This window comes from Amycolatopsis sp. NBC_00348, assembly GCF_036114655.1.
GTDB lineage: Bacteria > Actinomycetota > Actinomycetes > Mycobacteriales > Pseudonocardiaceae > Amycolatopsis.
This window is the reverse complement of the sequence record NZ_CP107994.1, coordinates 562,676-619,010: the sequence shown is the minus strand read 5'-3', so window position 1 is coordinate 619,010 and position 56,335 is coordinate 562,676. Positions and strand designations below refer to the sequence as shown.

Below are 56,335 nucleotides of genomic sequence, written 5' to 3'. Positions count from 1 at the left end.
GCCCAGCTGCTGATCGCGCGATTCCGCCGGAGCCAGGGCGACGTCGAAGGCGCGTTCACCGCCACCACCGGCATCGACGCCGGCACGGACCTGGGCATCCAGGCCCAGGTCAGCCGGCTCCGAGGGAGGCTGGCCCGGCGGCTGGACCGCCCGGAAGACGCGATCGCGGCGTTCCACTCGGCGATCACGGACTTCACCGCGGCGGGCAAGCCGGTCGACGCGGCCGCCACCCACATCGACCTCGCACGGGCGTACCTGGACGTCGACCGCCCGGAGCACGCGGCGGCGGCCGTCACCGACGCGGAGCCGGTACTGGCGCGGGCCGGGGCCGAACGGGACCAAGCGAACGGCCGGATGCTGCTGGGACACGCGTATCGCGCTCTCGGCCGTCCGGAGCAGGCTTTGGCGTTATTCGGTGCGGCGGCCGGGTACTTCGCCGTCGCCGCGCCGGCCGTCGCGGGCGAGGCGAGAGAGGCACTGGCGGACGTCCTCGCCGAGCTGAACCGCGACGCGGAAGCGGCGGCCGAGTACACCCGAGCGGCGGGGCACTTCGAGCAAGCAGACCTGAAGTCATCCGAACTCCGCACGCTGCGTCGAGCGCTGCTGTCCTGGCTCCGGGACGGCGACGCCGACCGGACGCTGACGGCGCTGGCCGCAGCGGATGCGGCCGAGCCGAACCCCACGGACCCGGACGCGGCGTGGGAACGCGCGATGACAACGTTCGACGGCGCCCGAGCGTTGTCGGAGCTGGGCCACCCGGCGGCGGCGTACACCCGGGCAACCACGGCGGTGGCCGAGCTGCGCGCGATCGACGCGACCCCGATGATCGTCGTGGCGGAGTTCCTGTGTGGACAGTTGCTATGCGAACTCGGAAAGTTCGCCGAGGCCAGGGAAAAGCTGACCGCGACGCTGGCACTGCTGCCGGAGCACGCGAGCCGCAAACGGAGGGATGTCGAGGCGCTGCTGGCAGAACTGCCGGACTAGGACACAGCCTCCCGGGTTCGCACGCCGGCCAGTGTCACGAGGGTTGCCGTCAGCCACAAGGCCGCCGCGATCACGCCCGCCGTGTGCAGGCCCGTCACGAAAGTCGCCGTTCGGGTCGGTTCGCCGACCATCCGCCACGCCCAGCGCGCAGCCCGTCTGGCGGGCCGTGTTGTTGACCCCGCTCGCGATGCCCGCGCGCTCGGGTAGCACCTCCGCGACTGCGGCCGTCACCACTGCCGTCGTCAGGAGGCCCACGCCCACCCTCAGGAGGGTCGGAAGCAGAGTGGGCGCTGCTCGAAACCTGCCTCGGCGTGGTCAGCGGTGCGCGGCCACCAGCGTCGCGTCCGGGGCACAGCGAGCACACGGGGTGAAGCCCAGCTGCCGGGCTTCGCCGATGCCGATGGGAATGGTGTCGCGGGTGCCGACCCAGGTGCAGCCCCGGACGTGGTAACGGGGGTGCTCGTCGACGACGACGACCTCGTCCTCGAGGTCGGCCAGCAACGCGATGTCCGCGTCCGACGTCGATTCCTCACCGGGTTCGGCGTCGTCGGGTTGTTTTTCCGCCACGGAAGCCGCGGACACGGCCGTGGCGGCGGAAGCAGCGGGTGCCTCAGGGGACTCGGAAGTCTCGGCGGCGGGCTCTTCGGTGACGTCGGGTTCGGGCGTGTCGGCCGGATCCCCCAGCTCACCGGCGGTGGGAATGAGGACGGTTTGGTCCTCTTCGACCGGTTTCTCCGGTTCCTTGAACAGGCTCGGCTTCGCGTCGGACGCCGGCTCCGAAGGCTCGACGACGGAAGCAGGCGAGGCGGCGGGCGTCGCGGATCGCCGGCGACGGCGCAGCCAGTCGACGACGAGGATCACCCCGGCGAGCACCGAGAGGCCGATGGAAACCCACGCCCACAGCGAAGAAGCCGTGATGAGCGCGGAGACGAGCAACCCCAGAGCCGCCAGTACCAGTACCAGCACGATGTAGAGCACGGTGAATTACAGCATGAACGGGCCGGGTTCGGTCCACGACCCGCCCACGTGCGGTACCGGATCGACTCCTGACCGTGGCAGAACCCCGCCGGCGCCGCAGAACTGCCGGCGCCGGCGGGGTGTGCCCGGAGAAATCAGCCCGCTTCGGCCCGGGGGCCGAACGAGTAGCCCTGGCCGCCACTCGACGATCCGGACGACTGCCCGGAGTTCGAGGAGGCCGAGGCCGGTGCGGCGGAGCCGCGGTCGTCGAGCTCGCGCAGCTGGGACTCGAGGAACCCACGCAACCTCGTGCGGTACTCCCGCTCGATGGTGCGCAGCTCTTCGATCTTCTTGCCCAGCCCGCCCTTCTCGGAGTTCAGGCTGTTCATCGTCTCGGTGTACTTGCGCTGCGACTCGCGTTCCAGCGTGGTGGCCTTGTCGCGCGCCTGGCGCTCCAACGTCTCCGCACGGGTCCGCGCGTCGTTCAGCATCGTGTCGACGCGCGTGCGCGCCTCGTTGACCATCGAGTCGGACTTCGCCCGGGCGTCCGAGAGCAGCTGCTCGGACTTGGTGCGGGCCTCGGCCAGCATCCCGTCGGACTCGGTCTTCGCCTCGGCGGTCAGCCGGTCGGCCATCTCCTGGGCGAGCCCGAGGACCTTGGCCGCCTGCACGTTGGGCTCGCCGCTGTCGGCCACCATCGAGTGGGCCTGGGTCTGCTCCATCGCGGACGCCGGCGGCGGCACCGGCGCGAGACGCCGGGACGGCTCTTCCCGCATCGGGGGCTGTGCGGACTTCGCGCTGTCGAGCTCGCTACGAGTCGATTCGAGCTCGGCGTCGAGCTGCTCCATCTGCTGGCGCAGCTCGTTGTTGTCCTCGATCAAGCGGGCCAGCTCGGTCTCCACCAAGTCGAGGAACGCGTCCACCTCGTCCTCGTTGTAGCCCCTCTTGCCGATGGGCGGCTTGCTGAACGCGACGTTATGCACGTCAGCGGGGGTCAACGACATCAGATCACCTCACGCACTCCATGGCCTGCAGGGTCCACCCAAGTCTCCCCGATCAACTTGGAGTCGCCAGTTGCATCGCGAAGAACACAACCAACAGCAGAACCATAATCGATAAGTCCAGTCCGACGCCGCCGATCCGCACCATCGGGATGATTCGCCTGAACAGGCGAACCGGCGGGTCCGTCACTGTGTAGATGGTCTCGAGCGTCACCGCAACCCCTCCGGCCGGGTGCCACTCCCGTGCAAAGGTGCGGACGAGTTCGACCACGATACGTGCCGTCAGCAACAGCCAAAACGCGAACAGCACGTACCAGACGACCAGCCACACAGCTTCCACGTACCTACTCTAACCGGGCGTCCTCGTCGAAGACGCAGTTGAGGGGGTCGACGCGGCATCGGGTCGACAAAATCACGTTTGCTTGCGCTCAGCGGTCCGCGCGACTTCAGCCGCGCAGAAACAATCCGCCCTCGGCAATCCGCCGGCGGTCCTCCGCGGTCACGTCCACATCGGGCGGTGAGAGAAGGAACACCTTGTTGGTGACCTTGTCCATCGACCCGCGCAGCGCGAAAGCGAGCCCGGCGGCGAAGTCCACGAGCCGCTTGGCGTCCGCGTTGTCCATCTCGGTGAGGTTCATGATCACCGGGATGCCCTCGCGGTAGTGCTCGCCGATGGCGCGCGCTTCCGCGTAGCTCGTCGGGTGCAGCGTCGTGATCCGGCTCAAGGGGTCACGCACCGGCTGGCGCACGACCGGCTCGGTGACCGGTCGCAGGCGCGCCACGGGCTCCGGCTGCCGGTCCATGGCGAGCGCGCCGTGGACCGCGGGCTCCGACCCGGGCACGGAGCGTGAACGGGCTCGGCTGACGGGCTCGTCGTACGTGTCCTCGCTGTCGCGGTACCGTGAGCGCGACCGAGGAGCAGGCTCCTCGTAGGAGTCGTACTCGTCGTCCGCGTAGCCGCGTCGATAATCTTCTTCGACGTCGTAACCGTCGTCGTCAGCGGGCACCATCCCGAAGTAGGCCTTCAGCTTCTGCAGCGCGCTCATGCCTCTCCCTAGCCCTAGCCGCTCCCGCACCAACGCTTCTCCACGCCGTCAGTGCCCCGTATGGACGACCACTAAACGTGACCGGCACACGAGCTCCCTACGGCGAGGCTAAACCGCGCCCGCCGAGCAGTGCGGTTCCGACACGCACACAGGTTGAGCCGTGCGTGATCGCCTGCTCGAGATCATGGCTCATCCCGGCGGAGACTTCTGCGGCATTCGGGTGATCTTTTCGGAGGCTTTCCGCCGCGCGGGCGAGCTTCTCGAAGGCTTCCCCGGGATCGGCGCCGAGCGGCGCGACGGCCATCAGGCCACGAAACCGCAGTTCACCCGTGTGAGTTACGTGCTCGGCGAGCGCCGCGAGCTCGCCGAGCGGGCAGCCGCCGCGCTCGGTGTCGTCGTCGAGGCTCGCCTGGATCAGGACGTCGAGCGGTTCGTCACGTTTACCGGCGTAACGCGCGGTGTGCACGGCCTTGGCGAGCGCGTCGGCGAGCCGGGCCGAGTCGACCGACTGCACTTCGTGCGCCCACTCCACCACGGACCGGGCCTTGTTCCGCTGCAGCCGGCCGACCATGTGCCACCGCAGCGCGGACCCGGGGCGCAGTTCGGCGACCTCGGCCGCCTTCGGCCCGGCCTCCTGGTCGCGGTTCTCGCCGACGTGGGTGACACCGAGGTCGGCGAGCAGCGCGGCGTCCGACGCCGGGAAGGTCTTGGTCACGGCGATCAGCCGGACCTCGTCGCGGGCCCGCCCGGCGGCGCGGCACGCGGCCGCGATCCGCGCCTCGACCTCGGCCAGGTTCGCGGCCAGCTCGGCCTTGCGGTCGGTCATGCCTCGATCCAGGTGATGCCGGCGAGCCGCCCGGTCGTCCCGTCGCGCCGGTAGCTGAAGAGTGTCTTGTCCTCGTTCGTGCACCGCGGGTCGACGCCGATCTTGCCGACGCCCAGGCCGGCGAGCTGCTGCCAGAGCCCGGCGCGCAGGTCGAGACCGGGCGTGCCCTTGCGGGTCTTGCAGGCGGTGCCGGGAACGTGCTTCTCGACGTCGGCGGCCATCGCGGCCGGCACCTCGTAGCAGTCGCCGCAGATCGCCGGGCCCAGCAGCGCTTCGATCCGCTGCGGCTCGGCGCCCGCTTCGCGCATCGCCGCCACGGCGGCCGGGACGACGCCGACCCGGGTGCCGACGCGGCCCGCGTGCACCGCCGCGACCACCCCGGCCTCGGCGTCGGCCAGCAGGATCGGGACGCAGTCGGCGACGAGCACCACCAGCGCGACGCCCGGCGTCGCGGTCACCAGCGCGTCGGTCGCCTCGGCGGCGCCGGTCTCCGAGCCGTCCACAGTGGTCGCCGTCCGGCCGTGGACCTGCTCCATCCAGGCCAGCTTGTCCTCGGCCAGGCCCAGCTCGGCCGCGAGCCGCTTGCGGTTCGCGTAGACGTCACCGTCGTCGTCGCCGACGTGGTCCCCCAGGTTGAACGTGTCGTACGGCGGCCGTGACGCGCCACCCGCCCTGGTCGTGACCACTCGCCGAACCCGCATGGTGCCATCCTCCCAAACGCCGTGAAGGCCTCCTTCCCGGCCTTTAGCGCCGGTAAGGAGGCCTTCACGGACCACAGTTTCTAGCGCCGCATGAACGGCGGCACGTCGACCTCGTCGTCCGACGGGTCGTCGTGCACCGGCATGGCGCGCCCGGGCAGGCTGCCCTGGGTCGCGTTGGAGCCCATCGGCGAGTAGCCGCGCGAACCGCCGCCGGGCTGCGGGAGCCCGCCGGTGTTCTGGCCGCCGGCCGACGGCAGCGGCGTGTGCGACCGCGGCGGCGCGACCGGGTAGCCCGAACCCGAGGCGGACGGCACCGGGGTGGCCCCCGACGGCGGCCCCTGCTGGTTCGAGACCTGCCCGGCCGAGGCCGACGCCGTGCCCGCGCCCTGGCGCGAGCCGGAGCCGAAGGTCGACGGGTCGAGCTTCTTGTGGGTCGGCGCGCCGGCGTCGAAGCCGGCCGCGATCACCGTGACGCGCACCTCGTCGCCGAGCGAGTCGTCGATGATCGTGCCGAAGATGATGTTCGCGTCCGGGTGCGCGGACTCCTGCACCAGTGACGCCGCTTCGTTGATTTCGAACAGGCCCAGATCCGAACCACCCGCGATCGAAAGCAGTGCGCCGTGCGCACCATCCATGGAGGCTTCGAGGAGGGGCGAGTTGATCGCCTTCTCCGCGGCCTGGATGGCTCTGCCTTCACCGCGTGCGCTCCCTATACCCATCAGGGCGGAGCCCGCGCCGGACATGACGCTCTTGACGTCGGCGAAGTCGAGGTTGATCAGGCCCGGGGTGGTGATCAGGTCGGTGATGCCCTGGACACCGGAGAGCAGCACCTCGTCCGCGGAGCGGAACGCGTCCATCAGCGAGACGCCGATGTCGCCGAGCTGCAGCAGCCGGTCGTTCGGGATCACGATGAGGGTGTCGCACTCGTTGCGCAGCGACTGGATGCCGTCTTCGGCCTGCTTGCCGCGGCGCTTGCCCTCGAAGGTGAACGGGCGCGTCACGACGCCGATGGTCAGCGCGCCCAGCTTGCGGGCGATCTGCGCCACGACCGGGGCGCCACCGGTACCGGTGCCACCGCCTTCGCCGGCCGTCACGAACACCATGTCGGCGCCCTTGATGACCTCTTCGATCTCTTCACGGTGGTCTTCGGCGGCCTTCTGGCCGACCTCGGGGGCGGCGCCCGCGCCGAGGCCACGGGTCAGCTCGCGGCCGATGTCCAGCTTGACGTCGGCGTCGGACATGAGCAGTGCTTGGGCGTCGGTGTTCACCGCGATGAACTCGACACCCTTGAGGCCGACCTCGATCATGCGGTTCACGGCGTTCACGCCGCCACCGCCGATGCCGACCACCTTGATCACCGCAAGGTAGTTGTGCGGGGGCGTCATCGAAGTCCGCCTTCCTGATCGTTGTGCCCGTACAGCCCGCCGGCCGGTGATCAACTCTCAACCTAAACCCCAGATTGAGAGTTATGTCAACCGCCGACGTTAGGCAGGACGGTAGGCACCAGGCAGGCTCTAATCCAGTAGGCACGCCGTGTGTCGCAAAGGTGTTTTGCCACAACACGTTCGTGCGCGCAAGAGCGAGGAGCCGGAAGTGGCCCCTGCGCCCGGTCTGCTATGGCCCGCGAACAGGCCCGGAACAGCCCCGGATCAAACCGCAGATCAGCCCCGGATCAGGCGCGGATCAGGCCGGCATCGGCATGACCAGCGCGATGGTCGACGACGGTGCCCCGGTCGTCGATCCCCCGGTCTGCTCGACGCTCAGCCCGACCTGCTCGGCGCCGCCGATGCCGTCCGCGACCACCAGGGAGCCGTCCTCGGCGCCGGTGATCAGCCCGGCCGGGCGCGGCGGGGTCGTGCCCGCCATCAGCCAGGCCTGGTAGACGTGCCCTTCGGTGGGCGCGGGCAGGCCGGCGTCCATCACCATCACGCGGTTGAGCGAGCGCGACGCGATCACCGTCGCACCGCCGCCGAGGGGCGACGTGCCGTGCCCGGTCTTCGCGTCCGGCGCCGAGAGCAGCGCCGCCACCGGCGCGTACTGCGCCTTCGCCTGGTCGAGCTGGGTCTGCGCGGTCTGCAGCTCCTGCTGCTGGGTCAGCGCGATCCCGCCGAACACCCCGCCCGCGGCGAGCCCGACGACGGCCGCGGCGGCCGCCGTGAGCACGGCCCAGCGCGGGGCGCGCCCCGACCGGCGGTGCCGCTCGGGCGAGCCGGGCCGGGTGCGCGGCGGCAGCTGGCGGGTCGCGTGCATGGCCACCATGACGCGGTCCTTGAACTCCGGCGGCGGCTCCTCGGCCATCGCCGCGCCGAGGCGGGCCGCGGTCGCGCGCAGCTCGGCGACCTCCTGCGCGCACGACTCGCACTGCTCGAGGTGGCGCGAGAACTCCGCGCGCTCGATGTCCGACACGGCGTCGAGCGCGAACGCCCCCGCCAGCGTGTGCATCTCCGGTGTGCTCACGCGGTCACCCCCAAACAGTCCCGCAGGCGGATCAGGCCGTCCCGCAACCGCGTCTTGATCGTTCCTTGCGGCGTCGACAGCACTTCGGCCACCTCGCGATAGGTGTAGCCCTGGTAGTAGGCCAGCAGCACGGACTCGCGCTGCAGGTCGGTGAGGAAGGACAGGCACCGGCGGACCTGGGAGCGTTCCAGGCTCGCGGTGACGGATTCGGCCACCTCGTCGAACGGGCGGCCGCGGGCGGCTTCGAAGGTCGCCTTCTGCTCGCGCTCGGTGCTGGCGCGCGCCGAGCGGACGCGGTCGACGGCGCGGCGGTGCGCCAGCGTCATCGCCCAGTTCAGCGCGGAGCCCTTCTCGGGCGAGTAGCGCGTCGCAGTGCGCCAGAGCTCGACGAGCACCTCCTGCGCGACCTCTTCGGACTGCGCGGAGTCGCGCACGATCCGGCGGACGAGCCCGAAGATCGGCCCGGAGAACTGGTCGTAGAGCAGCTCGAACGCCCGCTCGTCGCCCTTGGCGACGCGCACCATCAGCTCCTCGGCGCTGGGGCCGGTCTGCCCCTCGGGTTCGTCCGAGGGCACGGGGGCCATGTGGCGCTGGCGAGCCGCCTCATCCATGCAGCTGTCCTCCGGCGTTCTGCGGGGTGCGCGGGATGACCGGCGCCTTCCGCAGCCACAGGGCGATCCCGTGGCGGCGGATCAGCGCGGACACCCGCTGCGGCAGCAGGGGCCGGGCCAGGACCAGCCGGGCCAGCCACCGCGGGCTCGCCGGGCGGCGAACTCCCCGAAGCGTAGCGACCAGCGGTGTGGTGCCCCCGCGGCGCAACGCCACCGTGAGGTCGAGCAACGCTTCCGGGTGGGGCAGGCGCATCCGGTACTCGCCGTCCATCTCCTGGAACGGCGAGACGTAGAACTCCTTTTCCGCGCGCGCGAGCCCGGCCTCGTCCGGGTGCAGCAGGTAGGCGTGCCGGCCGCCGTAGGTGTTGTGCACCTCGGCGACGACGCACTCGAGCGTGCCGTCGGGACCGTGGCACCAGTAGACGCTGATCGGGTTGAACACGTACCCGAGCACGCGCGCGGCGGCCAGCATCACGACCTTGCCGCCGCGCAGGTCCACCCCGCGCTCCGCGAGCCACCCGTCGAGCTTCTCCCGGATCCCCCGGTCGTCGCCGGCCACGAAGTGGTCGCGGCGGTCGAAACCGGCGAACGGGCGCGCCCACCACGGCAACCGCGGCGGCGCGTCGAGGTCGACCAGCCACAGGTACACGCGGTGCGCGAAGGCGTGCGGCGGGTCGATCCGGCGCACGTGCGCGACGGTGGCGTCGTAGAGCGCGGTCGTCACCAGGTGACTCCCAGGGTTTCGGCGGCGCGCGCCCCGGAGGCGCAGCCGTCTTCGTGGAAGCCCCAGCCGTGGTAGGCGCCGGCGTAGGCGATCACGCCGTCGTTCAGCTCGGGCAGCCGCCGTTGCGCCGCAACGGCTTCCGGTGTGTAGACCGGGTGCTCGTAGCGCATCTTGGCGACCAGCCCGGTCCGGCCCGTGCCCTCGCCCGGGTTGAGCGTGACGACGTACCCCGTCGGCTCGTCCAGCCGCATCAGGCGGTTCATGTCGTAGCTGACCTGGACCGCGCCGGTCGGGGCGCCGCACTCGGGGGCCCGGTAGTTCCAGCCCGCGCGGGCGTCGGCCAGCGACGGCAGCACGCTGGTGTCGGTGTGCAGCCAGGCCTCGTTCTCCGAGTAGCGGAACGCGCCGAGCACGTCACGTTCGGCGTCGGACGGGTTGGCCAGCAAGGAAAGCGCCTGATCCGCGTGCGTGGCGATGACGACCCGGTCGACGCGGTGCGGGGTGTCGGCGTCGTCGCGGATCTCGACGCCGCCGCCCGCGGTCCGCAGCACCGACCGCACCGGCGTCGACAGGTGCACGGCGGTGAGCTGCTTGGCCGCGCGTTCGACGTATTCGCGGGAGCCGCCGACGACGGTCCGCCACGCGGGCGAGTTCTTGACGCTCAGCATGCCGTGGTTGCGGAGGAACTCGAACAGGTAGCGCGCCGGGTACCGCAGGGTGTCGCTGCGGTCGGCGGACCAGACCGTCGAGACCACCGGCAGCATGAAGTGGTCGACGAAGTAGCGGGAGTAGCCGCCGATGGCGAGGAACGCGCCGAGCGTCACATCACCGGCGTCCTTCGCCTCCAGCAGCCGCTTCGCGTGGCGGTGGAACCGCTTCACCTCGGCGAGCATGCGCACGTAGCGCGGGCGGACGACGTTGCCGCGCTGGGCGAACAGCCCCGGCAGCCCCTTCGCGCCGGCGTACTGCAGGCCGCAGCCGTCGCAGCGGATGCTCATCGACATCTCGGTGTCGCGCGTCTGCACGCCGAGCTCGCCGAACAGCCGCAGCAGCGTCGGGTAGGTGCGCTCGTTGTGGACGATGAACCCGGAGTCCACGCCGATGGTGCCGCCGTGGGCGCTGGGCACGTCGTGGGTGTGCGCGTGCCCGCCCAGCCGGTCGTCGGCCTCGAACAGCAGGACCTCGTACTTGCGTTGCAGCAGGTAGGCGGCAGTCAGTCCGGCCACCCCGCTGCCGATGACGGCGATGCGTTCTCCCGTGATCTCCACACCGGTACTTCGCCGCCGCCGCCGATGTGGATTGGATGAGCGCGGCACCAATCCACCGCGCAGCAGGGAGCGAATCCCGGACATGCCGAACAGCACCGCGCACCGCCTCGCCTCGTTCGCCGAAAAGCTCCTCGGCGGGCAGCTCCCCATCGGCCTCCGGACGTGGGACGGAACCCGCGCCGGACCAGTGGACGCGCCCACCGTGGTGCTGCGCAACCGCCGCGCCCTCCGCCACCTCCTCTTCGCGCCGGGTGAGCTGGGTCTCGCCCGCGCCTACGTCACCGGTGACCTCGACGTCGAAGGCGATCTCGCCGACGGCTTCCGCCGCATCTGGTCCCTCACCCGCGCGGGTGAGCTCAAGCGGGTGAAGCTGGGCCCGCGCGAGTGGGCGGAGGCCGCCAAGCTCGCCGGTGCGCTCGGCGTCATCGGCCTGCCCCCGAAGCCGCCCGTCGAAGAGGCGCGGCTGTCCGGGAAGCTGCACAGCCTGCTGCGCGACAAGTCCGCCATCGCCCACCACTACGACCTGGGCAACGCCTTCTACCAGCTGCTGCTGGACGACTCGATGGCCTACTCCAGCGCGTACTTCACCTCCGACGAACCCGGGTACGGCCTGGCGGAGGCGCAGTCCGACAAGCTGGAGATGATCTGCCGCAAGCTGGGCCTGCGCCCGGGCATGCGGCTGCTCGACGTCGGCTGCGGCTGGGGCTCGCTGCTGGTCCACGCGGCCAAGCACCACGGCGTGCACGCCGTCGGCATCACGCTCTCGGCCGAGCAGCTGCAGCACATCCGCGGCCGGCTCGCCCAGCACGACCTCGAGGACCGCGTCGAGGTCCGGCGCCAGGACTACCGCGAACTGCCGGACGCGCCGTTCGACGCGGTGGCGTCGATCGAGATGGGCGAGCACGTCGGGGAGGTCAACTACCCGGCCTACGCCGCGACGCTGCACAAGATGGTCAAGCCCGGCGGGCGCGTGCTGATCCAGCAGATGTCCCGCGGCAACGTCGCCCCCGGCGGCGGCGCGTTCATCGAGCGCTACATCGCGCCCGACATGACCATGCGCCCGGTCGGCCGGACCGTCGAACACCTCGAAACCGCCGGGCTCGAGGTGCGTGACGTCCACGCGATGCGCGAGCACTACGTCTGGACGGTACGGGCCTGGGCCGACACCCTGGAGGAGAACTGGGCCGACGTCGTCGCGCTCATCGGGGAGTCCGGCGCGCGGGTGTGGCGTCTGTACCTGGTGGGCGGGGCGCTGGCGTTCGAGGAGAACCGGATGGGTGTGGACCAGATCCTGAGCGTGCGACCGGACGTCAACGGCGTCAGCGGCATGCCGGCGACCCGGGAGTGGAACTGATGCCCCTGGGCGGCACGTTGCTGGTCACCGCCGGCGTCACGGTCGTGGCGGTGGTGGTGACCTTCGGGATCGCGCGGGCGCGCAAGCGCTACGACACGATCGACACGTTCTGGGGGCTCGGCTTCGCGATCGTCGCGCTGGCCGCGTTCCCGTTCGGCGACGGGCCGCTGCCGCTGCGGCTGGTGGTGACGGCGCTGACCGTCGTGTGGGGCGTGCGCCTGTCGGCGCACCTGCACCTGCGCAACCACAAGCTGCCGGAGGACCCGCGGTACGTGCGGATGGCCAAGCACGCTTCGCCGGCGAAGATGTTCGTGCGTGTGTACCTGGTGCAGGCCGTGGTGCTGTACTTCGTGTCGCTGCCGGTGCAGTTCGCGCAGTACGGCACGGGCATCGGCGTGCTGGGCTGGCTCGGCGTCGCCGTGTGGCTGGTCGGGTTCGGCTTCGAGACGGTCGGCGACGACCAGCTGCGCCGCTTCAAGGCCGACCCCGGCAACAAGGGCAAGGTGCTCGACACCGGGCTCTGGCGCTACACGCGGCACCCGAACTACTTCGGCGACGCGTGCGTCTGGTGGGGCCTCTACCTGCTGGCGTGCTCGACGTGGCCGGGCGCGCTGACGATCCTCTCGCCGATCGCGATGACCTACACCCTGGCCCGCGGTACGGGGAAACCGTTGCTGGAGAAGGGAATGGCCCGCACGCGCCCGGCGTACGCGCACTACGTCGAGCGCACCAGCGGGTTCTTCCCCCTGCCCCCCAAGCGCGTCACTCCCCCGTGAGACCGTCGGTCAGCTCGCGCAGCACGTCGAGGTGGCCGACGTGCCGGGCCGTCTCCTCGATCATGTGCGCGACGACCCAGCGGACGTTGAACGTCTCGTCCTTGTGCGTCACCTCGTCCGCGAGGTCGTGCTTCGCGACGATCTCGCGGCTGCGGACGCACTGGGTTTCGTAGTCGGCGAGCAGCTGCTCCACCGTTGCCTCGGGCGCGACCCGGAACTCGGCGTCCGGGTCCTGCTCCAGCTTCTCCTCCCAGGTGTCCGGTTCGCCGTCGACGACCACGGCGAACCAGTACCACTCGTTGAGCGTGAGGTGCGCGAGCAGCCCGGCGACGGTCGTCAGCTCGCTCGGCAGGTGGACCCGCCGGGCCTGCTCGAGGCTCAGTCCGCCGCTCTTCCAGGCGACGGTGGCGCGGTGGTAGTCGAGCAGGCTGGTGAGGATCTCCCGCTCGCCGCCGGTGAGCGGGATCTTCGGGCGGTCCGGTCGTTCGGTCATGGCCGGGACTCTGCCAGAAGGGTCCGACACTTTCCCGGGTCGAATACCTTGCGCACGATGTAATCGTGGGCTAGGTTTGCGGGCGTGCCGGATGAGTTCTCGTTGGACGAGCAAGCCTGCTTCGCGCTGTACGCGGCGTCCCGGGCCGTGACGGACACGTACCGTCCCCTGCTCGGCGAGCTGGGCCTCACGTACCCGCAGTACCTGGTGCTGCTGGTGCTGTGGGAGTCCGGCGACCGGCCGGTCAAGGAGATCGGCGAACGGCTGCACCTGGACTACGGCACGCTTTCCCCGCTGCTCAAACGACTCGAGGCCAACGGACTGGTGACGCGGACGCGGCGGCCCGCCGACGAACGCACCGTGGTGGTCGGCCTGACCGAGGAGGGCCGGTCGATGCGCGAGCGCGCCACCGGCGTCCCCCCGGCCATCGGCTGCGCACTGGGCCTCGACGACACCGAGCGGCGACAGCTGATCGAAACCCTGCGGCGGCTGACGGAGTCGGCCGCCGCGTACCCACCTGGAGGCACCCATGCCCAGCCGTGACGCGACCACCCACTGGACCGGCGGACTGCAGAAGGGGAAGGGCGAGGTCACGCTGGACTCGTCCAACGCCGGCACGTTCTCCGTCTCGTTCCCGACCCGCGCGGGCAACCCGGACGGCCAGACGAGCCCCGAGGAGCTCATCGCCGCGGCGCACTCGTCGTGCCTCGCGATGAACCTGTCGGGCGTGCTGGAGGCCGAGAAGCTGACGGCGGACTCGATCGACGTCAGCGCGGAGGTCACCCTCGGCCCGGCCGCCGGCGGCGGCTTCGAAATCAGCGGCATCGCGATCACCCTGCGCGCGGCGCTGCCCGGCGTGAGCGCGGAGAAGTTCGCGGAGTACGCGGAGACGGCGGAGAAGACGTGCCCGGTGTCGAAGGCCCTCGCGGGCACGACGATCACCCTGGACGCGGCACTCGTCTGAGGCGTTTGTGAACGGCCGTCCCGCTCCGGCGGGGCGGCCGTTCGCCGTCAGTGGGCGGCTGTGCGCCTCTTCAGACGAGCTTCCCGCGCTCTGGACAACCATGACGACGCCAGGTTCGCCGAAGCCCGGGCCGACGGCATCGACACCAGGCAGCCGGCGACGGCCTGGTCGGGATCCGCCCCGGCACCCTCGCCGTTCGAGACCGGTCTCCCCGAGAGCTGAACCACAGCGGGCCTGTGTTGCGGGCGAAGGCAACTGTCGCGCGGCGGGGCGGCCGTTCGTCGTCAGTGGGCGGCTTTGGCTCGATAAGTCGACTTCTTCGCCTGGTTCCCGCAGACGTCCATCGAGCACCACCGGCGCGTTCCCGGCCTCGACGTGTCCAGGAACAGCGCCCCGCAGCGCGCGCCCGCGCAGTGGCGGATCCGGTCGAACGCCGGGGAGGTCACCAGGTCCAGGGCGTCGCGGGCCAGCACCGCGAGCATCGCCGACGCGGGATCCCCGGCGCGCCAACGGAGTTCGCCCGACGGGGTCAGCGCCGGCGCCGGGACCGGCGACACCGCGAAGCGGTTCAGGCGCTGACGGGTCGCCGGGCGGCACGATGCGGCGCCGTCCGAGACCAGCTCGTGGATCGCCTCGCGCAGCACCCGGGCGTCGCGGACCGACTCCTCCGGCACGACAACCTCTCCGAACTTGCCGAACTCCTCGATCCACGCACGCCAGGAAGCGCCGTCCGGCAGCTCCTCCGTAGCATCGGACGTGCCGCGATACCGCAGCGTGCGCACGAAATCGAGGCACAACCTGCCCGCGCCCGACCGGAACCGCTCTGTCATGCACGTCACCATACCTCGGGAACCGGTTTGACTGGTACCGTCCGGGAACCGATCAAACCGGTTCCCGAGGGGTGACGATGACCGAGACGAAGCCGCAGCAGGAAGCGCCGCCCGGCTGGCTGGTGCTGTTGCTGGCCGTCTCCTGTGGACTGACGGTCGCCAACCTGTACTACGCCCAGCCGCTGCTCGCCGAGCTGCGGCACACCTTCGGGGTCGGCGAGGCCGCCGCCGGCGGGATCGTCACCGCAACGCAGATCGGGTACGCCGCGGGCATGCTCCTGCTCGTCCCGCTCGGCGACCGGCTGGAGAACCGCACGCTCGTCTCGAGCCTGCTCGCCGTCACCTGCGCGGGCCTCGTCGGCACCGGCTTCGCACCCGGGTTCGCCGTGCTGCTGCTGGCTTCCCTGCTCGTCGGGGCGACGTCGGTGGTCGTGCAGATCCTCATCCCGTTCGCCGCCGACCTGGCCCCCGACGCCATCCGCGGGCGGATCGTCGGGCGCGTGGTGAGCGGGCTCGTGTTCGGCATCCTGCTCTCGCGCGTGATCGCCAGCCTGCTCGCGGAGGTCACCAGCTGGCGCGTGGTGTTCCTCATCTCCGCCGTGGCGATGGCCGTGCTCGCCGTCGTGCTGCGGTTCAGCCTGCCGAAGCGGGCGCCCAAGACCGACGTCGGCTACGGGCAGCTGATCCGCTCGACCCTGGCGATGGTGCGGAAACACCCCGCGCTGCGCCACCGCGCGCTCTTCCAGTCGGCGATGTACGGCGCGTTCAGCGCCTTCTGGACGACGATCGCGTTCGTGCTGACCGCCCCGCCGTTCAACTACTCCCAGCTGGGCGTCGGCCTCTTCGCCCTCGCCGGTGCCGGTGGCGCGCTGATCGCCCCGCTCGCCGGGCGCTGGGCCGACCACGGGCACGGCGCCCGGCTCACCACGACCGCGTTCATCGTGTGCGCGGCCGCGTTCGCGGTCGCCGGGCTCGGTGCGCACAGCGTCGTCCTGCTGGCCATCGCCGCGATCGCGATCGACGCGGCGGTGCAGGCCACCCTGGTCGTCGGCCAGCACACGATCTACCAGCTCGACCCGTCGGCGCGCGCCCGGATCAACAGCATCTACCTGGCGACGTTCTTCGTCGGCGGCGCCATCGGTTCGCAGGCCGGCTCGATCGCCTACCACCTCGGCGGCTGGACGGCGGTCGCCGTGTTCGCCGGGGTGCTGCCACTGCTCGCCCTCGCCGGGATGACCCGCACCCGGCGCTGACGCAAAGTCACCGCAGCCCGGCGAATTTCCCCCGTTCTTGTCAGCGCATGGCCGCTGTCCGGGTATCGCGAAACTGCTACCGTACGCCCTTGGGCTGCTACCCAGGGGAGCGATCCATGACCCTCGCGGACCTCGGGCTCGACGCCACCGCCGAGCGCGCGTACCGCCATTGCCTGCGGGACAAGACGATGACCGCCGCCGGTCTCGCCGAAGCCCTGCACCTCGACCGCGCGGAAACCGCCGGGATCGTCCGCGAGCTCGTCCGGCTCGGGCTGGTCCGGCAGGTCGACGCGCAGACGTTCGAGGGGCTCGACCCGGCGATCGCCCTGGAGAACCTGATCTCGCTCGAGATCGCCCGGCTGCGGGACCAGGTCGGCCGGCTCGACGCGTGCCGGAGCCGGATCGGCCCGCTGTGCGAGGACTTCACGGCCGCCGCGCCCCGCGGCACCCGGCCGGACGTCCAGCACGTCCAGGGTCTCGACCGCGTCCGGGAGAAGCTCGACGAGCTGGCCTTCTTCGCCCGCAGGGAAATCATGGGCCTGCAGCCGAGCGGGCCGTGGAGCCCCGAGACGATCTCGGCCGCGCGGCCGCTCGACCTGCGCTGCCTGCGCCGCGGCGTCCGGATGCGCACGGTGGTGCGGGCCGAGATCCTCGACGACGAGCGGACCCGGTCGTACCTGCTCGACCTGTGCGCGCACGGCGCCGAGGTCCGCACGGCCGAAGGCGGCCGGCTCGAACGGCTGATCCTGTTCGACCGCACGGTCTTCGTCGCCCCGATCGACGCCGAGGACAGCAAGCGCGGCGCCGTCGTCGTATCCCAGCCGGGGCAGGTGGCGAACATGGTGAGCCTGTTCGAACGCGTCTGGCGGCAGGCGACGCCGGTGGGCGCCGCCGACCCGACCGCGCGCGCCGGGCTGAGCACCACCGAGAAGCAGGTGCTGGCGATCCTCTGCCAAGCGGACAAGGACGAGCTCGGCGCGCGCGAGATGGGCGTGTCGGTGCGGACGTTCCGCAAGCACGTCGCCGACGTGATGGCCAAACTCGGTGCGGCCAACCGGTTCCAGACCGCGTTGCTGGCCAAGGAACGCGGCTGGATCTGAGCGGGTTTCCTCAGGCGAAGTGCTCCCGGCGCGCGGCGACCCACTCCGCGTAGGTCGTTCCCGGACGCCCCAGCAGTTCTTCGACGACGCCGGTCGGCACCTCCGGGGTGCGCGTGGTCGCTTCGAAGCCGGTCAGCAGCCAGTCGGCGACCTCTTCCGGGACGCCGAAGCCGAGCCACCGCGCGCGTTGCTCGCCGGGAGTCAGCTCGCGGAACCGAACCTCCCTGCCCAGCACGGCTTCGAGCGTCGCGACCTGCCGGCGCAGGCTGATCGCCTCGGGTCCACTGAGGACATAGGTGGCGCCGACGTGCCCGTCGGTGGTCAGCACACGCGCGGCGACCGCGGCGATGTCACCGAGGTCGATCGGCGTCTGCGTCGAATCGCCGTAGGCCATGGCGACCTCGCTCCCGCGCACCATGCCGGCCCAGTCGAGGGTGTTGTTCATGAAGGACCCGGGCCGCAGGAAGGTCCGCGCGAACCCGGCCTGCTCGACCGCCGCTTCGACGGCGGCGTAGGCGTTGCCGCTGGAGGCCGCGTGCCCATCACCGATGCTGCTGCCGGACAACGCGACGACCCGCTCGATGCCCGCGTCGGCCGCCAGCTCGCAGAACCGCCGCACGGTCCGCGCCATCGGAGCCAGGTACACGGCGTCGACGCCGTTCAGCGGCAGCTCGTCCGGCCTGGCCAGGGAGCCGACGACCACCTCGGCTTCCTTCGGGAGGGCAGCCCGCGCGGGATCGACGGTCAGCGCGCGCACGTCCGCACCGGCCGCCAGCAGCTCGTCCACGACCAGCCGTCCGACGCTGCCGGTCGCGCCGGTCACCAGGATCGTCATGATGCCCTCCTCGTTCTCGTATGCCGTACGAGATCGTACGGCATACGGAAACTCGGGGCACACGAGTTTCCGGAAGGGGCCGAGCGGAAATCAGGACGTGATCGTCGGCAGCTCGGGTGCCGCGACGTCGTAGACCTTGCCCTCTTGGGTGAGCAGCGCCGCCAGGACCTTGGCCTTGCGGTCCGTCTGCTCCGCGGTCCCCCAGCGGACGATCTTGCCGCTCGACAGCGTGAACTCCACGCTCGCCGGGGTCTTGGCCGTCGCCGTTGTCACCTGCTTCAGCAGCTGCTCCGGGATCACGCCCAGGACCGCCGTCACCGCCCGGGTCACCGGGTCGTCCGCCGAGACCTTGGGCAGCTTCAGCTCCGGCAAGCCCGCCGGGCGGGCCGGGACCGTCTTGAAGACGACTCCGCCGCCGTCGACCAGGTGGACGCCGTCGCCGCCCGGGCCGCTGTCGAAGAACGCGATCGCCGTGCGCTCGGTCACCGTGATGTCGACCGTGTTCGGCCACGAGCGCGACACCTCGACCGTGGCGATGCCCGGCATGCCCGCCACCCGGTCGCGGATCTCGTCGGTGCTCAGCCGCAGCAGGGGCTTGTCGAGCGGGACCGCCGCCATCGCGCGGATCTGGTCGGCCGTCACCGTGCGCGAACCCGTGACCGAGACGTCCTTCGCGCCGAGCATCGAGCTGAAGAACAGCAGGTAGACCAGCGCGACCAACGTCAGCACGCTCAGCAGCGCGACCCAGCGGCGCCGGATCTCGACGCGCCGGTTCGGGCGGGTGGCGCGGGCCCGGGCCTGCGGCCGCGTGGAGGCGGCGCGGGTCCGCCGGCGTTCCTCTTCGGACCGCCGGCCGCGCCGCTCCCGGGCCAGGGCAGCGCGATCCCGCTCGTCCTCTTCGGACGGACGGCGGCGCTGGCTGGTCGAACTCATGGCGTCAGCGCTTGTCCAGCTCGGCGAGGATCTCCGGGCCCAGCTGCGTGACGTCGCCGGCGCCCATGGTGACGACGAGGTCGTGGCCCTTCACCAGCCCGGCGACCAGTTCGGCCGCGACGTCGAACGCGGGCTCGTAGTGCACCGGCACCGTCACCGCGTCCGCGATCAGCGCGCCGTTGACGCCCGGCTCCGGCTCTTCGCGCGCGCCGTAGACGTCCAGCACGACCACTTCGTCCGCCAGGGACAAAGCCGAAGCGAACTCCGCCGAGAACAGCTTGGTCCGCGAGTACAGGTGCGGCTGGAACACGACGACGACCCGGCCGGTCCCGGCCGCGGTCCGCACCGCGCGCAGCTGCGCGGCCACCTCGGTCGGGTGGTGGGCGTAGTCGTCGTAGACGCGGACGTCGCCGGAGCGGCCCTTGAACTCGAACCGGCGGCGCACGCCGCCGAACGCGGCGAGCCCGTCGGCCAGTTCGGCCGCGGGGGCGCCCAGCTCGAGCCCGGCGAGCAGCGCGGCGACCGCGTTGAGCGCCATGTGCTCCCCCGGCACCGCGACCCGGACGGACAGCTCCGCACCGTCCAGATCCAGCCGGACGACGCCGCCGTCCGGGGCCGGCGTGTAGTCGAGGATGCGGGCGTCGCCCTCACCGGTGACCGTGCGGCCGTAGCGCCGGACGCGGACGCCCAGCTCCGCGGCCTGGTCGCCCAGCTCGTCGGCCGCGGGGTCGTCACCGCAGACGATCAGCAGCCCGCCCGGCACGATCCGGCCGACGAACTCGGTGAACACCTTGGTGTAGGCCTCGGCGGTGCCGTGGTGGTCCAGGTGGTCCGGCTCGACGTTGGTCACGACGGCGACCGACGGCGAGTAGGTCAGGAACGAGCCGTCGCTCTCGTCGGCCTCGGCGACGAAGACGCCGCCCTCGCCGTGGTGGGCGTTGGCGCCGGACTCGTTGAGGTCGCCGCCGATGGCGAACGACGGGTCGAGCCGGCAGTGCTGCAGCGCCACGGTGAGCATCGACGTCGTCGACGTCTTGCCGTGCGTGCCCGCGATGCAGGCGACGCGATGGCCTTCCATCAGCCCGGCCAGCGCCTGCGCCCGGTGCAGCACCGGGATGCCGGCGGCGCGGGCCGCGGCCAGCTCGGGGTTGGTCTCCTTGATCGCCGTCGAGACGACGACCGCGGACGGCCGTTCGGCCAGCTCGTCGAGGTTCGACGCGGCCTGGCCGATGAACAGCTCGGCGCCCTGGGCCCGCAGCGACAGCAGCGCGCGCGACTCCTTGGCGTCCGAACCGGACACGAAAGCCCCGCGGGCCAGCAGGATCCGCGCGATCCCGGACATGCCGGCACCGCCGATCCCGATCAGGTGCGCGCGACGCAGTTCTTCGGGGAGCTCAGGCACCTGCGGCCTCCAGGACGATCTTGGCGAGCAGCTCGTCGGCCTCGCGGTGGCCCATGCCGACCGCGGCGGCGCCCATCTTGGCGACCCGGTCGGCGTCGACGGTCAGCGGGACGACCAGTTCGGCGATCTTCGCCGCGGTGAGGTCGGCGTCCTCGACCATCAGCGCCGCGCCGGCCGTGACGGCGGGGCGGGCGTTGGTGGCCTGCTCGCCGTTGCCGTGCGGCAGCGGGACGAACACCGCGGGCAGACCGACCGCCGTCACCTCGGCGACGGTCATCGCGCCCGAGCGGCACACGGCGACGTCGGCCGCCGCGTAGGCCAGGTCCATCCGCTCCAGGTAGGGCACCGGCACGTACGCCGGCTTCCCCGGGAACTCCTGCACGACCAGGGTGTTCTTCGGGCCGTGCGCGTGCAGCACGCCGATGCCGGCGTCGGCCAGCTCCTTCGCCGCGCCGGACACCGCGCTGTTGATCGACTGCGCGCCCTGCGAGCCGCCGAACACCAGCAGCGTCGGCGCGTCCGGGTCCAGCCCGAAGTACTCGCGGGCCTCGGCGCGCAGCGCGGCGCGGTCGAGGGAGGTGATCGACCGCCGCAGCGGGATCCCGACGACCTCGGCCTTGGGCAGCGGCGTGCCGGGGACGGCGACCGCGACGCGCGCGGCGAACCGGGCGCCGACCTTGTTCGCCAGGCCCGGCGACTGGTTGGCCTCGTGCACGACGATCGGGGTGCGCCCGCGCGCGGCCAGGTAGGCCGGGAGGGCGACGTAGCCGCCGAAGCCGACGACGACGTCCGCGCCGACCCGCTCCAGGACCTCGCGGGTCCTGCGCACCGAGTCGCGGACCTTCAGGGGCAGCCGCAGCAGCTCCGGCGTGGGCTTGCGGGGCAGCGGGACCGGCGGGATCAGCTCGAGGGTGTACCCGCGGGCCGGGACGAGCTTGTTCTCGAGGCCGCGCTCGGTGCCGAGCGCGACGACCGTCGCGTCCGGGCGCAGCCGCATGACGGCGTCGGCCAGGGCGAGGGCGGGTTCGATGTGTCCTGCGGTGCCACCACCGGCGACCACGACCACGGGTGCTTTGCCCGCGACGGTTCGCTCGGTTCCCTTGACGGGCTTACTCACCAATGACCTCTCCGGTTCGCGGTACTCCGGGTACCACGGCTCGCTGTTGTCCGCGCGGCCCCGCGAGACGTGGCCGTGCTCGTCCGTGCCGCGCTGCGGCGCACCGGCTCGCGGACCGACTTGCGCCGTTCCTGCGCCGGGGCGGGCCGCGCCGCACGGGGCGCGGGCCTGGCCGCCTTCGCCCCGGCGCGCGCCGCCCCCTTGCGCGTGGCGGGCGGGCGGTACGGGTCGGGCGCGGGCAGCCGCAGCAGACGTCCGAATTTACCCGGCCCCTGTGTCCGCAGCGCGGCCACCGCCTCCGGTTCGTGCCGGGCGGCGTTCGCGAGCACGCCCATGATGAGCATGGTGATCACCAGCGAGGTGCCGCCGTAGGAGATCAGCGGCAGCGTGACGCCGGTGACGGGCAGCAGGCCGACGACGTAGCCGATGTTGATGCCGGCCTGCGCCACGAGGAACACGGTGAGCGTGCCGGAGACGATCCGGATCCACGGGTCGATGTTGCGGGTGGCGATCCGCAGGCCCACGACGGCGACCCCGCCGAACAGGGCGAGCACGACGACGCAGCCGACCAGCCCGAGCTCCTCGCCGATCAGGGCGAAGATGAAGTCGTTCTGCACGTTCGGCAGGTAGCCCCAGTTGGACGCGCCCTGGCCGAGCCCCTTGCCGAGGAACCCGCCGTCGGCGAGCGCGAGCTTGGCCTGGTTGGCCTGGAAGCCGGCGGCGCTGGTGTCGGGGTCCGGCGAGAGGAACGACATGACGCGCGCGAGGCGGTAGGGCGCGATCAGCGCGAGCACGAGGACGCCGGCCAGGCCGCCCGCGAGGATGACGCCGAACAGCCGTTTCGGCGCACCGGCGAACCAGAGCAGGGCCAGCAGCACCACGGCGAGGGTGACCGTGCCGCCCAAGTCGGGCTGCAGCATGACCAGGGCGAACATCAGCAGCGCGATCGGCACCACGGGCACCAGCAGGTGCCGCCACTGGTGGATCACGTTGTACTTGATCACCAGGATGTGCGCGCCCCAGAACGCGAGCGCGACCTTCGCGGCCTCGACCGGCTGGAAGGTGAAGTCGCCGATCCGGAACCAGCCCTGCGAGCCGTTCACGGTCGAGCCCAGCGGGGTCAGGACCAGGACCAGCAGGCCGAGGCAGACGACCGTGGCGGTGGCCGACATCCGCCGGATCCGCTCGAGCTTGACCCGCATGCCCACCCAGAACACGACGCCGCCGAGCGCGACGAAGACCAGGTGCTTGGTGAACAGCGCGTACACGCCGCTGCCGGTCTTCGGGTCGTACGAGCCGACCGACGACGCCGAGAGCACCATGACGATGCCGATCACGGTGAGCACGCCGGTGAGGGCGAGCACGAGGTGGAAGGACGCCAGCGGGCGCGAGAGCCACGCGGTCAGCGCGGTCCGGAAGACGACGAAGCCGCTCTCCTTGCGCTCCCGGCGCGGCCGCTTCGGCGGTGGCTGCCGTTTCTTGGCCTGCTCAACTGCCGTCACTCGGCGCCCCCGCTGCGTCGTCGTGGAGGACGCGCACCGCGGCGGCGAACGCGTCGCCGCGCTCACCGTAATTGCGGAACATGTCCAACGACGCCGCGGCGGGTGCGAGCAGCACCACGTCACCTGGCCGGGCCATCGCGCTGGCCGCACTCACCGCCGCAGTCATGGGTTCATGGTCACCCGGATGGAGGCTGTTCACCGGGACATCCGGCGCGTGTCGCGCAACCGCGGCGGCGATCACGGGTGAATCCACCCCGAGTAGCACGACTCCGCGCAGGCGGCCTGCGATGCTGCTCACCAGTTCGTCCACCGAGGCGCCCTTGAGCTGGCCGCCGGCGATCCACACGATGCTCTCGTGCGCGCGCAGCGACCCGGCGGCCGCGTGCGGGTTGGTCGCCTTCGAGTCGTTGACGTACCGGATGCCGGCGACCTCGGCGACCTCGACGGCCCGGTGCGGCGCCGGCTGGTAGTCGCGCAGGCCCTTCAGCACGGCGTCGGGCGTGACGCCGTGGGCGCGGGCCAGCGCGGCCGCGGCCAGCGCGTTCGAGACGTTGTGCGGGCCGGCCGGGCGGACGTCGGCGATCGTGGCCAGCTCCTCGGCGCTGACCGCCGGGTCGGCGGTGAAGGCGCGGTCGACCAGCAGGTCCTCGACCAGGCCGAGCTCGCCGGCGAACGGCGTGTCCAGCCGGAACGCGACGCGGCGGGCGCCCTCGGGCGCGTGCTCGTCGGCGATCCGCTTCGACCACTCGTCGTCGGCGTTGTGCACCACGACCTTGGCGTTGGCGTACGCGCGGCCCTTGGCGGCGCCGTAGTCGTCCATCGAGCCGTGCCAGTCGATGTGGTCCTCGGCGAGGTTCAGCACGACGGCGGCGTCCGGGGCGAGGGTCGAGGACCAGTGCAGCTGGAAGCTCGACAGCTCCACGGCCAGCACGGTGTACCCGGCCTGGACGGCGTCGAGCGCCGCGTAGCCGATGTTCCCGCAGGCCACGGCGTGGGCGCCGGCGGCCCGCAGGATCGACTCGAGCATGCCCGCGGTGGTCGTCTTGCCGTTGGTGCCGGTGACGACCAGCCACGACGGCGGGTGCTCGCGCAGCTGCCCGACCCGCCAGGCCAGCTCGACGTCGCCGATCACCTCGACGCCCGCCTCGGCCGCGGCCACCAGCAGCGGCGACGTCGGGCGCCAGCCGGGGCTGGTGACGACGAGGACGACGTCGGACGGCGGCTCGGTCAGCCCGGGCACCAGCTCGGCGCCCAGGCCCTCGAGCTCGGCCAGGCGCTCGGCGTTGCCGTCCGTGACGGTGACGCGCGCGCCCAGCTCGACCAGCACGGGAACGATCGACTTGCCGGTCACACCGGCACCGGCGACCAGGACGTGACGACCGTCGATCTCCACGTCAGCCTCCGAGCTGCTCGCTGTAGAACAGGCCGAGGCCGAACATGCAGCAGATCGCCGACAACAGCCAGAACCGGATGATCACCGTGGTTTCGGCCCACCCGGCCAGTTCGAAGTGGTGGTGGAAGGGGGCCATCCGGAACAGTCTTCGCCGGGTGGTCCGGAACACCGCGATCTGCGCGACCACCGAGATCATCTCGACCATGAACAGGCCGCCGATGACGATGGCGAGCAGCTCGGTGCGGGTGGTCATCGACAGCCCGGCGACCAGGCCGCCGAGGGCCAGCGAGCCGGTGTCGCCCATGAAGATCTTCGCCGGGGCCGCGTTCCACCAGAGGAACCCGACGCACGCGCCGGCCGCCGCCGCGGCGACCACCGCCAGGTCGAGTGGATCTCGGACGTCGTAACAGGCGGCCGCCGGGCCGTTCGCGCAGGAAAGCCGCTCCTGCCAGAAGGAGATGACCACGTAGGTGGCCAGCACCATCGCCGCCGCGCCGCCGGCCAGGCCGTCGAGGCCGTCGGTGAAGTTCACCGCGTTCGACCAGCCGGAGATCACGATGTAGCAGAAGATCACGAAGATCACCGACGGGAAGGTGATCAGCGCGAGGTCACGGGCGTAGGAGAGGCTCTCCGACGCCGGCGTGATGCCCTGCTCGTTCGGGAAGTTCAGGGCCAGGACCGCGAAGGCGATGGTGACCACGAGCTGGCCGACCAGCTTCGCGGTCTTGTTCAGCCCGAGGTTGCGCTGCTTGCGGATCTTGATGAAGTCGTCGAGGAACCCGACGACGCCCAGGCCGACCGCGAGCATCAGCACGAGCAGCCCGGAGACCGTCGGCGCGCCGCTGCGGGCGTTGAACATCCAGTTGATCAGGTGCGCGGCGAAGTACCCGACGACCATCGCGATGATGATCGCGACACCGCCCATGGTCGGGGTACCGCGCTTGGACTTGTGTCCCTGGGGGCCTTCCTCGCGGATCTCCTGGCCGAAGCCCTGCCGGGAGAAGACCCGGATCAGGTAGGGCGTGAGCAGGATGGAGACCAGCAGGCCCGCAGCGGCCGCGATCAGGATGCTGATCACGCGTCACCACCGTTCGAGCGTTCTCGGTTGTCTTGGGGGGAGTTCCCGGGGTCGAGCAGAGCTTCGGCCACCCGCCAGAGACCGGCGGCTTTGGAGGCCTTGACCAGCACCACGTCCCCGGGACGGAGCTGATCATGCAGCAGGGCGGCGGCGGCCTCGACGTCGGGTACCAGCTTCGCTTCCTCGCCCCAGGAGCCCTCCTGGGTGGCCCCCTGGTGCATGGCCGCCGCCTCCGGGCCGATCACGACGAGCTTGGCGATGTTGAGCCGCACGACGAGCCGGCCGATCTCGTCGTGCGCGGGGATCGTGTCCGCGCCGAGCTCGCCCATCACGCCGAGCACGGCCCAGGACCGGCGGCCGCTCTCGCGCGTCATCGCCGCCAGGGCCTTCAGGCCGGCCCGCATCGACTCGGGGTTGGCGTTGAAGGAGTCGTTGAGGACCGTGACGCCGTCGGCGCGGGTGACGACCTCCATGCGCCGCGCGGACCGCCGTTCGAGCGACGACAGCCCCGCGGCGATCGCCGCCGGGGTCGCGCCCAGTTCGAGGGCGACCGCCGCGGCGGACAGCGCGTTGCCGACGTGGTGCTCGCCGTGCAGCGGGAGCGTGACGTCGGCGTCACCGGCCGGGGTGACCAGCCGGAAGGAAGCGCGGGCCTCGTCGTCGAGGGTGATGCGCTCCGCGCGGATGTGGGCGGACGCGGTCTCGCCGACGAACACCACGCGGGCCTTCGTCCGGCTCGCCATGGCCGCGACCAGCGGGTCGTCCAGGTTGAGGACCGCGACGCCGTCTTCGGGCAGCGCCTCGACCAGCTCGCCCTTGGTCTTCGCGATGCCTTCGCGGGAGCCGAACTCGCCGACGTGCGCGGAGCCGACGTTGAGCACCACGCCGATCTTCGGCGGGGCGATCTCGGCGAGGTGGGCGATGTGCCCCGGCCCGCGCGCGGACAGTTCCAGCACCAGGTGCCGGGTGCTCGCGTCGGCCCGCAGGGCGGTCCAGGGGTGACCCAGCTCGTTGTTGAACGACCCGGGCGGCGCGACCGTCGGGCCGAGCGGCTCGAGCAGCTGCGCGATGACGTCCTTGGTGGACGTCTTGCCCGACGAGCCGGTGACGCCGACGACGGTCAGGTTGCCCTCGGCCAGGCGCTGCACGACGTAACGGGCGAGCTTCGCGAGCGCGCCCAGCACTGCCGCGCCGGAGCCGTCCTGGTCGCCGGTCAGCGCGACCGACCGCTCGTGGGCCTCCCCCGCCCCCAATGGAGGCACGACGATCGCGGGCGCGTCGACCTCCCGGGCGGCCAGCACGGCGACGGCACCGGACTCGACGGCCTTCGCCGCGAAGTCGTGGCCGTCGACCTTCTCCCCCGGCAGGGCGACGAACAGGCCACCGGGGACGAGCTTCCGGGTGTCGAACTCCACGCTGCCGGTCACCTGGGCGCCCGGGTCGGCGCGGTGCAGCCGGCCGCCGACGACGTCGGCGATCTCGGCCAGGCTGAGCACGATCACACACTCACCTCGAGTTTGTTGCGGATGGCCGCGGCCAGCTCGTCGCGGTCGGAGAACGGGTGCACGACGCCGCCGGCCTCCTGGCCGGTCTCGTGCCCCTTGCCGGCGAGGAAAACGATGTCGCCCGGGCCGGCGAGCGCGACGGCGCGCGCGATGGCCTCGCGGCGGTCGCCGATCTCGGCGATCTCGCCGCCCTCGGCCGGGCCGACCCCGCGGGCGCCGGCCAGCATCGCCGCGCGGATGGCCGCGGGGTCCTCGGAGCGCGGGTTGTCGTCGGTGACGATCAGGACGTCGCTGCGGCGGGCCGCCGCCTCGCCCATCATCGGGCGCTTCGCGGTGTCCCGGTCGCCGCCGCAGCCGAGCACGGTGATGATCCGGCCGTCGGTGCGGGCGCGCAGCGCGTCCAGGCCCTGCGCGACCGCGGCCGGCTTGTGGGCGTAGTCGACGACGGCGGTGAACTCCTGGCCGACGTGCACCCGCTCCATCCGGCCCGGCACCTGCACCCGGGCGAGCCCGGCGACGATGTGCTCCAGGCCGACCCCGGCGGTGCTCAGGATCGCGGCGGCGAGCACGGCGTTGGCGACGTTGAACTCGCCCGGCAGCGGGATCCGGGCGGGCGCGCTGACGCCGTCCGGGCCGTGCAGGGTGAACGTCTGCTCGCCGTGCGGGGTGGCTTCGAGGTCGGTGGCCTTCCACGCGGCGTCGGTGCCGGGATCCGTGGTCACGGTGACCGTCTGCGGCGTGAGCAGGGCCTGTCCCCACGCGCTGTCGACCACGACGACCTCGGTGGTCGAGCGGCCGTCGAACAGCAGCGCCTTCGCGGCGAAGTACTCCTGCATGTCCTTGTGGAAGTCCAGGTGGTCCTGGGAGAGGTTGGTGAACGCGCCGACGGTGAACCGGGTGCCGTTGGCCCGGCCGAGCGCGAGCGCGTGGCTGGAGACCTCCATCGCCACGTGCGTCACGCCGCGCTCCAGCATCACCGCGAGCAGCGCCTGCAGGTCCGGGGCCTCCGGCGTGGTGAACCCGCTGACCAGCCGTTCGCCGGCGATCCGGGTCTCGACGGTGCCGATCATGCCGGTGGTCAGCCCGGCGGCCTCGAGCCCGGCGTCGACCAGGTAGGACGTCGTGGTCTTGCCGGAGGTGCCGGTGACGCCGAGCACGGACAGCCGCAGCGACGGCTCGCCGTAGATCCAGGCGGCGATCTCGCCGAGGGCGGCGCGCGGGTCGGCGTGCACGAGGATCGGGACGCCGGCGTCGCGCAGCGCGGGCCGCTCGGCGCCCGCGGCGTCGGTGAGGACCGCGACGGCCCCGGCGGCGACGGCCTGGTCGCTGAAGTCGGCGCCGTGCGCGCGGGCGCCGGGCAGCGCGGCGAACAGGTCGCCGGGCAGCACGTGCTGGGCCCGCAGCGTGGTGCCGGTGACGGTGAGGTCGGCGGCGTCGGGCGAGTCGGCGATCAGGCGGGCGTCCGCCCTGGCGAGCAGCGTCGCCAGCGGGACCGGGACGATGCGCGCCGGGCGCGGCGGTGCGGGGACCGCTTTCACCGGGCTTTCCGGCACCGGGGAACTGGACGAGGACACGGACACGGCCAAGAGGCTACCGGCGGCCGGTTCGGGGGCCCTCACGCGGTACGGCGATTGCGTGCGCGCCCGGCACATGTGCTAGACGCGCCGGCAGACCCTCTTGCGGCGCAACAGTTTCCCGCATGCGCGGGGCCGATGTGGACGGTGAGCGCGGAAAAGCCCCCTCACCGCGGTGAGGGGGCTTTCACGGACTGTGCTCACGGTTCGATGAGCGGGACCTCCGGCGCCGGGCCGTCGGACAGCGGGATCTGGAACCGCTGCGTCAGGTACGAGGCGATGGTGTGGAACAGCGGCGCGGCGGAGTGGCCCACCGGCAGCGTGGTGTCCGGCGCGTCCAGCCGGATGCCGACGACGAACCGCGGGTGGTCGGCGGGCAGGATGCCGGCGAAGGTGATGTTGTAGAGGTGGTCGCTGTAGGCCTTCGTCCGCGGGTCGACCTGCTGGCCGGTGCCGGTCTTGCCGGAGATCTGGTACCCCTCGACCGCCGCCGTCGGCGCGGTGCCCTTCTGCAGGCCCTTTCCGTTCTGCGCGACCGCGCGCATCATGTCGCGCACCGTCTTCGCCGTCGGCGCGGGAACCACCTGCACCGACTTCGGCGCCGGCTCGGGCACCGTGGTGCCGTCCGGGTTCACCTTCGCCTTGACGATCCGCGGTTCGACGCGCAGGCCGTCGTTCGCGATCGCCTGGTACATCCCGGCCATCTGCAGCACGGTCATCGACAGGCCCTGCCCGATCGGCAGGTTGCCGAACGTGGTCGCCGACCACTGGCTCTGCGCCGGCACCACACCCGCGCTCTCGCCGGGCAGGCCGACGCCGGTGCGCTGGCCGAGCCCGAACTTCTTGAGCAGGTCCGAGTAGCGGTCCGGGCCGATCTTCTGCGCCAGCAGCAGCGTGCCGATGTTGGACGACTTGGCGAAGATCCCGGCGGTGGTGAAGTTCTGCGTGCCGTGGGTCCAGGCGTCGTGCACCGTCTTGTCGGCGATCTGCAGCGCGCCGGGCACCGCGGTGGTCGACTCCGGCGTCGCGACGCCGTACTCGATCGCCCCGGTGGCGGTGACGATCTTGTTCACCGAGCCGGGTTCGAACGGCGTGGTGACCGCGGGGTTGGCCAGGTCGTCGGTCGTCCACGTCGACTGGTCGTTGGGGTCGAACGACTTGTCGTTGGCCAGCGCGTAGACCTCGCCGGTCTTCGCGTCCATGACCACGGCCTGCCCGCCCTTGGCGTGCGACTGCTGGACGTAGTCCGTCAGCTGCCGCTGCACCTCGTACTGCAGGTCGGAGTCGATGGTCAGCTCGAGGTCCGACCCCGGGACGGCGGCCTGCAGGTCGCGCTCGGTACCCGGGATGACGACGTTGTCGCTGCCGTTCTTGGTGTTGACCAGCATCCGCCCCGGCGTGCCCGCCAGGTCGTTGTCGCGGACCAGTTCCAGCCCGACCAGGCCGTGCAGGTTGTGCTTGGAGACGACCGGGTCGTCGGAGCGCCAGTTCGCGGCGCCGACGATGTTGGAGGCGAGGCTGCCGCCCGGGTACTCGCGCAGCGCGCGCTTCTCGACGCCGATCCAGGGGAACTGCTTGACGATGTCGGCGGCGACCGACGGCTCGACGTTGTTCTCCAGGTAGGTGAAGGACGCCTGCTTGTGGAACAGGTCCAGCAGCTGCTGCTCGGTGAGCTGGCTCGGCACCTTCGCGGCGATGTACTTCGCGGCCGCGGCGGTCTCGGTGTCGAACGTCTTCTTCGTGCCGGGGGTCTTCACGGCCAGGTCGTCCATGCTCTTGTGGAACGCCTTGAGGTTCACCGACAGCGTGCGGACCTCGACGCTGAACGCCAGCTTGGCGCCGTTGCGGTCCACAATGGACCCGCGCTGGGCCGGGATGTCGATGGTCTGGGTGCGCTGCTTCTCCGCGGCCAGCGACAGCTCGCCGGCCTCGAACCACTGCACCTGCACCAGTTTCGCGCCCGCGACGACGAGCACGGCGACCAGGATGAGGCGCACCGCGGAGAACCGGCTGCGGTGGCCGCCGTTGCCCCGGCTCGCGGCCGCGCTGCGGGTCCCGGCGGCGTAGGTCCGCCGCGCGCTGCCCGCGTTGCGCGCCCGGGCCTGGCCGCCCCGGCTCGCGGCCATCACTGACCCCCGGGCTGGGCCGGCGGCGGCGCCGGCTGGTCTTCGGCGGGCACCGCGGGCTGGTCACCCTCGATCGGCGCGCCCTGCTGCGACTGCGTGCCCGCGGCGGGGGCGGCCGGCGGCGCGGCCGGCACCGCCGGGGTGTCCGCCTTGGCCTTCTTGGGCTCGCCGACCAGCGACGTCTTCCCGTCGGGCCCGACGAGGATCCGCGCCGGGTCGCCACCGGGCACCATGCCCAGCTGCTGGGCCGCGGGGGCCAGCGACGCGGGCGACTCGGCCTTGGCGACGTCGCGCTGCAGCTGCTCCTTCGTCTCCGCCAGGTTCGAGTTGGTGGTGCGCAGCTGCTCGAGGCGGTAGGAGTCGGCGATCGCCTGCGTGGTCAGCCACAGCGTGGTCGCCACGCCGGCGGCCAGCAGCGCCATCATGAGCAGCACGAACGACGCCCGCGACTTCGGCAGCCGGAGCTTCAGCTTGGGCTTGGGCACGTCCTCCCGGCGCTCCGCCGGCTTCGCCTTCGGCGCGGTACGGGGCTCGCGTTCCTTCAGCAGGTCGGCGCGCTGGGCGCGGCGGGCGTAGGCGCGCTCGGCCGCGGACGTCCGCCCGCGTGACGCGCGCCGGGGCGCGGCCTGGCCCGGCTCGTCGGTCTTCGGCTCGGTTTCCACCTCGACGGTGGTCCCGCGCGCGACACTACTGTCACGCTTGCGCGTCGCGGGCCCGCCGGCCCGGCGCTTCGTGGGAGCGGTCATCGCGGCTCTCCGATCCTCTCGGCGGCCCGCAACCGCACCGAAGCGGCGCGCGGGTTGTGTTCGGTCTCCTCTTCGCCGGCCTTTTCGGCCCCTCGGGTCAGGAGCTTCAGCTCCGGTCCGTGCCCCGGCAGCTCCACGGGAAGTCCTTCCGGCGTGCGGGACTTCGCGAGCTCGGCCAGTGCCTGCTTGACCAGCCGGTCTTCCAGTGACTGGTAGGACTCGACGACGATCCGGCCGCCGACGGCGAGCGCGCGCAACGCGGCGGGCATGGCCCGGCGCAGCACTTCGAGCTCGCCGTTGACCTCGATCCGCAGCGCCTGGAACGTCCGCTTGGCCGGGTGCCCGCCGGTCCGCCTGCTCGCCGCCGGGACGGCGTCGTAGAGCAGCTCGACCAGGCGCCCGCTCATCGTGAACGGCTCCTTCTCGCGGGCGTTCACGACCGACCGGACGATCCGCTGCGCGAACCGTTCCTCGCCGTAGTCGCGCAGGATCCGGATCAGCTCGCCGGGGGCGTAGGTGTTGAGGACGTCGGCGGCGGTGAACCCGGTCGTCGGGTCCATCCGCATGTCGAGCGGCGCGTCCTTCGAGTAGGCGAACCCGCGCTCGGCGCGGTCCAGCTGCATCGAGGAGACGCCGAGGTCGAACAGGATGCCGTCCACACGGGACAGTCCCAGCCCGGCCAGCGCCTCGGGCAGCTCGTCGTAGATCGTGTGCACGAAGTCGACGCGGTCGCCGTGGCGGGCCAGGCGTTCGGCGGACTTCTCCAGCGCGGCCGGGTCCCGGTCGAGAGCGACCAGGCGCAGGCGCGGGAAGGCTTCGAGGATGGCGTCGGAGTGCCCGCCGAGCCCGACGGTCGCGTCCACGAGGATCGCGTCGCGGTCGGCGAACACGGGAGCGAACAGCTCGACGATGCGATCGAGCAGCACCGGGACGTGCTCGGGTGCCGTCATGTCCCCTCCCCCTTTCTCGGTGCCCGTTTTCCGTGGGCGACTCGGGGGGAAATGCAGCGGATGCCGTCAGGTCCCTGTCCGCCCGCTGCTGACCTGGTACCGGGGAAGGTGCACCAGGGCCATTGAGCGGACAGAGGCCTCACGGCATCCGGGTGGGCGTCTCCACGGTGCGCGGGCGGTGGCGTACCCCCGTCCCCCGACGACGTGGGTGCACCGCGACCACGCGCCTAGAAGACGCCCGGCAGTACTTCCTCTCGAGCCTTCGCGTAGCTGTCTTCGTGTTCCTCCAGGTACCCCTGCCACGCTTCGGCGTCCCAGATCTCCAGCCTGGTGATCGCCCCGATCACCACGCATTCCTTGCTGAGCCCCGCGTAGCGGCGGAGCTCGGGCGCGATGCTGATGCGCCCCTGCCCGTCAGGGCGTTGCTCGTCCGTCCCGGCGAACAGGTAACGCTGGTAGGCCCGGACGGCCTCGTTCGTGAACGGGGCCTCGGCGACCTTGCGCGCCATCTGCTCGAACTCGGCGCGGGGGAAGACGAAGAGACAGTGGTCCTGCCCCTTCGTGAGCATCAGCCCGCCGGCCAAGGCGTCGCGGAACTTCGCGGGCAGCGCGAGCCGCCCTTTGTCGTCCAGCTTCGGGGTGTGGGTGCCGAGGAACACGGCCTCCACCTCCCTACCGCATCCGGTGGCGGACCACTGGCTGCGGCTCCGGGGCTTCCCTTCCGCCCCACTGGTCACCACCGTACCCCACTTTTCACCACAGTCAACGCGACAAAACCGCGTCTCACTCCGTCGTGTCTCCCGTTTGCGCTGGTCAGCAAGGTGGGGGTGAGTGGGGGGTGCGGTGGGGCACCGTGGCCAAGATCCCCCGCGGTGGTGGACCAAAGCAACCTCAGCTGCCCCCGAAACGTCCGCATAACGGCCGCGAAAGAACCAGTACCACCCGCCGTGGGGCCGGGTGGGGACTCCGGTGGGGTGCGGTGGGGATCCGGGTGGGGTCCGGTGGGGACGCGGGTGGCGCGAAGCGGGGAACCCGGGTGACCAGCACACCGACGTGACGGAACCCGTAACTCGCGTGACCAGAGGGTCAACACGCGTGTCTGGAACGCCGACTCACGTGATTGGGGGGTCGACACACCTCCCGCCGTCGTGTCGACCCCCCAATCACGCGTGCTGACTCTTCACTCACGCGTGCCGGCGCTTCGATCACGGGGACTGCCCGTCCGGCCACGGTTCGTGCCCCTTCGGGCACCCGGGTCAGGCTTCGGGGGTGAGCAGGGCGGCGACGCGGGACGCGAGGCGGGCGCTGTCGACCGGGGTGACGGTCACCCACTCCTGCCCGCCGCGGCCCGCGGTCTTCGTCGCGCAGTAGGCGCCGACGTCGGTGTCGAACCACGTCAAGCCGCCCGTGCGCTCGACCCGGCCCGAGGCGGCCCGGCGGCTGACGCTGAACTGGCCCGCCGCGTACACCGGGCGGGCCTGGATCGCCAGCACCTCCCGCAGCTGGGCCGACGACGCCGCCGAGCGGGCGCCGCGCTCGGCGAACACCGGGTCTTCGACGCCGGTGGCGAGCGCGGCCGCGGCGAGGCTGACGCCGTAGCCCGGGCCCGCCGTCAGCTCCGGCAGGACGTCGACGATCGCCGTGCACAGCTCGCTTTCGCGGATGCCGTCCAGGCTGATCGTCTGCTCCGGCTGGGTCGCCAGCACGCCGCGGCGGCCGCGGACCGCCGCCACCGCGCGGAACGGCACCGCCGCCGTCATGTCGGCCAGCGCCTCGCAGGCGACGAACACCTCCCCCGCCGCGAGCAGCTCCAGCCGGTGCGCCAGCACGGGTTCCAGCCGGGTCCCGTCGTAGAGCCCGCGCCCGGCGAGGTTCTCGTACACCGCCTTGCGGACCCCTTCGCGCTCCTCGTCGGTGCCGCCGACGCTGCGCACGCCGAGCGGCTCCGGCGGCCGGTCGTGGCCGAGGTCCGTCCAGAGGATGTCGAACGCCGACGCGGAGACGCGGATCAAGCCTGCCCCAGCGCCGGCGGGGCCGCGAACGTCTCGGCCGGGACGTGCCCGTGCAGGGCCGTGTCCCGGGTCCGGAGGACGTCGATCGCCTTCTGCCGCGCGGCTTCCGCCTCGGCGCGGCGCGCCTCCATCTCGTCGGCCAGCCCGGCCAGCACGAGGATGTTGCCGGCGCCGGCGGCGTCGCGGATCATCGCCGCCGGGTCGTAGGTCACCGGCGGCGGCATGTCGGCCCGGGCCCGCGCGGCCGCGTCCGCCTGCGCGCCGACCGCGGTGCCGACCGACGCCGACACGGCGGCGGAGTGCGACAGCCACTGCGCGGCCCGGCCGAGCGAAGCGCGCGCCGCGTCACCGCCCGGCCCCTGCCAGGTCTCGTGCGTGCCGGCGATCAACGCGGCCAGGTCGGCGGTCGACTCGTGCAGCCGCTTCGCGAGCCCGTCCCAGCGGGCACCCACCTCGCCCGCGGCGACCGGGTCGTTGTCCCGCTCGACCTCGGCGGCCATCGCCTCGTGGCTGTAGGACTCGTACCGCGCGGCGGGGACGGGGGGTTCGGCGTCGGGCACGGCACACCTTCCGGTCGTCGGGTCAGGGCAGCTTGGGTTCGACCAGCCCGGCCACCGTGCCCGCGCGACGGCACGCGAGCGTGGTGTCGGTGAAGCCGGAGTTGCTGACGTCGACCTGGACGCTGCCGGAGTCCCCCACTCCGAGCAGCACGGCGCAGGTGCCGTCGGCGGCCTTCTTGTCCGAGACGCGCAGCGCCGGGTGGGCGCCGACCGTGGTCCTGGTGGCCGTCTTCTTCGCGACGGCGAGGTCGGCCAGGCCGTTGCGCTCGTCGAGGGTCACGGTGACGCCGAAGCTCGCGGGCACCGTCCAGTCGCACGCCCGCGCGCCGGCGATGTCCTTGGGCTTGCCGAGCACGCTCACCCCGGCGCTGGAGCGGTCTTGCGGCGAGAGCAGCGTGCACGGGTCGAGCGCGGCCAGCGTGCCGGGCTCGGCCGGGGGTCGCGACGTCGACGGCGCCACGGTGGAGGCGCCGCCCGCGACGGCCGGCAGCGCGGGTTGCTGTCCGCAAGCGGCGAGCAGCAAGAGGGCCGGCGCCCACAGATACTTCTTGTGCACGCTGTCAGCCACCCGTGCAGTCCACGCCGTCGGCCGCCGTCTCGTCGGCGTGCTGGTACTTCGCCAGCGCCTGGCCGATCCGGTGCTTGAGCGTCTCGAGCTCCTTGCCGAACGCGGTCAGCTGCTGCACGGCCGAGCCCTGCCCGCCGATGCCGTACTCGGCCATGAACTTGCCGATCTCCCCGGCGTACCCGCCGCCCAGCGGGACGCTGCGGCCGAGCACCTTGGCCTCGCGGACCATCTCGCCGACGACGTCCTGCAGCTGGCCGAGCTTCGCGTAGGCGTCGGTCGCCAGCTCGGGCGCGACCGCGAACCCGCGGACGTCGAACGGCGGCTGCGTTCGCACCTCGCTCATAAGCGGTTACGCCTCTCCGAAAGCGGAAACAGTCGGGCGACCTCTGACAAGAAGAGCGTACGACAGTGCAGGGCGTCAGCAGGAGCACCCGGAATCGGGTGACACTGCACCCGATCGGAGTATCGTCCCTGCTTGCGCAGTGTCATCGACCGCCATCGCGACTGTCCGGCCGGCGGCTTCGCGGGGTTCCGCCCCTCGGTTCGCCCGGGTTTGACACACTGGATGGAAGGCTGGTCGCTGCGCGGACAGCAGCCAGGGGGCCGACCGGCCCGGCTGGTGCGCACTCCGCGCCCAGCCATGCGCCACCAGGAGGTCGAGTGACGTCGAGAATCCAGTCTGCGACGCCCGGATCGGGCGAGCAGGCATCCGGGCGACCGCCTTATCCGGCGGACGCCTCGGGCAACGGCCGGGTGAACGCCCGGCCGGGCAGAGTGTCGCTGGACGAACTGCACGAGGCCGCCCGGAAGATCGCCGCCAACGTGGAACGGGTGCTGGTCGGCAAACCCGACGTCATCCGGATCGCACTGGTCACCCTGCTCGCCGAGGGCCACCTGCTGGTCGAGGACGTGCCCGGCGTCGGGAAGACGTCGCTGGCCAAGGCGCTGGCCCGGTCCATCGACTGCACGGTCAGCCGCATCCAGTTCACCCCGGACCTGCTGCCGAGCGACGTCACCGGCGTCTCCATCTACAACCGCCAGTCCGGCGAGTTCGACTTCCGCCCCGGCCCGGTGTTCGCGAACATCGTGGTGGGCGACGAGATCAACCGCGCCTCGCCGAAGACGCAGTCGGCGCTGCTGGAGTGCATGGAAGAGCACCAGGTCACCGTCGACACCTCGACCTACAAGCTCGAAGAGCCGTTCATGGTGATCGCCACGCAGAACCCGATCGAGATGGAAGGCACGTACGCGCTGCCCGAAGCCCAGCGCGACCGCTTCACCGCGCGGGTCTCCATCGGCTACCCCGACCAGCAGGCCGAGCTGGCCATGGTCGACGAGCACGCCGGGCACAACCCGATCGAGGACCTGCAGCCGGTCTCCGACGGCGAGACCGTGCACCGGCTGATCGAGACGGTCCGCGGCGTGCACCTGGCCCCCGAGGTCCGCCGCTACGCGGTCGACCTGGTCGCGACGACGCGGCAGCTGCCGGAGATCCGGCTCGGCGCGTCCCCGCGCGCGACGCTGCACCTGGTCCGCGCGGCGCGCGCCCAGGCGGCGCTGTCGGGCCGCGACTACGTCGTCCCGGACGACCTGCACACCGTCGCGGTCCCCGTGCTGGCGCACCGCCTCATGCTCACCACCGAGGCCCACGCGGCCCGCCGCTCGGCGACCGACGTCGTGCGGGCGGTCCTGCACCGCGTCCCGGTGCCCCAGGGCTCCGGCCCGCGCCAGTAGTCCCTTCGGCGAAGGTGAAGAGAACCGCATGCTGCGTGCCCTGTCCGGCCTGACCACCCGCGGCCGATGCCTGCTGGCCGCGGGGCTCGCGGCCGCGGTGTGCTCGTTCGTCCTCAACGAACGCGACCTGCTGCGGGTCGCCGTCTTCGTGGTGGCCCTGCCGCTGCTGGTCGCCGTGTTCATCTCGGCGACCCGGCTGCGGATCGGCGCCACCCGGGCGCTGCACCCCCAGCGCGTCGCGGTCGGCGCGAACGGCGAGGTGCAGCTGGAGCTGTGGCGCAGCGGGCGGCTGCCGGCCGGCGAGATCCTGCTCGAGGACGGCGTGCCGTACGCGCTGGGCTCGCGGCCGCGGTTCGTCGTCGAACGGCTCCCGCACGACAGGCGCGTCGCGCTGCGCTACCCGCTGCAGCCGGTGCTGCGCGGGATCCAGCAGGTCGGGCCGCTGCGCGCGACGATCACCGACCCGTTCGGGCTGTGCGAGTTCGAACGCGAGCTGATCGGGCACTCGCGGCTGGTCGTCGTCCCCCGCGTCGTCGCGCTGTGGGGGCTGCCGAGCGGCGCGGGCATCGGCGTCGGCGACGACGGCACCGTCCGGCTGCACGCCGGGCAGGGCGAGGCCGACGTCATCGTCCGGCAGTACCGCCAGGGCGACGACCTGCGGAAGGTGCACTGGCGCTCGACCGCCCGCCGCGACGAGATCATGGTCCGCGTCGAGGAACGGCCCTGGCGCGGCGGCACCACGGTGCTGCTCGACAACCGCGCCGCCGCGCACCACGGCTCCGGTCCCGCCGCCAGCCTGGAGTGGGCGGTGTCGTTCACCGCGTCGGCCGCGCTGCACCTGCGCCGCGCCGGGCACCGCGTCCGGCTGGTCAGCGAGCACGGCGTCACGCTGGCCGACACCCCCGGCGACGGCGGCGACCACTACGACCACATCGTGCTCGACGCGCTCGCCGCGCTGCAGCCGGCGCACCAGCGCGACATCACGCTGGCCCGCGACCCGGCCGACGGCCAGGAGCTGATCGCCGTGCTCGGCACCGTCAGCACCGAAGCCGTCCACGAGCTGACCCAGTTCCGCCCGCGCGGCATCCGCAGCCTCGCCGTCCTGCTCGACACGCCCACGTGGTCGGCCGGGGTGAGCGCGCCCGAGCAGCGGGCCGCCGCCACCGAGGACTCGGCCGCGCTGCTGCGCGCGGCCGGCTGGGGTGTGGTGATCGCCGGCCCCGGCTCGCCGATGCCGCAGGTGTGGGCCGAGCTCTGCCAGGCGGGCGCCCGCCGCGGCACCCTGATCGGCGGGAACCGATGAGCACCGCCGCCCCGCCGCGTCCGTCGGCCACCCCGCCCCGTCGTCCGTCCTCCCAGCACCCGCTCTCCGCGTGGCGCGCCAGCCTGCTCGCCCCGGCCTGCGCCGCGATCGCGACGCTGTGCGCGGCGACGTCGGTGACCAGCGTCGTGGCCGGCCTGGCCTGGTTCGGCTACCTGTTCGTCGCCGTCCTGCTGATCGGCGCCACCGGGCTCGCGCTGCGCTCGCTGCAGGTGCCGACCGTGCTGGTCGGCCTCGGCCAGCTGCTGGTCCTGCTCTTCCTCATCACCGGCGCCTTCACCACGCACGGCATCCTGCTGGTCGTGCCGGGCCCGGACGCCTTCACCGAGCTCGGGAACACGCTCTCGGCGGCGGCCGAGCAGATCCGCGTCGGGCTGCCGCCGGTCGAGGGCAGCCAGCCGATCCTCTGCCTCATCACGATCCTGATCGGCCTGGTCGCCGTCCTGGTCGACACGCTGACGGTGGCCGCCGCGGCGCCCGCCGCGACCGGGCTCGTGCTGCTCTGCGTCTACGCCGTGCCGGCCGCGCTGTCCGAGGACATGCTGCCCTGGTGGACGTTCCTGCTCGGCGGGGCCGCGTTCGCCGGCCTGCTCGCCGTCGACGGCAACCACCGGCACCAGCGCTGGCGCACCCGCGACGCCCCCGGGCGCAGCGGCAAGCCGGGTGTGCTGTCGGCGCCGGTCGCGGTCGTGGCCGCGGCGGTCGTGCTCGGCCTCTTCGGCGGGGCGATCACCTGGGTCGGCACGGTCGGGCGGATCCCGTTCGGCAACGGCGGCGACGGCCCCGGCGCGGGCGCCGGCGGGTTCGGCATCCAGCCGTTCACCGAGCTGCGCGGCATGCTCGACCAGGGCGCGAACCGGGAGCTGTTCAAGGTCCGCGGCCTCGGCACGGACCGGCGGCTGCTGCGCGCGATGACGCTCGACACCTACTACCCCAACAAGGGCTGGGGCATCCACGACGACGGCCGGTCGCAGCAGGGCATCCCGATCACGCCGCAGCTGCCGCCCGCCCCGGGCGACGACGGCGCCGGCCCGGCCCGGCGGGTCGACGTCGAGCCGACGAGCTGGCGCGACAACTGGCTGCCGGTCTACGGCGCGCCGCGCGCGATCGACGGTGCGGGCAGCGGCTACCTCTACGACCAGGTCAGCGGCACGGTGTTCACCACGCGCAGCGAGGTGCCGCCGTCCTACACCGAATACGCGTCGCTGAAGGAGCCGACGGCGCAGGAGCTGCGCGTCACCGACAAGGTCGACGACCTCCCGCCGCGCTACACCCAGCTCGAGCGGGTCGACGACCGCGTCCGCGCGAAGACCGACCAGCTGATCGCGGGCAAGTCCAACGACTTCGACCGGGCCAGCGCGATCTGGCAGTACTTCACCGCGCAGAACGGCTTCGTCTACGACACGCAGACCGCGCCGGCCAACGACGCCGACGCCCTCGCCGACTTCATCCTCAAGGGCAAGCGGGGCTTCTGCGAGCAGTTCGCCTCGGCGATGGCCGTGATGCTGCGGGTGGCGAACATCCCGTCGCGGGTGGCGATCGGCTTCACCCCGGGCGTCCCGGTCAACGACTACCTGTCGATCACCACGCAGGACGCGCACGCGTGGGTCGAGGTGTACTTCGGCGACAAGGGCTGGGTCACGTTCGACCCGACCCCGCTGTCCGACGGCCGCGGCATCACCCCGTCGTACCTGCAGGCCGGCGGCGAGAACGGCGACCAGCCGGACGACACGCAGGTCGCGCCGAGCACCGTGCAGTCGAGCGCCGCGCCGACCGGCGTGCCCCGCGACACCGGGCCGAACGCGCAGGCCCAGGACACCCAGCAGACCGACGACGGCACGCCCGCCTGGGCGTGGATCCTGGTGTACGTGCTGGTCGGCTTCGCGATCCTGGCGACCCTGCTGGTGGTCGTCGGCGGAATCCTCTACCGGAGACGGCCGGGGGTCACGCCGGAGAGCGCGCCGGCCCGGACCGGGCTCGGGGCGGTGCTGACGAACTGGATGCCGCTGATCACCACGGTGCTGTGGGTGGCCGTGCTGGGCGTGCTCTCGTCGCTGCTGTCGTGGTGGTTCGGCTTGATCGTGGTGCTGCTGCTGGCCGCGTTGCTCGGCCCGTCGGCGGCCCGCGACGTCGGCCGGCGGCGACGGCTGCAGGAGATCGTCGGGCAACGGCCGGGCGCGGCGGACGCGGCGTGGTCGGAGCTGCGGGCCGAGTGCGCCGACCGCGGGCTGCCCATCCCGCCGGGCGACACGGTCCGGGTGGCCGGGCAGAAGCTGGCGAAGAAGCACCACCTCGACGACGAAGGCCGCGAAGGCCTGCGCACGGTCATCGGGGTCGTGGAGCGCTCCTGGTACGGCCAGGACGGCGAAAGCGACCCGACGCTTCCGTCGGCGTTCGACCACCTGCGCCGGAGCCTGCACCGCAACGCCCCGCTGTCCTGGAAGGGCCGCCTCTTCCCGCGCTCGATCTTCCGCAACCGCGACTGACCGTTCCAGGCAGCACGCGAGATCCGCCGGGAATCACGTGAGTTTCGCCCCTGATCACGCGGGATCCGGGGCTGGTCACGCGGGTCGCGGAGCGGGGCACGCGGGGCTCACCCGTCCGGGGGGTCACCGACGGTCACCGCGACGGCGAGCCGGTCCTCAAACGTAGCTGAGCACACAAGAAGATCCGCGTCCCACCGGGCGGGCGGGACGCGGATCTCGTGGTCTTGCGGCGCTACTGCTCTTCGAAGCGCTGGCGGAAGCGCTCCTCCATCCGCTGGGTGAACGAGCTGCGGCGGCCTTGCTGCTTGCCGCCTCGTGAGCCCGGTCCACCGCCCTTGCCGTCCGATTCGGCGCCGTGCCGGATCGATGTGACGGCCAACATGACCCCGAAGAACATCACGAGGAACCCGAGCACGCTGATCAGCGGGATGTCGGCCACCCGGAACTGCGGCACCACCACGCCCAGCACCAGCAGGGCCACGCCCACTACGAACAGGGCGATGCCCTGAATACGCCGTCGGCGAGCGGGGCGACGCAACCGGGTGCCACGCACCGTGGATGCGAACTTGGGGTCCTCGGCATAGAGCTCGCGCTCGATCTGATCGAGCAGCCGCTGCTCATGCTCGGAGAGTGGCATCTTTCCTCCTCCGGCACAGCTGTCGCGGGCGCCGGGCCGCGCAACGTTCTGGACCCAACAGCCAACCCCAGGCGGGGTGGCACTGTCCAGGATACGAGGCCCGCGCCCGGACGACTACCCGATCCCGCATCCAGAAGGGATCGAATTGGGGTAAATCCGGGCCGAAGGGGGCTGACGGACCGTCACGATCGCCGATCGTGACCGGTTCAGGGCTCCCGCGGCGCCAGGAGTGAGGCCGGCCGGATGGCCGCGGAGCCGAACTTCGAGCGGGCGACGTCGGCCGCGACCTCGGCGTCCCGCCACCGCGGCGCCGGTGAATCGAACACGAGCTGCTCGCCCGCTTCGCCGGTTTCGAGCCCTTCGACCCGGACGCCGATCAGCCGGACGGCGCCGGTCGGCGCGTGCTCCGTGAGCAACGCCACGGCGACGGCGTGGATCTCGCGGGCGACGTCGGTGGCCGAGACGAGCGTGCGGGCCCGGGTGATGGTCCGGAAGTCCGCGAACCGCACCTTGATCGAGACGGTCCGGCCGCGCACCTCCCGCCCGCGCAGCGTGGCGCCGACCCGCTCGGCCAGGCGCAGCAGCTCGAGGCCGACCTCGGCGCGGTCGTGCCGGTCGACGTCGAAGGTGTGCTCGGCGCCGATCGACTTGTCCGGCGACTCGGTGACGACCTCGCGTTCGTCGATGCCGCGGGCCAGCCGGTAGAGGTGCTCGCCGGCCGCGACGCCGAGCGACTTGCGCAGCCGGTCGGGCGGGAACGCGGCGACGTCGGCGATGGTGTCAAGGCCGAGCCGCCGCAGGTGCTCCTCGGTGCGGGCGCCGACGCCCCACAGCGCCGAGACGGGCAGCGGGTGCAGGAACGCCAGGGTCTCCGCGGCGGGCACGACGACCATGCCGTCCGGCTTCGCCATGCCCGAAGCGAGCTTCGCGACGAACTTGACCTTCGCGACGCCGACCGAGCAGGTGATGCCGTGTTCGGCCGCGACGCGGTCGCGGATCCGCGCGCCGAGCTGGGCCGGCGTCGCGCCGAGGCGGCGTAGCGCGCCGCTGACGTCCAGGAAGGCTTCGTCGAGGCTGAGCGGCTCGACGAGCGGGGTGAGGTCGCGGAAGATGCCCATCACGCCGCGGGAGACCTCGCCGTAGAGGCCCGCGGTCGGCGGGATGTTGATCAGGTGCGGGCAGAGGCGTTTCGCGGTCGAGAACGGCATCGCCGAGCGCACGCCGAACTTGCGCGCCGGGTAGTTCGCGGCGGCCACGACGGCCCGCGGGCCACCCCCGGACACGACGACGGGCCTGCTGGCCAGCTCAGGTCGCGTCCGCAGCTCGACGGACACGAAGAAAGCATCCATGTCGACATGCAGCAGCCCGCAGCCGGCGTCGTCCGGCAGCGGTTCCCCCGGCCGGACCCGGAACCGGCCCATGCCGCCGGGAAGTTCAGCGTTTCGCCCCACGAGGGGGACGCTACCGCCCACCCCCGACAGTTCCGGGCGGGCGAGGCGGGCACCACGGTGTGACCCGAGCGCGCCGTCCGAAACCCGCGCGCCAGGGCGTCAGGCCGGGTGGCGGGCCAGCGCGTGGAGGCGGCCCGCGATGTTCCGCAGTGCCGGGGACGAGGCCGCCGTCTGCTCGAACGCCGCCAGGTCCTCGTCGCGGACGCCGCCCGGGACCAGGTCCGCGATCACGCGGTCGCCCTGCAGCAGGGTCACCTCGAGGCCCGCCGCTTCCAGCTGGGCCTTGAGGCCGTCGCCGTCGAAGCGGCGCAGGACCGTGTCGCCCGGGGCGATGCCGTCGACGCTCGTCAGCAGCTGCTGCGCCGCCGCCACCCGGCCCGCCAGGGCCCGGTGCAGCACCGCCGCGTGGCGGTTGGCCACCAGGACCGACACCGCTCCGCCCGGGGCGACCGCCGCCGCGAGGGCGGCCAGCACCGCGGCCGGGTCGTCGACGATCTCCAGGAGGCCGTGCGCCAGCACGAGGTCGGCCGAGCCGGCCGGGATGTGGCGGCCGAGCGCGTCGGCGTCGTCGGCGATCACCGTGATGCGATCGGAGACGCCTTCCTCCTCGGCACGGCGCTTCAGCGTCGCGAGCGCGTTGGGGCTCGGCTCCACGACGGTCACCTGGCAGCCGGCCGCCGCGAACGGCACCGCCCAGCCGCCACTGCCGCCGCCCACGTCGACGACGCCGGGGTGCTCGGCGCCCCGGGCGCGGGCGGCCTCGATCTCGGCCTCGAGCACCCGGCGAACGGCGCCCGAACCCCGGGCGGCCACGGTGTCCGTCTTCATGTCGCACAGAGTAGTGCCCGGTCCGGCTTTTCTCCCGGCTGGTCCCTTCGGGTGAACCGGAGTCACGACGCCTGGCCCGGTGGCCCCGCTGGCCACCACCCGTAGGCTGGGCTTCGTGCACACGGTCGCCGTACTCAGCCTCAAGGGGGGCGTCGGCAAGACGACGGTCGCCCTCGGTGTGGCCTCCGCCGCCCTGCGTAGGGGCACGCGGACCCTGGTGGTCGACCTGGACCCGCAGGGCAACGCCACGACCTCGCTCGACCCGCCCTACACCGACGCCACCCTCGCCGACGTGCTCGAGGACCCCACCCGCGCGACACTCGAGCGCGCGATCGCGCCGAGCGTGTGGAGTGAGGACGTCGACGTCCTCGTCGGCACCGAGGAGCTGGAGCTGCTCAACGACCCGGACGCCGACAGCGACCGGCTGGCGAACTTCTCCCGCGCGCTCGACGAGCTCCACCGCGAGCCGCTGCGCGAGACGCCGTACGAGCTGGTGATCCTCGACTGCCCGCCGTCGCTGGGCCGGCTGACGAAGTCGGCGCTGGTCGCCGCGGACAGCGCGCTGATCGTCACCGAGCCGACGATGTACGCCGTCGCCGGCGCCCGCCGGGCCCTGGAAGCCATCGAGAACATCCGCAAGGAGCTCAACCCGGACCTGCGCCCGATCGGCGTGCTGGTCAACAAGCTGCGCGTGCGCTCCTACGAGCACCAGTTCCGGATCGCCGAGCTGCGCGAGAACTTCGGCCCGCTGGTGATGCCGACGGCGATCACCGACCGGCTGGCCGTGCAGCAGGCCCAGGGCGCGTGCAGCCCGATCCACGAGTGGCACTCCCCCGGCGCGCAGGAGATCGCGCTGACGTTCAACATGGTGCTGGCGAAGATCCTGCGCTCCAACCGCGCCGGGCGCCACCGCGTCCACGGCGAGGAGCCCGAGGGTCCCGACTGGCCCGAAGGTCCGGCGCCGGAGACCGAGGCGGCTCCGGCCGAGGTGTCCGAATCCGCGGGGTGAGCCGTGCCCGAGGGTGACACCGTCTACCTCGTCGGGAAGCGCTTCGACCGCGCACTGGCCGGGAAGACGTTGCTGCGCGGGCAGTTCCGCGTGCCGCAACTGGCCACTGTGGACCTCGCCGGGCGCGACGTGCTCGGCGTCGGCACGGTCGGCAAGCACCTGTTCACGCGCTTCTCCGGCGACCTGACCCTGCACTCGCACCTGATGATGGACGGCATGTGGGACGTCTACGCGGCCGGCGCGAAGTGGCGCCGGCCCGGCCACCACGCCCGCGTGGTCCTGACCGCGGCCGACGTCCAGGTGATCGGGTTCCGCGTCCACGACCTCAAGCTCGTGCCCGCGGCGAAGGAACGCGACCTCGTCGCCCACCTCGGCCCGGACCTGCTCGATCCACAGTGGACGGACGAGCACGCGGCCCGGGCGACGGCCGCGCTGGCCGCCGAGCCGGCCCGCGAGCTGGGGCTGGCGCTGCTCGACCAGCGCGTGATGGCGGGCGTCGGGAACCTGTACAAGTGCGAGATGTGCTTCCTGCTCGGCGTGACGCCGTGGACGCCGGTGTCCGAAGTGGACGCCGCGCGGACGGTCGCGCTCGGCCGGAAGCTGCTGCTGGCCAACGCCGTCTCCGGGCGGTTCGACCAGAGCACCACCGGCCACCTCGACCGCAACCGGAAGAACTGGGTCTACGAGCGCACCCGCCAGGGCTGCTTCCGGTGCGGCGGCCCCACCTTGGTGCGCACGCAGGGCCACGACGTCCGGCAGCGGCCGACGTGGTTCTGCCCGAAGTGCCAGTCCGGCCCCGCTCCCGCGCGCTGAGCCGACCCCGTGACGTCGTTCAAGCCCCCGCTCCACGGGACCGGCACCGAACGCGGCGACCTCGCTCCCTGAGCCGTCCACGCGCTGGGCACCAAGGCCGGCGCGGAGACCCTCGTGTTCGCGCTCCGCGACGCGTCCTTCCTCGGTGACGTGCGGAAATCTCTCCTGAAAAGTGAGATCCGGCAAATGACGTTGCCGGGTCGCGGGAACTTCGTTTAGCGTGGCGGTACACGAGAGAGGAGGTGGTCCTAAGTTGTATTCCAACAGGACTCGTGAGGTGACTGTCCGCTAGCGGATGGCACGAGATGGGACTTTGAGCAGCGATACAACGGAGCCACCTTCGGCTCATCGCCTGCTTCCCGTGTTTGCCTGATAGCGAATACCAGGCAGTCACCGGGCCCCCAGGGTTCCCGGGCACCGGTCCGGCCCGGGCTCGAGCGTTTGACGGCGTTCGAGAGACCCCCTGGGGGTACCCCCAATACCGCTCATTTGCGCAGGTCATCCCGCCGATCGGCGGTCGATGACCGCCCGGCGATCCGACCTCCGTCTTCGCCGATCCGGTTTCGCCGTTCTGTCCCCCGAACGGGTCAACCGTCGCTAGCCTGGAACCATGCTCAGGCCCGACTACCCGATCACCACGGAACGCCTGCTCCTGCGCCCGTTCACGCCCGACGACCTCGACGCGCTGAACTCCTTCCAGTCCCGCTCCGACGTCGCCCGCTACCTGTACTGGGGCCCGCGCAGCCGCGCCGAATCGGCCGCCGCGCTCGCGAAACGGGTGCACAGCTCGACGTTGACGAACGAGGGGCAGTTCCTGGCCGTCGCGGTCGAGCTGGCCGAGACCGGGCAGCTGATCGGCGACCTGAACCTCGAATGGCTCAGCAGCGAGCACCGCCAGGGCGAGATCGGGTTCGTCTTCCACCCCGACCACCACGGCAAGGGCCTGGCCGCCGAAGCCGCCACCGAGCTGCTGCGCCTGGGCTTCGAAGACCTGGGGCTGCACCGGATCATCGGCCGCTGCGACGGCCGCAACACCGCCTCCGCCGCGCTCATGCAGCGCCTCGGCATGCGCGAGGAAGCGCGGCTGCGGGAGAACGAGATCGTCAAGGGCGAGTGGACCGACGAGCTCGTCTTCGCGATGCTCGAGAACGAGTGGAAGGACCGCGAGTAGTGGGCTCGTTCACGTCGAGGTGACGCTCCGGTCGCGCGCTCCGGGCGATTTGGCAGCATGAGGGCGTGTTCTTCGACAAGATCGTCCGCCCGGCGCTGTACCGGCTGTCCTACCACGACCCCGAGCTGGTGCACGAGCGCACGATCGGCGTCCTCTCCCGCCTCGGCAAGGCCGCCTCCGTGCTGAGCCGCGTCAGCCGCGTCGACGACCCGGTGACGGTGCTGGGCCTGCGCTTCCCGAACCGCGTCGGCCTCGCCGCCGGGATGGACAAGAACGGCCGCGCGCTGCCCGCGTGGGCCGGGCTCGGCTTCGGTTTCGTCGAGGTCGGCACCGTGACGCGGCTGGCGCAGCCGGGCAACCCGAAGCCGCGGCTGTTCACCCTCCCCGAGACCGACGCGGTCATCAACCGCATGGGCTTCAACAACGACGGCGCCGAGGCGCTCGCGGCGAAGCTCGCCCGGGAGGGCAAACCGGGCGTGCCGCTCGGGATCAGCATCGGGAAGTCGAAGGTCACGCCGCTCGAAGACGCCGTCGAGGACTACCGGTTCTCGCTGCGTGCGCTGCACCCGTACGCCGACTACTTCGCGATCAACGTCAGCTCGCCGAACACGCCGGGGCTGCGGCAGCTGCAGGACCGCGCCGCGCTGGCCGAGCTGCTCGGCGAGCTGCGGTCGACGTCCGTCGAGCTGGCCGGTGGCGCCGCGCCGACGCCGGTGCTGGTGAAGGTCGCCCCGGACCTGACCGACGACGCGCTGGCCGAGCTGCTCGAGGTCAGTCTCGAGCACGGCGTCGCCGGGATCATCGCCACCAACACGACCCTGTCCCGCGACGGCATCGCGGCCGCGGAGAGCGGCCTGGCCGGACAGGCGGGAGGGCTGTCCGGCCGGCCGCTGACCACCCGCGCGGCCGAGGTCGTGCGCTTCGTGCACGACCACACCGGCGGGAGCCTGCCGATCATCGGCGTCGGCGGCATCCTCGGCCCGGACGACGCCGTCCGGCTGGTAGACGCCGGCGCGTCACTCGTGCAGCTCTACACCGGGTTCGCGCTGCACGGGCCGGGTCTGGTGCGCCGCGTCAGCCGTGGCCTCGCGGCCCGGCGGTAGACGTGAAGCGCACGTAGCCGCGCCAGGACTCGTAGCGTTCCAGGCCCGGTGCCGCCGTCGTCGCGTCCTTTTCGCACCGGACGGCGAGGACCTTGGACCCGTCCTCCAGCTCGACGCGGGCCAGCACGAACGGCTCCGGCAGCGTGGCGGTGAACCGGCCCAGCGCGGCCGGGGACAGCCGCCAGCGTTCGCCGTCCAGGCCACTGCCGTCGACGTCTTCGAGCACGCCCGGCTGCGGCGGTTCGGTGGCCAGCAGCACCATCCGGTACCGCTCGGCGGTCCGGACCGGGCCGGTGAAGCGGGCGCCGAGCTCGGTGAGCCGGGAGTTGAGCGGCTGGCCGCGCAGGTGCGCGCCGAACACGACGAGGTCCTCGCCGGGCTCCGGGTAGTGCGTCATCGGCTCGTCCGTGCAGACGGTGGCGAGGTCGAGGGCGATCTGGTCCTCGAACGCGCGCGTCACGAAGGTGACGCCGAACGGGCGGCGGTCGCCCGGCAGCACCGGGACGGTGACCGCGGCCAGGTCGAGCACGTTCACGAACGAGCTGTAGGTGGCCAGGCGGTGGCTCACGCCGATCGGGTCGGCCAGTGCTTCGGCGAGGTCCGGGTGGTCCGGCACGGTCGGCACGAGGAGCGCGTCGAACCCGTCGAGCGCCTGCGCGGCCCGGACCTTCAGCTCGGCGAGCCGGTGTTTGTCGGCGGCGAACGCGTGCGCGGTGTGGCCGCCGGCCGCGTGGATCAGGGTGGCGACCGTCGGGTCGGAGTCGGCCGGGTCCTTGCCGAGGAACTCCCCGATCACGGCGTAGCTCTCGGCGTCGAGCGAGCCGGTGTAGACCAGTTCGCCGGCTTCGCGGAAGGCGTCGAAGGCGATCGGTGCGATGATCGCGCCCGTCACGGCCAGCCGCGTCACGGTGTCCTCGAACGCGAGCCGGGCCGCGGCGCTCAGCGGGGCCAGGCCGGCCTTGTCCGGGATCGCGATCCGCGGGTGGTCGCCGGCGCCGAGGCGGACGTCGGCGGGCCAGGGGCGCGTGCCGGGATCGACGCCGTCCGGGCCGGTCATCAGGGCGAGCGCGTGGCGGCCGGCGGCCAGGCCGGTCGCGAACACCGAGACGCTGTCGTAGGAGCGCGACGTCGGCAGGACGCCGGTCATCGGCAGCAGGCCGAGCGTCGGCTTCAGCCCGACGACGGCGTTCAGCGCGGCCGGGATCCGGCCGGAGCCCGCGGTGTCGGTGCCCAGGGCCAGGTCGACGATGCCGAGCGCGACGGCGACGGCCGAGCCGCAGCTGGAGCCGCCGGCGACCTTCGTCCGGTCCCACGCCGCGGTCACGGCGCCGTACGGGCTGCGGGTGCCGGTGAGGCCGTAGCCGAACTGGTCCAGGTTGGTCTTCCCGAGCACGACCGCGCCGGCCGCGGTGAGCCGGGCGACGACGGTGGCGGAGGTTTCCGGGACCCGGGCGAACGACGGGCACCCCGCGGTGGTGGGCTGCCCGGCGACGTCGATCACGTCCTTGACGGCGATGACGGTGCCCGCCAAGGGCAGGACTTCACCCGCCTTCACCCGTTCGTCGACCGCCTTCGCGTCGACGAGGACGTCCTCGATGGCGCGCAGGGTGGTCCAGAGTTCGGGGCGATCGACCTCGGAGACGCGCTCGAAGGCCGCGATGACGCGCTGGGTCGCGCTGGGTGGGGTGGTCGGGACGGGGTCCGGTTCCGGCGGGAGCGTGTTCACGGGGCGTCCTTCCCTCGGCGGAAAGCGAGAAAGTCCACTGTGTACGGTCGGCGCCGGCGAACCTCAGAGCACGGCGGGCCTTCCGTCGGGTGCCACCACTGCTTGCATGACAGAAACGTTAGGTCGTGCACGTTTCCGTCGCTACCGGTTTCCGATTACGCGCGTGTTTCGGGACCAAGGGGTGAACAGGCGGCGACGCCGGGGTGAAACGCACGATCACGCACGCCGCGTGACCGGACGGGTCCGGAGCCGCATGACGGCACCCGGATGGCAGAGCGGGGCACCTGAACGGCTCAGCGCGGGCCGTTTTCGCGTGATCGGCGCGCCGTCACGTGTGACGGGAGGGTCAACACGCGTGATTGGACAGTCGACTCGCGTGTGTGGACGGTCGACACGCGACCTGGAGGGTCGACTCGCGCACCCAGACAGTCGACTCGCGTACCTGGAAGGTCGACTCGCGTGCTGGAACCCGGGTCTCGCGTGATTGGAGACGGGACTCGCGTGTTTAGGCCCGGAACTCGCGTGATTGGGGCCGGAACTTGCGAGTCACGGGCCTGATCACGCGAGTTCCGGGCTGGATCACGCGAGTCACGAGTGTGATCACGCGAGTTCCGGGCTTAGTCACGCTGGTTACGGGCCAGATCACGTGGGTTGCGGGGCTTGGGGTGTCAGGAGAGTTCGCGGAGGGCCATGGCCAGGCCGGCCAGGCGGTCCGTGGCGTCGGTGAGGGCCTGTTTGGACGTGATCAGGCCGTCGCCCGCGGCGGCGACGGTGTGGCCGGCCGCGGCGACCAGGCCGCCGTAGCCTTCGAGGCCGTCGTCGAGCTGCTCGCGGAGCTTGGCGACCGCCGCGTCCAGCGCCGCGCGCTCGCGGGCGGGAGCGGCGTTGCGGCCGCGTTCGATCGCCTGGATGCGGGCCGCCAGGCCGCGCAGGGCGGCGGCGGCTTCGTCGGCCGTCTGGCGGGCGTCCGCGACGGACACTTCGGACACCGGCATCGTGCCCACCGAGGACGGCACCGACAGCTGGCGCAGCAGCTCGAACAGCGACGCCTCGCCCTCGGCCAGCCGTTCCATCGGCTCGCGCGCCACCGACCCGGCGGGCGGCAGCGGGGGCGGACCGGCCGGGGTGGCCGGCAGCTGGACGCGGTTGAGGCCGCGGAGCTTGAGCCCGGACCGGACGCCGAAGGTGCCGAACACGACGGCACCGGCGAAGGCCATGATCGCCTGCGGCATCATCGCGGCGCCGGTGGCGCTGATCCAGCCCACGCCCGCGGCCACGGCGAGGACGCCGCACAGGATCGTCAGCAGGATCCACAGTGTGAGCGCGCGAGAGGTCCGCCGCTTGCGGCGTTCCAGCTTCGCGGCGGGGTCGTTCCACCGGTTCCACTTGGTCCGGGCCTCGGCGAAGGCCGGGACCTGGTTCGCCACGGACGCCAACGACGACAGGTCCGGCATCCGCGATCCGGACGTCCGCGGCCGCTGCAGCGGGTTCGGCCGCTGGTAGGACGGCCGGGCGGTCCCGGGCTTCCCGCCGGCCTGATCGGCCGGCGGGAAGTACCTCTGGACCTTCTGGAGCTTCTCCTGGGCGCGCTGGGCGTATTCGGGCAGCTTCTCGATGTGCTTGTCGAGCTTGGCGCCGAACTCGCTGAAGTCCCGGCCTCTGCCTTGCTGTCCCATGCCCGCCCCCTGGTTCGGCTCCGGCTCCGGCGTCAAGCCGGGTTCTTGCCCTGCTCCGCCTGCACGCGCGCCTGGATCTCACGCTGGATGTCGGCCGAGCTGGCGGCCGGCTTCTGGGCCGCCGCCGCGCCGCCGTCGGTCACCTGGGCGACCGAGTCGCCGCGCATCGACGCGCGGATCTGCTCGAGCCGCGACTGCCCGGCGAACTGCGTGGTGGAGGCCTGGACCTCCATCATGCGGCCCTGGACCGAGTTCTGAGCGAGTTCCGCTTGACCCAGCGCCGTGGTGTAGCGCTTCTCGATCTTGTCGCGGACCTCTTCCAGCGACGGCGTGTTGCCCGGCGCGGCCAGCTGGCTCATCTGGTTCAGCGAAGCGGAGACCTGCTCCTGCATCTTCGCCTGCTCCAGCTGCGAGAGCAGCTTGGTGCGCTCGGCCAGCTTCTGCTGCAGCATCTGCGAGTTGCGCTCCACGGCCTTCTTGGCCTGGGCCGCCGCCTGCAGCGACTGGTCGTGCAGCGTCTTGAGGTCCTCGATGTTCTGCTCGGCCGTGACGAGCTGCGTCGCGAAGCTCTCCGCGGCGGTCTCGAACTCGGTCGCCTTCTGCTCGTCACCCTTGCCCCGGGCCTCGTCCGCGAGGACGAGGGCCTGGCGGGTCGAGGCCTGCAGCTTCTCGACGTCGCTGAGCTGCCGGTTGAGCTTCATCTCCAGCTGACGCTGGTTGCCGATCACGGAGGCGGCCTGCTGCGTCAGCGCCTGGTGGTTGCGCTGCGCCTCCTCGATGGCCTGCTGGATCTGTACCTTCGGGTCGGCGTGCTCGTCGATCTTCGACGAGAACGCCGCCATCATGTACTTCCAGAACTTCACGAACGGGTTGGCCATCTCCTCCGCCTGCCTTCTTGCGTCCCACGGGCCTTGAGTACTCGGGGTGGTGGGGCGTCGCTCCCCTGCACATGCAACGCACCGACCCCGGCGTTGGGTTCCATCGTGTCAGGTCGGCCACGTCCATTCCAGGCGACCCCGGGGGATTTCAGGGTTCACCCCCTGATCACCCCGGTATCCCACGGGTATCCCACGCGAACGGCCCCGGGCGCGTTGCCCGGGGCCGTCGTCGTGTCCGATTCGTGACTATGCGGCGATCGTGGAGGCCAGCTTCGGCTGCCCGATCGTCGTGCGCAGGGTGGTGTTCATCCGCGGCGCCGGCGAAACCCGCAGGTCCGCGAGGTCGTTGCCGATCAGCTCGGACATCAGGCGGCCGCCTTCGATCCCGGCCGCCGAGGCCTTCGCACCGCGGTCGGGCACCTTCTCCCGGGGCGCGCCGTCCACGATCCGCTCGTCGACCGGCGCGACCTCGACGTTGTCGAGGGCCGAAACGTCCGCTGCCACGTGGTGCAGCAGTTCGCCCAGCGGAAGGTCCAGGGCCTGGCAGATGGACGCGAGCAGCTCGCTCGACGCCTCCTTCTGACCGCGTTCCACCTCGGAGAGGTAGCCGAGGCTGACCCTGGCGGCGCGGGAGATGTCGCGCAGCGTACGACGCTGGTTGGTGCGGGCATGACGGAGCCGATCACCGATCGCCTCACGCAACAGCACGGTCATCACGCGCCTCCCTTCCGTACAAGTACCCCCTACGTTACCCAGAGCGGCGCCCCGGGCGCAGGATTTGGGTGCCCGTACGCCAAGGGCGAACGCCCGATTCACGCCAGATGTTCCCCGAGCAGGGCAAACGCGGCGCGGACCGACGAGGTCCTGATCAAGTCCCGGTCACCGCTCAAGGCCAGGGTACGGACTGTGACAAACGAGGCTCCGCCTCGGTCCGGGGGCTCCGCCACCCGAGCCCCCGAAAGACCCGGTGTGACAAACGAGGCTCCGCCTCGGTCCGGGGGCTCCGCCACCCCAGCCTCCGAAACACGCGGTGGCCCGGCGAGCCCGATGTGCACGGTGCCCGGCGCGACGCCGTCCTGGGCGGCCGGGCCGGCCACGCCGGTGAGCCCGAGCCCCCAGGTGGCGCCGCAGCGCTCGCGGGCGCCCAAGGCCAGCTGCGCCGCGACCTCGGGGTACACCGCACCGTGCTCGGCGAGCAGCTCGGGGTCGACCCCGGCCAGCCGCGTCTTCAGTTCGGTGGCGTAGACGACCAGGCCGCCGCGCAGGACCGCGCTCGCCCCCGGCACCCGGGCCAGGGTGGCGCAGACCAGCCCGGCGGTCAGCGACTCCGCGGCCGCGACCGTCTCGCCCCGGGCCCGCAGCGCCGCGACCAGGGCCTTCTCGTCCACGCTCAGTTCCCGGTGACCCGGCGTCCGGCCGCGCGCAGGCGCACCGCCCGGACCAGGTAGTCGACGCCGGTGACCACGGTCAGCACCAGCGCCAGGCCCATCAGCGCCCAGCGCACCGGGTCGGCGCCGACCGGCAGCGGCAGCAGGTACGCCGTGATCGCGGCGATCTGGGCCATCGTCTTGGCCTTGCCACCGCGGCTGGCCGGGATCACGCCGTGGCGGATCACCCAGAAGCGCAGCAGCGTGACGCCGATCTCGCGGACGGCGATCACGATCGTGACCCACCAGCCGAGCATGCCGAGGATGCTCAGCCCGACCAGGGCGGCGCCGGTGAGCGCCTTGTCCGCGATCGGGTCGGCGATCTTGCCGAAGTCGGTGATGAGGCCGTACTTGCGGGCCACCCAGCCGTCGAGCTGGTCGGTCGCGGAGGCGACGGCGAACAGCCCGGTCGCGATCGCGCGCCAGGTGGTGTCGACGCCGTCGCCGGTGAACAGCGCCGCGATGAACAGCGGCACCAGGACCAGCCGGGAGAGCGTCAGGAGGTTCGCGAGGTTCAGGGTCGGGACCGGGGTCGCCTCCGGGACCTGCGCCGTCGTCTCCGCGGCCGGCGGGACCAGGCCCTCGTCCGCGGCGTCGCTCGGGAGCGCACTCACCGGTCGGCGTCCGGTGCCGCGCGCACGATCAGGTCGACACCCGCCGAGTCGACTACCTCGCACCGGAGGAAATCACCCACCTGGGTCTTCTCCGGGGCGTCGAGGATGACGCACTCGCCGTCGACCTCGGGGGCCTGGTGCGCGGCGCGGCCGGTCAGCTCGCCGTCGTCGTCCAGCTCGACCAGGACGTCGACGAAGGTGCCGATCCGGTCCTCCGCGCGCTGCGAGGTCAGCTCCTCGACCAGCGCCGAGATCCGCGTGACGCGCTCGGTGACCACCTGGGGGTCGAGCTTGCCCTCGAAGCCCTCGGCCTCGGTGCCGTCCTCGTCGGAGTAGCCGAAGACGCCGACCGCGTCGAGCCGGGCGCCGGTGAGGAAGCGCTCCAGCTCGGCCAGGTCGTGCTCGGTCTCGCCGGGGAACCCGACGATCACGTTGGTGCGGATGCCCGCCTCGGGCGCGTACTCGCGGATCTGCTCGGTCAGCGCGAGGAAGGAGTCGGTCGAGCCGAACCGGCGCATCCGGCGCAGCACCTGCTCGCTGGAGTGCTGGAACGACAGGTCGAAGTACTCGGCGACACCCGGCGTGGTCGCGATGGCCTTCACCAGCTGCGGGCGCGTCTCGGCCGGCTGCAGGTAGGAGACGCGGACGCGCTCGATGCCGTCGATCTCCGCCAGCCGCGGCAGCAGCCGCTCCAGCGCGGTGGCGCCGTCGCGGCCGAAGTCCTTGCCGTAGGACGTCGAGTTCTCGCTGACCAGGAACAGTTCCTTGACGCCGTGCTCGGCCAGCCACATGGCTTCGGCGACGATCTCGTCCGGCTGGCGGGACACGAAGGAGCCGCGGAACGACGGGATGGCGCAGAACGAGCAGCGCCGGTCGCAGCCGGAGGCGATCTTCAGCGCGGCCACCGGGGAGTCGTCGAGGCGCGTGCGCAGCACCCGCGGGCCCCAGCCGTGCTGGGCGTGGCCCGGGACCTCGACGTTCTCGGCCGCGGCGGGGCGCTGGACCGGGCTGATCGGCAGCAGCTTGCGGCGGTCGCCCGGCGTGTGCGAGGCGACCTTGCGGCCGGCGACGACGTCGTCCAGGCGGTCGGAAAGGTCGGCGTAGTGGTCGAAGCCGAGGACGGCGTCCGCCTCGGGCAGGCTGTCGGCCAGCTCGTGGCCGTAGCGCTCGGCCATGCAGCCGACGGCGACGACCTTCTTGCCCGTGTCCGAGGCCGCCAGCAGCGTGTCGACGGAGTCCTTCTTGGCCGACTCGACGAAGCCGCAGGTGTTGACCACCACGACGTCGGAGTCCTCCGGATCGGCCGCCAGCTCCCAGCCGCCGGCCGCCAGCCGGCCCGCCAGCTCCTCCGAGTCGACCTCGTTGCGGGCGCAGCCCAGGGTCAGCAGGGAGACGCGTCGGGTGGCGGCAGGTTCCGTGGTGGGAGAAGGCACGACGTTCAGGGTAGCCGCCGGTCCTCGCCGGTCCGACGACGGCGTAGCCCGGTCGTGTCATCCCGCCTCCAGGGCCGTGTGGTTGAGTTGACGCTCGTGCCGTCCGACTCGCCCCGCCCGACCGTCCGCCGTGCCCGGATCGCCGACATCCGCAAGATCAAGGCCCTGGTCGACGCGGACGCGGGCCGCGTGCTGCTGGAGAAGGACCTGGTCACCCTCTACGAGGCCGTCCAGGAGTTCTGGATCGCCGAAGCGGCGGGCGAGGTCCTCGGCGCGGCCGCCCTCCACGTCCTCTGGGAGGACATCGCCGAGCTGCGCACCGTGGTGGTCGACAAGGCCGCCCGCGGCCAGGGTGTCGGGCGGCTGCTGGTCGCCCGCCTCG

General features: G+C 72.2%; 55 protein-coding genes (2 of these 55 cut by a window edge). 15 read left to right on the top strand and 40 right to left on the bottom strand.

The annotated features are described in order from the left end of the window. Window positions 1–984: the 3' portion of a hypothetical protein gene (locus OHS58_RS02980; protein WP_328647043.1), read on the top strand. The gene continues 585 nt to the left of window position 1, outside the view; only the last 984 of its 1,569 coding nucleotides appear in the window; the start codon falls outside the window, past its left edge; it ends in the stop codon at window positions 982–984. A gap of 315 nt (window positions 985–1,299) precedes the next feature. Here the strand turns inward: OHS58_RS02980 and OHS58_RS02975 are convergent, their stop codons facing one another. The 11 genes from OHS58_RS02975 to OHS58_RS02925 form a co-directional block, all read right to left on the bottom strand. Then, window positions 1,300–1,962, bottom strand: a complete 663-nt coding sequence (locus OHS58_RS02975) for a hypothetical protein (RefSeq protein WP_328647042.1) — start codon at window positions 1,960–1,962, stop codon at window positions 1,300–1,302. A 134-nt stretch (window positions 1,963–2,096) separates the two neighbouring features. Further along, window positions 2,097–2,945: a DivIVA-like cell division protein Wag31 gene (gene wag31 / locus OHS58_RS02970; RefSeq protein ID WP_247054541.1), complete on the bottom strand. Its 849-nt coding sequence runs from the start codon at window positions 2,943–2,945 to the stop codon at window positions 2,097–2,099. Window positions 2,946–2,997: 52 nt separating this feature from the next. Continuing rightward, window positions 2,998–3,273, bottom strand: a complete 276-nt coding sequence (locus OHS58_RS02965) for a YggT family protein (RefSeq protein ID WP_013224824.1) — start codon at window positions 3,271–3,273, stop codon at window positions 2,998–3,000. A gap of 115 nt (window positions 3,274–3,388) precedes the next feature. Next, the gene (locus OHS58_RS02960) at window positions 3,389–3,988 is read right to left on the bottom strand and encodes a cell division protein SepF (protein WP_247054543.1); all 600 of its coding nucleotides are present in this window, start codon (window positions 3,986–3,988) and stop codon (window positions 3,389–3,391) included. A gap of 97 nt (window positions 3,989–4,085) precedes the next feature. After that, window positions 4,086–4,814 carry a YggS family pyridoxal phosphate-dependent enzyme gene (locus OHS58_RS02955; protein ID WP_326951597.1) on the bottom strand — a complete coding sequence of 243 codons (729 nt, stop codon included), beginning with the start codon at window positions 4,812–4,814 and terminating at the stop codon, window positions 4,086–4,088. Next, a complete protein-coding gene (gene pgeF / locus OHS58_RS02950; protein WP_328647041.1) occupies window positions 4,811–5,515 on the bottom strand; it encodes a peptidoglycan editing factor PgeF in 705 nt (234 codons plus the stop codon). The genes OHS58_RS02955 and pgeF overlap by 4 nt, the downstream gene beginning before the upstream one ends. 80 nt (window positions 5,516–5,595) lie before the next feature. Continuing rightward, window positions 5,596–6,900, bottom strand: coding sequence for a cell division protein FtsZ (gene ftsZ / locus OHS58_RS02945; RefSeq protein WP_247054548.1), 1,305 nt, complete (start codon window positions 6,898–6,900; stop codon window positions 5,596–5,598). 298 nt (window positions 6,901–7,198) lie between these two features. Next, on the bottom strand, window positions 7,199–7,972 hold the full coding sequence (locus OHS58_RS02940; RefSeq protein ID WP_442788183.1) for an anti-sigma factor: 774 nt from the start codon (window positions 7,970–7,972) through the stop codon (window positions 7,199–7,201). After that, window positions 7,969–8,583 carry an ECF RNA polymerase sigma factor SigK gene (gene sigK, locus OHS58_RS02935; RefSeq protein WP_328647040.1) on the bottom strand — a complete coding sequence of 205 codons (615 nt, stop codon included), beginning with the start codon at window positions 8,581–8,583 and terminating at the stop codon, window positions 7,969–7,971. The genes OHS58_RS02940 and sigK overlap by 4 nt, the downstream gene beginning before the upstream one ends. After that, window positions 8,576–9,310 carry a DUF1365 domain-containing protein gene (locus OHS58_RS02930; protein WP_247064449.1) on the bottom strand — a complete coding sequence of 245 codons (735 nt, stop codon included), beginning with the start codon at window positions 9,308–9,310 and terminating at the stop codon, window positions 8,576–8,578. Before OHS58_RS02930 ends, sigK begins: the two co-directional genes overlap by 8 nt. Beyond that, window positions 9,304–10,575 (bottom strand): NAD(P)/FAD-dependent oxidoreductase, encoded by a 1,272-nt coding sequence (locus OHS58_RS02925; RefSeq protein WP_328647039.1) that lies wholly within the window; start codon window positions 10,573–10,575, stop codon window positions 9,304–9,306. The genes OHS58_RS02930 and OHS58_RS02925 overlap by 7 nt, the downstream gene beginning before the upstream one ends. An 82-nt stretch (window positions 10,576–10,657) precedes the next feature. Between OHS58_RS02925 and OHS58_RS02920 the strand changes: the two genes are divergently transcribed. Both OHS58_RS02920 and OHS58_RS02915 read left to right on the top strand, forming a co-directional pair. Beyond that, a complete protein-coding gene (locus OHS58_RS02920; RefSeq protein ID WP_328647038.1) occupies window positions 10,658–11,929 on the top strand; it encodes a cyclopropane-fatty-acyl-phospholipid synthase family protein in 1,272 nt (423 codons plus the stop codon). Continuing rightward, a complete protein-coding gene (locus tag OHS58_RS02915; RefSeq protein ID WP_328649763.1) occupies window positions 11,929–12,705 on the top strand; it encodes a DUF1295 domain-containing protein in 777 nt (258 codons plus the stop codon). Before OHS58_RS02920 ends, OHS58_RS02915 begins: the two co-directional genes overlap by 1 nt. Here the strand turns inward: OHS58_RS02915 and OHS58_RS02910 are convergent. Further along, on the bottom strand, window positions 12,692–13,198 hold the full coding sequence (locus OHS58_RS02910; protein WP_328647037.1) for a DinB family protein: 507 nt from the start codon (window positions 13,196–13,198) through the stop codon (window positions 12,692–12,694). The genes OHS58_RS02915 and OHS58_RS02910 overlap by 14 nt on opposite strands. Before the next feature lie 84 nt (window positions 13,199–13,282). Here OHS58_RS02910 and OHS58_RS02905 point away from each other — a divergent pair, with 84 nt between their 5' ends. Both OHS58_RS02905 and OHS58_RS02900 read left to right on the top strand, forming a co-directional pair. Then, complete coding sequence (locus tag OHS58_RS02905; protein ID WP_326951438.1) at window positions 13,283–13,741, top strand: MarR family winged helix-turn-helix transcriptional regulator; 459 nt, start codon at window positions 13,283–13,285, stop codon at window positions 13,739–13,741. Next, on the top strand, window positions 13,728–14,162 hold the full coding sequence (locus tag OHS58_RS02900) for an OsmC family peroxiredoxin (RefSeq protein ID WP_247054564.1): 435 nt from the start codon (window positions 13,728–13,730) through the stop codon (window positions 14,160–14,162). Before OHS58_RS02905 ends, OHS58_RS02900 begins: the two co-directional genes overlap by 14 nt. A gap of 284 nt (window positions 14,163–14,446) precedes the next feature. On the opposite strand, the gene OHS58_RS02895 is transcribed toward OHS58_RS02900, so the two are convergent. Then, the gene (locus tag OHS58_RS02895; protein WP_328647036.1) at window positions 14,447–14,992 is read right to left on the bottom strand and encodes a CGNR zinc finger domain-containing protein; all 546 of its coding nucleotides are present in this window, start codon (window positions 14,990–14,992) and stop codon (window positions 14,447–14,449) included. 77 nt (window positions 14,993–15,069) lie between these two features. Between OHS58_RS02895 and OHS58_RS02890 the strand changes: the two genes are divergently transcribed. Further along, complete coding sequence (locus OHS58_RS02890) at window positions 15,070–16,245, top strand: MFS transporter (RefSeq protein ID WP_328647035.1); 1,176 nt, start codon at window positions 15,070–15,072, stop codon at window positions 16,243–16,245. Between the two features lie 116 nt (window positions 16,246–16,361). Beyond that, window positions 16,362–17,345 (top strand): LuxR C-terminal-related transcriptional regulator, encoded by a 984-nt coding sequence (locus OHS58_RS02885; RefSeq protein ID WP_328647034.1) that lies wholly within the window; start codon window positions 16,362–16,364, stop codon window positions 17,343–17,345. Between the two features lie 10 nt (window positions 17,346–17,355). On the opposite strand, the gene OHS58_RS02880 is transcribed toward OHS58_RS02885, so the two are convergent. The 17 genes from OHS58_RS02880 to OHS58_RS02800 form a co-directional block, all read right to left on the bottom strand. Then, entirely contained in the window at window positions 17,356–18,180 is an 825-nt protein-coding gene (locus OHS58_RS02880) for an NAD(P)H-binding protein (RefSeq protein ID WP_328647033.1), read from the bottom strand. A gap of 90 nt (window positions 18,181–18,270) precedes the next feature. After that, a complete protein-coding gene (locus OHS58_RS02875; protein ID WP_326951444.1) occupies window positions 18,271–19,113 on the bottom strand; it encodes a cell division protein FtsQ/DivIB in 843 nt (280 codons plus the stop codon). A gap of 4 nt (window positions 19,114–19,117) precedes the next feature. Further along, complete coding sequence (gene murC / locus OHS58_RS02870; protein ID WP_328647032.1) at window positions 19,118–20,515, bottom strand: UDP-N-acetylmuramate--L-alanine ligase; 1,398 nt, start codon at window positions 20,513–20,515, stop codon at window positions 19,118–19,120. Beyond that, window positions 20,508–21,632: an undecaprenyldiphospho-muramoylpentapeptide beta-N-acetylglucosaminyltransferase gene (murG, locus tag OHS58_RS02865; RefSeq protein WP_328647031.1), complete on the bottom strand. Its 1,125-nt coding sequence runs from the start codon at window positions 21,630–21,632 to the stop codon at window positions 20,508–20,510. The genes murC and murG overlap by 8 nt, the downstream gene beginning before the upstream one ends. After that, window positions 21,629–23,134: a putative lipid II flippase FtsW gene (ftsW, locus tag OHS58_RS02860; RefSeq protein WP_247054578.1), complete on the bottom strand. Its 1,506-nt coding sequence runs from the start codon at window positions 23,132–23,134 to the stop codon at window positions 21,629–21,631. Before ftsW ends, murG begins: the two co-directional genes overlap by 4 nt. After that, complete coding sequence (murD, locus tag OHS58_RS02855; protein ID WP_328647030.1) at window positions 23,121–24,527, bottom strand: UDP-N-acetylmuramoyl-L-alanine--D-glutamate ligase; 1,407 nt, start codon at window positions 24,525–24,527, stop codon at window positions 23,121–23,123. The genes ftsW and murD overlap by 14 nt, the downstream gene beginning before the upstream one ends. 1 nt (window position 24,528) lies before the next feature. Beyond that, window positions 24,529–25,605 (bottom strand): phospho-N-acetylmuramoyl-pentapeptide-transferase, encoded by a 1,077-nt coding sequence (gene mraY, locus OHS58_RS02850; RefSeq protein WP_247054583.1) that lies wholly within the window; start codon window positions 25,603–25,605, stop codon window positions 24,529–24,531. Next, complete coding sequence (locus OHS58_RS02845) at window positions 25,602–27,107, bottom strand: UDP-N-acetylmuramoyl-tripeptide--D-alanyl-D-alanine ligase (protein ID WP_328647029.1); 1,506 nt, start codon at window positions 27,105–27,107, stop codon at window positions 25,602–25,604. The genes mraY and OHS58_RS02845 overlap by 4 nt, the downstream gene beginning before the upstream one ends. After that, the gene (locus OHS58_RS02840) at window positions 27,104–28,648 is read right to left on the bottom strand and encodes a UDP-N-acetylmuramoyl-L-alanyl-D-glutamate--2,6-diaminopimelate ligase (protein ID WP_328649762.1); all 1,545 of its coding nucleotides are present in this window, start codon (window positions 28,646–28,648) and stop codon (window positions 27,104–27,106) included. Before OHS58_RS02840 ends, OHS58_RS02845 begins: the two co-directional genes overlap by 4 nt. Window positions 28,649–28,884: 236 nt before the next feature. Next, window positions 28,885–30,810, bottom strand: a complete 1,926-nt coding sequence (locus OHS58_RS02835) for a peptidoglycan D,D-transpeptidase FtsI family protein (RefSeq protein WP_326951449.1) — start codon at window positions 30,808–30,810, stop codon at window positions 28,885–28,887. Further along, on the bottom strand, window positions 30,810–31,556 hold the full coding sequence (locus OHS58_RS02830) for a hypothetical protein (protein WP_326951450.1): 747 nt from the start codon (window positions 31,554–31,556) through the stop codon (window positions 30,810–30,812). The genes OHS58_RS02835 and OHS58_RS02830 overlap by 1 nt, the downstream gene beginning before the upstream one ends. Then, window positions 31,553–32,506: a 16S rRNA (cytosine(1402)-N(4))-methyltransferase RsmH gene (gene rsmH, locus OHS58_RS02825; RefSeq protein WP_326951451.1), complete on the bottom strand. Its 954-nt coding sequence runs from the start codon at window positions 32,504–32,506 to the stop codon at window positions 31,553–31,555. The genes OHS58_RS02830 and rsmH overlap by 4 nt, the downstream gene beginning before the upstream one ends. Window positions 32,507–32,733: 227 nt before the next feature. Beyond that, window positions 32,734–33,165, bottom strand: coding sequence for a division/cell wall cluster transcriptional repressor MraZ (gene mraZ, locus OHS58_RS02820; protein WP_247054593.1), 432 nt, complete (start codon window positions 33,163–33,165; stop codon window positions 32,734–32,736). 597 nt (window positions 33,166–33,762) lie between these two features. Then, window positions 33,763–34,518 (bottom strand): ESX secretion-associated protein EspG, encoded by a 756-nt coding sequence (locus tag OHS58_RS02815; RefSeq protein WP_328647028.1) that lies wholly within the window; start codon window positions 34,516–34,518, stop codon window positions 33,763–33,765. Beyond that, on the bottom strand, window positions 34,515–35,018 hold the full coding sequence (locus tag OHS58_RS02810; RefSeq protein WP_326951601.1) for a PPE domain-containing protein: 504 nt from the start codon (window positions 35,016–35,018) through the stop codon (window positions 34,515–34,517). Before OHS58_RS02810 ends, OHS58_RS02815 begins: the two co-directional genes overlap by 4 nt. Window positions 35,019–35,100: 82 nt before the next feature. After that, entirely contained in the window at window positions 35,101–35,646 is a 546-nt protein-coding gene (locus OHS58_RS02805) for a DUF3558 domain-containing protein (protein WP_328647027.1), read from the bottom strand. Beyond that, window positions 35,639–35,989: a hypothetical protein gene (locus OHS58_RS02800; protein WP_247054599.1), complete on the bottom strand. Its 351-nt coding sequence runs from the start codon at window positions 35,987–35,989 to the stop codon at window positions 35,639–35,641. Before OHS58_RS02800 ends, OHS58_RS02805 begins: the two co-directional genes overlap by 8 nt. Before the next feature lie 317 nt (window positions 35,990–36,306). Between OHS58_RS02800 and OHS58_RS02795 the strand changes: the two genes are divergently transcribed. From OHS58_RS02795 to OHS58_RS02785, 3 genes are read left to right on the top strand one after another with little or no spacing between them, the layout of a single operon-like run. Further along, complete coding sequence (locus tag OHS58_RS02795; protein WP_247054601.1) at window positions 36,307–37,380, top strand: AAA family ATPase; 1,074 nt, start codon at window positions 36,307–36,309, stop codon at window positions 37,378–37,380. Between the two features lie 28 nt (window positions 37,381–37,408). After that, window positions 37,409–38,683, top strand: a complete 1,275-nt coding sequence (locus OHS58_RS02790) for a DUF58 domain-containing protein (protein ID WP_326951454.1) — start codon at window positions 37,409–37,411, stop codon at window positions 38,681–38,683. After that, window positions 38,680–41,187 carry a DUF3488 and transglutaminase-like domain-containing protein gene (locus OHS58_RS02785; RefSeq protein WP_328647026.1) on the top strand — a complete coding sequence of 836 codons (2,508 nt, stop codon included), beginning with the start codon at window positions 38,680–38,682 and terminating at the stop codon, window positions 41,185–41,187. Before OHS58_RS02790 ends, OHS58_RS02785 begins: the two co-directional genes overlap by 4 nt. Before the next feature lie 232 nt (window positions 41,188–41,419). Here the strand turns inward: OHS58_RS02785 and OHS58_RS02780 are convergent, their stop codons facing one another. From OHS58_RS02780 to OHS58_RS02770, 3 genes are all read right to left on the bottom strand, one after another. Further along, window positions 41,420–41,824 carry a DUF3040 domain-containing protein gene (locus tag OHS58_RS02780; RefSeq protein WP_326943027.1) on the bottom strand — a complete coding sequence of 135 codons (405 nt, stop codon included), beginning with the start codon at window positions 41,822–41,824 and terminating at the stop codon, window positions 41,420–41,422. Between the two features lie 206 nt (window positions 41,825–42,030). Next, window positions 42,031–43,245, bottom strand: a complete 1,215-nt coding sequence (gene dinB, locus OHS58_RS02775) for a DNA polymerase IV (protein WP_328649761.1) — start codon at window positions 43,243–43,245, stop codon at window positions 42,031–42,033. A gap of 129 nt (window positions 43,246–43,374) precedes the next feature. Continuing rightward, window positions 43,375–44,103 carry a class I SAM-dependent methyltransferase gene (locus tag OHS58_RS02770; RefSeq protein WP_328647025.1) on the bottom strand — a complete coding sequence of 243 codons (729 nt, stop codon included), beginning with the start codon at window positions 44,101–44,103 and terminating at the stop codon, window positions 43,375–43,377. A gap of 115 nt (window positions 44,104–44,218) precedes the next feature. On the opposite strand from OHS58_RS02770, the gene OHS58_RS02765 reads away from it, so the two are divergent. From OHS58_RS02765 to OHS58_RS02750, 4 genes are all read left to right on the top strand, one after another. Continuing rightward, window positions 44,219–45,112: a ParA family protein gene (locus OHS58_RS02765; RefSeq protein ID WP_326943029.1), complete on the top strand. Its 894-nt coding sequence runs from the start codon at window positions 44,219–44,221 to the stop codon at window positions 45,110–45,112. A 3-nt stretch (window positions 45,113–45,115) separates the two neighbouring features. Next, the gene (locus OHS58_RS02760; protein WP_326943030.1) at window positions 45,116–45,925 is read left to right on the top strand and encodes a DNA-formamidopyrimidine glycosylase family protein; all 810 of its coding nucleotides are present in this window, start codon (window positions 45,116–45,118) and stop codon (window positions 45,923–45,925) included. Between the two features lie 610 nt (window positions 45,926–46,535). Continuing rightward, window positions 46,536–47,096 (top strand): GNAT family N-acetyltransferase, encoded by a 561-nt coding sequence (locus OHS58_RS02755; RefSeq protein WP_326943031.1) that lies wholly within the window; start codon window positions 46,536–46,538, stop codon window positions 47,094–47,096. Window positions 47,097–47,161: 65 nt separating this feature from the next. Then, window positions 47,162–48,199, top strand: a complete 1,038-nt coding sequence (locus OHS58_RS02750; RefSeq protein WP_328647024.1) for a quinone-dependent dihydroorotate dehydrogenase — start codon at window positions 47,162–47,164, stop codon at window positions 48,197–48,199. On the opposite strand, the gene atzF is transcribed toward OHS58_RS02750, so the two are convergent. From atzF to rimO, 7 genes are all read right to left on the bottom strand, one after another. After that, window positions 48,171–49,925, bottom strand: a complete 1,755-nt coding sequence (gene atzF, locus OHS58_RS02745; protein WP_328647023.1) for an allophanate hydrolase — start codon at window positions 49,923–49,925, stop codon at window positions 48,171–48,173. The genes OHS58_RS02750 and atzF overlap by 29 nt on opposite strands. A gap of 668 nt (window positions 49,926–50,593) precedes the next feature. Beyond that, entirely contained in the window at window positions 50,594–51,601 is a 1,008-nt protein-coding gene (pspM, locus tag OHS58_RS02740) for a phage shock envelope stress response protein PspM (protein ID WP_328647022.1), read from the bottom strand. A 32-nt stretch (window positions 51,602–51,633) separates the two neighbouring features. Continuing rightward, window positions 51,634–52,479 carry a PspA/IM30 family protein gene (locus OHS58_RS02735; protein WP_326943035.1) on the bottom strand — a complete coding sequence of 282 codons (846 nt, stop codon included), beginning with the start codon at window positions 52,477–52,479 and terminating at the stop codon, window positions 51,634–51,636. Between the two features lie 246 nt (window positions 52,480–52,725). Beyond that, complete coding sequence (locus OHS58_RS02730) at window positions 52,726–53,193, bottom strand: helix-turn-helix domain-containing protein (protein ID WP_247054625.1); 468 nt, start codon at window positions 53,191–53,193, stop codon at window positions 52,726–52,728. Window positions 53,194–53,291: 98 nt separating this feature from the next. Continuing rightward, window positions 53,292–53,867 (bottom strand): CinA family protein, encoded by a 576-nt coding sequence (locus OHS58_RS48660; protein ID WP_442875512.1) that lies wholly within the window; start codon window positions 53,865–53,867, stop codon window positions 53,292–53,294. 2 nt (window positions 53,868–53,869) lie between these two features. Further along, a complete protein-coding gene (pgsA, locus tag OHS58_RS02720) occupies window positions 53,870–54,520 on the bottom strand; it encodes a CDP-diacylglycerol--glycerol-3-phosphate 3-phosphatidyltransferase (protein ID WP_328647021.1) in 651 nt (216 codons plus the stop codon). Further along, window positions 54,517–55,953: a 30S ribosomal protein S12 methylthiotransferase RimO gene (gene rimO, locus OHS58_RS02715; RefSeq protein ID WP_247054629.1), complete on the bottom strand. Its 1,437-nt coding sequence runs from the start codon at window positions 55,951–55,953 to the stop codon at window positions 54,517–54,519. The genes pgsA and rimO overlap by 4 nt, the downstream gene beginning before the upstream one ends. Window positions 55,954–56,040: 87 nt before the next feature. On the opposite strand from rimO, the gene OHS58_RS02710 reads away from it, so the two are divergent. Beyond that, window positions 56,041–56,335, top strand: the 5' portion of a protein-coding gene (locus OHS58_RS02710) for an amino-acid N-acetyltransferase (RefSeq protein ID WP_371827714.1). The gene runs 224 nt beyond the window's last position; only the first 295 of its 519 coding nucleotides appear in the window; the start codon lies at window positions 56,041–56,043; its stop codon lies beyond the right edge, outside the window.

What these genes read in the sequence shown, in the direction of transcription:
- wag31 (WP_247054541.1), bottom strand. Translation starts at nt 2,945, where the DNA reads ATGTCGTTGACCCCCGCTGACGTGCATAACGTCGCGTTCAGCAAGCCG.
- OHS58_RS02960 (WP_247054543.1), bottom strand. Translation starts at nt 3,988, where the DNA reads ATGAGCGCGCTGCAGAAGCTGAAGGCCTACTTCGGGATGGTGCCCGCT.
- OHS58_RS02955 (WP_326951597.1), bottom strand. Translation starts at nt 4,814, where the DNA reads ATGACCGACCGCAAGGCCGAGCTGGCCGCGAACCTGGCCGAGGTCGAG.
- pgeF (WP_328647041.1), bottom strand. Translation starts at nt 5,515, where the DNA reads ATGCGGGTTCGGCGAGTGGTCACGACCAGGGCGGGTGGCGCGTCACGG.
- ftsZ (WP_247054548.1), bottom strand. Translation starts at nt 6,900, where the DNA reads ATGACGCCCCCGCACAACTACCTTGCGGTGATCAAGGTGGTCGGCATC.
- sigK (WP_328647040.1), bottom strand. Translation starts at nt 8,583, where the DNA reads ATGGATGAGGCGGCTCGCCAGCGCCACATGGCCCCCGTGCCCTCGGAC.
- OHS58_RS02920 (WP_328647038.1), top strand. Translation starts at nt 10,658, where the DNA reads ATGCCGAACAGCACCGCGCACCGCCTCGCCTCGTTCGCCGAAAAGCTC.
- OHS58_RS02915 (WP_328649763.1), top strand. Translation starts at nt 11,929, where the DNA reads ATGCCCCTGGGCGGCACGTTGCTGGTCACCGCCGGCGTCACGGTCGTG.
- OHS58_RS02910 (WP_328647037.1), bottom strand. Translation starts at nt 13,198, where the DNA reads ATGACCGAACGACCGGACCGCCCGAAGATCCCGCTCACCGGCGGCGAG.
- OHS58_RS02900 (WP_247054564.1), top strand. Translation starts at nt 13,728, where the DNA reads ATGCCCAGCCGTGACGCGACCACCCACTGGACCGGCGGACTGCAGAAG.
- OHS58_RS02895 (WP_328647036.1), bottom strand. Translation starts at nt 14,992, where the DNA reads ATGACAGAGCGGTTCCGGTCGGGCGCGGGCAGGTTGTGCCTCGATTTC.
- OHS58_RS02890 (WP_328647035.1), top strand. Translation starts at nt 15,070, where the DNA reads ATGACCGAGACGAAGCCGCAGCAGGAAGCGCCGCCCGGCTGGCTGGTG.
- OHS58_RS02885 (WP_328647034.1), top strand. Translation starts at nt 16,362, where the DNA reads ATGACCCTCGCGGACCTCGGGCTCGACGCCACCGCCGAGCGCGCGTAC.
- OHS58_RS02880 (WP_328647033.1), bottom strand. Translation starts at nt 18,180, where the DNA reads ATGACGATCCTGGTGACCGGCGCGACCGGCAGCGTCGGACGGCTGGTC.
- OHS58_RS02875 (WP_326951444.1), bottom strand. Translation starts at nt 19,113, where the DNA reads ATGAGTTCGACCAGCCAGCGCCGCCGTCCGTCCGAAGAGGACGAGCGG.
- OHS58_RS02835 (WP_326951449.1), bottom strand. Translation starts at nt 30,810, where the DNA reads ATGGCCGCGAGCCGGGGCGGCCAGGCCCGGGCGCGCAACGCGGGCAGC.
- OHS58_RS02830 (WP_326951450.1), bottom strand. Translation starts at nt 31,556, where the DNA reads ATGACCGCTCCCACGAAGCGCCGGGCCGGCGGGCCCGCGACGCGCAAG.
- rsmH (WP_326951451.1), bottom strand. Translation starts at nt 32,506, where the DNA reads ATGACGGCACCCGAGCACGTCCCGGTGCTGCTCGATCGCATCGTCGAG.
- OHS58_RS02810 (WP_326951601.1), bottom strand. Translation starts at nt 35,018, where the DNA reads ATGGCCGCCGAGGTCGAGCGGGACAACGACCCGGTCGCCGCGGGCGAG.
- OHS58_RS02800 (WP_247054599.1), bottom strand. Translation starts at nt 35,989, where the DNA reads ATGAGCGAGGTGCGAACGCAGCCGCCGTTCGACGTCCGCGGGTTCGCG.
- OHS58_RS02790 (WP_326951454.1), top strand. Translation starts at nt 37,409, where the DNA reads ATGCTGCGTGCCCTGTCCGGCCTGACCACCCGCGGCCGATGCCTGCTG.
- OHS58_RS02785 (WP_328647026.1), top strand. Translation starts at nt 38,680, where the DNA reads ATGAGCACCGCCGCCCCGCCGCGTCCGTCGGCCACCCCGCCCCGTCGT.
- OHS58_RS02780 (WP_326943027.1), bottom strand. Translation starts at nt 41,824, where the DNA reads ATGCCACTCTCCGAGCATGAGCAGCGGCTGCTCGATCAGATCGAGCGC.
- dinB (WP_328649761.1), bottom strand. Translation starts at nt 43,245, where the DNA reads ATGGGCCGGTTCCGGGTCCGGCCGGGGGAACCGCTGCCGGACGACGCC.
- OHS58_RS02770 (WP_328647025.1), bottom strand. Translation starts at nt 44,103, where the DNA reads ATGAAGACGGACACCGTGGCCGCCCGGGGTTCGGGCGCCGTTCGCCGG.
- OHS58_RS02755 (WP_326943031.1), top strand. Translation starts at nt 46,536, where the DNA reads ATGCTCAGGCCCGACTACCCGATCACCACGGAACGCCTGCTCCTGCGC.
- pspM (WP_328647022.1), bottom strand. Translation starts at nt 51,601, where the DNA reads ATGGGACAGCAAGGCAGAGGCCGGGACTTCAGCGAGTTCGGCGCCAAG.
- OHS58_RS02735 (WP_326943035.1), bottom strand. Translation starts at nt 52,479, where the DNA reads ATGGCCAACCCGTTCGTGAAGTTCTGGAAGTACATGATGGCGGCGTTC.
- OHS58_RS02730 (WP_247054625.1), bottom strand. Translation starts at nt 53,193, where the DNA reads ATGACCGTGCTGTTGCGTGAGGCGATCGGTGATCGGCTCCGTCATGCC.